This window comes from Paraburkholderia sp. EG286B (assembly GCF_040965655.1).
Lineage (GTDB): Bacteria > Pseudomonadota > Gammaproteobacteria > Burkholderiales > Burkholderiaceae > Paraburkholderia.
Genome location: NZ_JBFRCF010000005.1, coordinates 1 through 56,559, shown reverse-complemented (window position 1 = coordinate 56,559; position 56,559 = coordinate 1). Strand labels below are relative to the sequence as shown.

Here is a 56,559-nt window from a genome sequence, read left to right as displayed (position 1 = left end):
GGACCGCGAGTACAACGGGCTCGCGCTCGGCCCCGAGGAAGGCGAGCGCATCGCGCATGCGCTCGACGGCAGGGATATCGGCTTCCTCGGCAACCACGGCGTGGTGGTGTGCGGCGAGCGCATCGACTACGCGTTCGACGACCTCTATTACCTCGAACGCGCCTGCGCCGTGCAGGTGCTCGCGGGCTCCACCGGGCGCGGGTTGCGACCGGTGGCGGCCGATCTCGCACAACGCGTGGCCGACCAGATTCAGGGCGAGCGTTTGCAGTCGGAGCTGTTCTTCGCGGCACTGCGAAGAACGCTCACGCACGCTTGACGCAAGGGCCGCCCTACTTCCCCTGCCACACCGCCTTGCGCTTCTCCGCGAACGCCGCCGCGCCCTCTCGCGCGTCGGCGGAAGCGAACACCGGGTCCGTGATCTCGCGCTGACGCGCGAACATCTGGGCACTGGACCAGTCGCGCGACTCGCGCATCACGCGCTTGCTCGCCGCCACCGCGAGCGGCCCGTTCGCCACGATCTTCTGCGCGAGTTCGAGCGCGCCCGCCAGCGCTTCGCCCGGCGCGGTGAGACGGTTGACGAGACCGAATTCGAAGGCCCGTTGCGCGCCGAACATGTCGCCCGTGAGCACGAGTTCCATGGCGATGCGCTCGGGCAACTGCTGTTGCAGACGCAACAATCCGCCCGCTGCGGCGCATAGCCCGCGCTTCACTTCGGGCAGACCGAACTGCGCGTTGTTCGCGGCCACGACGAGATCGCTCGCGAGCACGACTTCGAAGCCGCCGGCGAGCGCGTAGCCTTCGACCGCCGCAATGAGCGGCTTGTGCGGCGGCGCTTCAGTGAGCCCGGCAAAGCCGCGGCCCGGCAGGCTCGGCCTTTCGCCTTTGAGAAAGCCCTTCAGGTCCATGCCCGCGCAAAACGTGCCGCCCGCGCCGGTGATGATGGCGAGCCGCAGGTCGTCGCGCTGCTCCAGTTCATCGAGTGCCGCGGCTAGCGCTTCGGCCACCGCCTTCGTGCAGGCGTTGCGCGCCTCGGGACGGTTGATCGTGAGGATCTGGATGCCGTCGCGGGACTCGATCAGCAGTTCGTCGCTCATGGTCGGCCTCGCTCAACGCGGCTGCATGCGAATCGCGCCGTCAAGGCGGATGGTCTCGCCGTTGAGCATCGGATTCTCGAGGATGTGCAGCGCGAGCGCGGCGAATTCGTCGGCTTCACCGAGGCGCGGCGGAAACGGCACCATGCGACCGAGCGATTCGCGAATCTCCTCGGGCAGGCGCGCGAGCAGCGGCGTGTCGAAGAGACCCGGCGCGATCGTGCACACGCGGATCCCCTTGCTCGCCAGGTCACGCGCGGCCACGAGCGTCATGCCCACCACGCCCGCCTTCGACGACGCATATGGCACCTGCCCGATCTGCCCTTCGTACGCCGCCACCGAAGCCGTGAGCACGCAAGCGCCGCGCTCGCCGCCCGCATCGGGCTCGTTGCGCGCCATCGCCGCCGCCGCGAGGCGCAGCGCGTTGAAGGTGCCGAAGAGATTCACGCGCACCACGTTCTCATAGGCTTCGAGCGAGCCCGGCGAGCCGTCCTTCTCGATCAGGCGCACCGCGCCGCCACGGCCCGCGCAATGCACGAGCGAGCGCAGCGTGCCGCGCTTCGTGGCCGCCTCGAATACGGCGTTCATGTCGTCGGCGCTCGTCACGTCGGCGGGCACGAAGCTCGCGTGCGCGCCGAGTTCATCGGCCACGGCCGCGCCGCGCGAGCCGGCGAGGTCGGCGATCACGACCTGTGCGCCTTTTGACAGCAGCCGCTTTGCGCTCGCGAGGCCCAGCCCCGAAGCGCCGCCCGTCACCACCGCCACCGTGCCGGCGAATTTGTTCTGTTCGTCCATGTGTCGTCTCTCCTTTGTTGTTCGTGGTCGCGCTTTAGAGGCGTTCGATGAGCGTCGCGTTGGCCATGCCGCCCGCCTCGCACATCGTCTGCAGGCCGTAGCGGCCGCCGCTCACTTCGAGAGAATTGAGCATCGTGGTCATGAGGCGCGCGCCCGAAGCGCCGAGCGGATGCCCAAGCGCGATCGCGCCACCCGCCGGGTTCAGCCGCGCCGCGTCCGCGCCCAGCGCCTTCTGCCAGGCGAGCGGCACGGCGGCAAACGCCTCGTTGACTTCGAAGTGCGCAATATCGTCGATGGCGAGGCCGCGCTTCTTCAGCAGACGTTGCGTGGCAGGAATGGGGGCGGTCAGCATCATCAGCGGATCGTCGCCGCAGACGTCGAACGCCACGATGCGCGCACGCGGTTTCAATCCCAGTTGCGCCGCCTTCTGCTCGCTCATGATGAGCAGCGCCGAGGCGCCATCCGAGATTTGCGAGGCGTTGCCCGCCGTCACGTTCCAGCGGATGCCCGGAAAGCGCGCCGCGAGTTCGGCGCTCTCGAACGAAGGCGCGAGGCCCGCGAGCCGCTCGACGGTCGTACCGGCGCGGATGGTCTCGTCGAGGTCCACGCGACGCACGCCTTCAGGACCCGCCACATCGATCGGCACGATCTCGCGCGCGAACTGGCCCGCGGCGCGCGCGGCGTCGGCGCGACGGTGCGACTCGGCCGAATAGGCGTCGAGCGCCTCGCGCGTGAGCGCCCACTTCTGCGCCACGAGATCGGCGCTCACGCCCTGCCCGACCATGCCTTCGGGGTAGCGCGCGTGGTACAGCGCGCCGTACGGATCGCGGCCGATGCGCGAAGAGCCCATGGGCACGCGGCTCATCGACTCGACGCCGCCGGCCACGACGATCTCGTTGACGCCCGCCATGATCGCCTGCGCCGCGAAATGGATGGCTTGCTGGCTCGACCCGCACTTGCGCTCGATGGTGGTGGACGGCACGTGCTGCGGAAAGCCCGCCGCGAGCCACGCGAGGCGGCCCGGCGTGGAGGCCTGCTCGCCCACCTGGCTCACGCAGCCGATCATCACGTCGTCCACGCTGCCGGGGTCGAGGTCGTTGCGCACGATCAGTTGCTGCAAGACCTGCGAGAGCAGATCCACGGGATGCAGGTCGACGAACGCGCCGCCCGCCTTGGTCCGGCCCATCGGGCTGCGCACTGCGTCGACGATTACCGCGCTGTTGGTCATGGTTCTCTCAACGGTTGGAAGTGTCAGGAAAAATGAATCTCCTGACTCAAAATACACCTCACCGGCTCACTATTTCAATAGTGGTAAACATATTTCGGTACTATAGGATCATTTTTATTGATTTCTGGATCACGATCCGCAACACTGCTCGGGCAACTTGATCCTCAGAGGTCGAAAAAGGAGACATCAACATGTGGCTGCGAGCCGCGCGGCATCACGAATGCGAAAAAATGAGCCAGGCGTCTTAAAAAATTGTTCCGGCGTGCGGCAGAAAGCTAGAATCCGGGGTTTGCCGCGCGCCGCACCGGCGCGGCGCGCCCTTACCCCGACGAAGGACCCGACATGAACGATCAGGCCAACTCCCGCACCGACGACGCCGCGGACTCGCAGCTCGTGAGCGCGCTTGCGCGCGGCATCCGGATCCTGCAGTGCTTTTCGATGGGAGACGCGGAGCTGTCGGCGCGCGATCTGGTCGAGCGCACGGGGCTGCCCAAGCCCACGGCGCTGCGGCTCATCAACACGCTCGCGGAGTTCGGCTTGCTGCGCTATTCGGAGCGCATTTCGAAGTATGTGCTCGGCACGGATATGCTGAGCCTCGCCGCCCCGGCGCTCGGCCGCATGACGATCCGGCAGATCGCGCGGCCGATGATGCAGGAGCTGGCCGACTACTGCCACGGCCAGGTGACGCTCGCGGTGGGCTACCGCCTGAACATGGCGTACGCCGAAGTGATTCAGGGCGAGGGCAGCGCGGTGTATCGCTCGGAAACGGGCACGCGGCTCTCGCTTTCGCGCACGGCGTCGGGCCGCGCGTATCTGTGGACCGTGCCGGGCGCCGAGCGCGAGCAGTACCTGCAGGACACGCTCGCGCGCGACCCCGCCAAAGGCGAGTTGCTCGCGCAGCGCCTCGCGCTTGCGCAGCAGGAGTTGCGCGCGCACGGCTGCACGCTCTCGCATGGCGACATGCAGCGCGAGATCCATTCGGTGGCGATTCCGTTGTCCGCCCCGATCGACGACGAGTATTGGGTTTTTAGCTGTTCGATTGCAGTTTTCAACATCAGCGGCAACCAGCTGACCGACGACATCGCCCCCCGGCTGATGTCGCTCGTCAGGCGCGTGGAGGCAGCGCTCGGCAGCATGACTGGGGCCGCGCATGACATGGAGACGAGACCGTGGAGCGTGTCCGCGAACTAGCTGTAGCAGCACCCACGCGGGAGGCCCTGTGCTTCCCCGCACTCAAGCAGATCATCACTTACAAAGAGCTGGACGAACGCGCGGAGCGCATCGCGCACTGGCTCCTCGGCCTCGGCCTGCAACCCGGCGACGGCATCGCGCTGCTGTTCGAGAATCACCCCGCGCTCGCCGTCATCGCCATAGGCGCCGAGCGCGCCGGCCTCTACTACACCCCCATCAGCATCCAGTTGAAAACACGCGAGGCCGCGCACGTCCTCGCGGACTGCGGCGCGCGCGTGCTGATCGTTTCGCGGGCCATGCACGAACTCGCCGCCTCGCTCGTGGCCGAAGGTGCCGCGCAGGACGTCGCTTGCTTCGTTGCGGGCGCGGGTGCGGGTGAAACCCTGCCCGGCTTCGCCTCGCTCGAAGCGGCGCTCGCCGGGATCGATGCGAGCGCGCCGTTGCCACCGTTGCCGCCGTTGCCGCGCGGACGCGACTTCCTCTATTCATCGGGCACGACCGGCCTGCCCAAAGGCATCCGCAAGCCGCTCGTGCCGTTCGAGCAGCGCGATGCCGACGACACCGAAACCGCGGCATGGCGCAAGACGTTCGGCTTCGACGCCGATTCGGTCTACCTGAGCACCGCGCCGCTCTACCACGCCGCGCCGCTGCGCTACCTCATGCGCGTGCTGCACACGGGCGGCCGCGCCATCGTGCTACAGAAGTTCGACGCCGAGGCCGCGCTCGACGCCATCGCGCGCTACCGCGTCACGCACAGCCAGTGGGTGCCGACGATGTTCATCCGCCTCCTGAATCTGCCCGGGACCACGCGCGCGCTGTACGACGTGAGCAGCCTGCGCGTGGCGATCCACGCAGCGGCGCCGTGCCCGCCGCACATCAAGGAGCAGATGATCGCGTGGTTCGGCCCGGTGATCTACGAGTACTACGCGGGCTCGGAAAGCGTGGGCCTCACGGCGATCGACTCCGGCGAATGGCTCGCGCATCGCGGCTCGGTCGGGCGTTCGATATACGGACAGATCCACATCGTCGACGATGAGGATCACGAACTGCCCGCGGGCGAGATTGGCCGCGTGTTTTTCGAAGGCGGTCCCGCTTTCGAGTACCACAACGATCCGGTGAAGACGCGCAGCGTCTACAACCGCCACGGCTGGGCGACCTACGGCGATATCGGCCACGTCGACGCGGAAGGCTATCTGTACCTGAGCGACCGGCGCGTGGACCTCATCATCAGCGGCGGCGTGAACGTGTATCCGCAGGAGATCGAGAACGTGCTCGCCGAGCATCCCGCCGTGGCCGATGCCGCCGTGATCGGCGTGCCGCACCCCGAGTTCGGCGAGGCCGTGAAAGCGGTCGTGCAGCCGCGCGAGCGCGACGCCGCGAGCCCGCTGCTCGCCGAGGAGCTGATCGCGTTCTGCCGCGAGCGCCTTTCGCATATCAAGGTGCCGCGCTCGGTCGAATTCGAGGAGGCGCTGCCGCGCCACGATAACGGCAAGCTGCTGCGGCGCCTTCTCAAGGAACGGTACCGCCAGCCCGCGGCTTGATACGGATAACGAAAGAGCACGAGACACTGGAGACATTCCCTATGCGCACTGTATTCCGTGACGATCACGAGATTTTCCGCGAGCAGGCCCGGCGCTTCATCGAACGCGAAATCGTGCCGTTCCATCATCAATGGGAACAAGAAGGCATCGTGCCGAAGTCGGTCTGGCGGCGAGCGGGCGAGGAAGGGCTGCTGTGCTGCACGATTCCCGAAGAGTACGGCGGTGGCGGCGGCGACTTCGGCCACGCGGCCATCATGATCGAGGAGCTGGCGCGCGTGAACGCGAGCGGCATCGGCTTTCCGCTGCATTCGGATATCGTCGCGCCTTATATCTTCGCGTATGGCACCGAGGCGCAAAAGCGCGAGTGGCTGCCGAAGCTCGCGCGCGGCGAGCATATCGGCGCGATCGCCATGACCGAGCCGGGCACCGGCAGCGATCTCAAGTCGGTGCGCACCACCGCGCGCAACGACGGAGATCACTACGTCATCAACGGCCAGAAGACCTTCATCACGAACGGACAGAATGCGAGCCTCGTCGTGGTGGTCTGCAAGACCGCGCCCGAACTGGGCGGCAAGGGCGTTTCGCTGATCGTGGTCGAAGACGGCACGTCTGGCTTCAGCAAGGGCCGCAAGCTCGACAAGATCGGCCTGCGCGCGCAGGACACGTCCGAGCTGTTCTTCGAGGACGTGCGCGTGCCCGTCGCGCAGCGGCTTGGCGAGGAGAACCAGGGCTTCTCGTACCTCATGCGCGAACTGGCGCAGGAGCGGCTCGTGATCGCGGTGCGCGCTGCCGCGTCGATCGAGGGCATGCTCGAGCGCACGATCCGCTATACGCGCGATCGCAAGGTGTTCGGCCAGGCCATCTTCGACTTCCAGAACGCGCGCTTCAAGCTCGCGCATGCGCGCGCGAAAGCGGAGATGGTGCGCACCTATGTCGATGACTGCATCGCGCGGCACCTGCGCCGCGAGCTTTCGCCCGTGGACGCCGCCATGGCGAAGCTCAACGCGACCGAACTGCAGAACCAGCTGCTCGACGAATTCCTGCAACTGCACGGCGGTTACGGCTACATGTCCGAGTACGTGGTGGGCACCGCGTGGGTCGATGCGCGCGTGATGCGCATCTACGGCGGCACCGACGAGATCATGAAGGAAATCATCGCGCGCACGCTGTGAAGGCGCGTGAATCGGCACACCAGCAAGCAGGCAGGAAGGCACACATGATCAAACCTCTGGAAGGCGTTACCGTCGTGGAATTCGCGGGGCTGGGCCCCGCACCGTTCTGCGGCATGCTGCTCGCACAAATGGGCGCACGCGTGATCTGCATCGGCCGCGAAGGCGCCCCCGCGCCATCCGGACCGCTTGCGCGCGGGCGCGAATACGTCGCGCTCGACCTCAAGAGCCGCGACGACATGGCACGCGCACTCGATCTGATCGCGAGCGCCGATGCGTTGATCGAAGGCTTTCGCCCCGGCGTGATGGAGCGGCTCGGGCTCGGCCCGCAAGTGTGCCGCGCGCGGCGCGCCTCGCTCGTCTATGGACGCATGACCGGCTGGGGGCAAACGGGCCCGCTCGCCCACACGGCGGGCCACGACATCAACTACATCGCGATTTCCGGGGCGCTGCATGCGGTGGGTCTCGCGGGCGGCGAGCCCGTGGTGCCGCTCAATCTGGTCGGCGACTTCGGCGGTGGCGGCATGCTGCTCGCGTTCGGCGTGGTGGCGACAATCCTGCGCGCGCGTTCGACGGGCGAAGGCTGCGTGGTCGACGCCGCCATGACCGACGGCGCGGCCATGCTCATGAGCATGATGTACGGCTTCTACGCGGCGGGGCACTGGCAGGACGCGCGCGGCACGAATCTGCTCGACGGCGGCGCGCCCTTCTATCGCACCTATCGTTGCGCGGATAACCGCTATATCGCCGTCGGCTGCATCGAGCCGCAGTTCTACGCGGCGTTCATGAAAGGGATCGGCGCCGAAGACCTGCTCGAACTGCCGCAGCGCGACCGGACGCACTGGCCGCGCGTACACGAACGCATCGCCCGGACGGTCGCCACGCGCACGCGCGACGAATGGACCGCCGTGTTCGAAGGCAGCGACGCATGCGTCACGCCGGTGCTGAGCCTTGCGGAAGCGCCGCTCGATGCGCACAACACGGCGCGCGGCGCGTTCGCCCAGAGCGGCGGCGCGTGGCAGCCGCAATGCGCGCCGCGCTTCGTGGACTACGGCAACGAGGGCGTTTAACCTCGCACCGCGCCCACGGCTGCTTCGTCGTCGGCGAGGAGCGACAGCTGCCCGCTCGCCACGATTTGGCTCAGCGGCGCCGGGCGGCCGAGCAGATAGCCCTGCACTTCGTCGCAGCCTTCGTCGGCGAGCAGCGTGAGCTGCGCCTCGGTTTCGATGCCTTCGGCCAGCACCGGAATGCCGAGGCTCTTGCCGAGCGCGAGCACCGCGCGAATGATCGCGGTGGCCTGGCGGCTCGACTCGGCCTCGCTGATGAAAGACTGGTCGAGCTTGATCTTGTCGAACGGGAACGAGCGCAGCGTGTCGAGCGACGAGTAGCCGGTGCCGAAATCGTCCAGCGCGATATTCACGCCGATGGCCTTGATTCGCTGCAACACGTCGAGCGAGCGCTCGCGATCCGCGAAAATGGTCGTCTCGGTGAGTTCCAGTTCGAGCCGCTCGGGCGCGAGGCCCGTCTCGACCAGCACGGTCTCGACGAGCTTCGGCAGGTCCGCGTGCGAGAACTGCACGGGCGAGAGATTCACGGCCACCTTGTAAGGCGGCACCCACGAAACGGCACGCGTGCACGCCTCGCGCAGCACCCAGGCGCCAATGCCGAGAATGAGGCCATTCTCTTCGGCAAGCGGGATGAATTCGGCGGGCGAGATGAAGCCGAGCCGCGGATGCTCCCAGCGCAGCAGCGCTTCATAGCCGCAAATTTCGCCGCTCGCGATCGAGGTCTGCACCTGGTAGTGCACGCTCAGCTGCCCGCGCGCGAGCGCCTCGCGCAGGTCGTGCGTGAGCGAGCGGCGCGCCCGCGCGATCTCGTCCATCGCCGGCTCGTAGAAGCACACCGACTGCGCCAGGTCCGCCTTCGCGCGATACATGGCGAGGTCGGCGTTGTTGATGAGCACGGTCTTGGTGGTGGCATCGTCGGGGTAGATGGCGACGCCAAGGCTCGCGCCCGAGAGCACTTCGGCGTCGTCGTAGCGCACCGGCCGGTACAGCGCGGTTTCGAGGCGCGAGAGCAGATCGCCGAGTTCCTCGCGCGAGGCGAAGCGCGTGAGCGCCACGAACTCGTCGCCGCCCACGCGCGCCACGAACTCGCCTTCGCGCATCAGGCTCGAAAGGCGCCGCGCGAGAATGCGCAGCACTTCGTCGCCGGCATGATGGCCGTGCAGGTCGTTGATTTCCTTGAAGCGGTTCAGGTCGATGCCGATGAGCGCGAGCTTGCGCGTGTCCTGCGTGCGCGCCAGTTCGGCGTCGATGCGTGCGTTGAAGCTCGCGCGATTGGGCAGGCCGGTGAGCATGTCGCTCATCGCCATCGTGCGCAGATGCTCGACCGATTCAGCGCGCACGCTGTCGTCGAGCAGGAAGCTCACGCAGCCCGCGCCCGCGATCACGAGCGCCATGCACGCCACGGCGAGCGCGAGCGCATGCAGCGCGGCGGGATTCGAAAAGTGTCCGTCGATCGGCATCGGCACGACCTGGAACGCGGACATGCCGGTGAAGTGCAGCGCGGCGATGGCGAGGGCGAGCACGCCCGCCACGAGGCGCGCGGACGCGGCGGCGCTAGCCTGCGCGCTGGCCGCGTCCTCCTGCTGGCGCTGCGTGGCCACGCCGGCGAGATGCAGTGCGAGCGCGCTGATCGCGACGGCAAACACGAACGACAAGGCGATCCCGATGCGATTCCAGATCACGATGCCTTCCACGCGATACGCGAGCATGCCCGCGTAATGCATGAGCGCGACCGCCAGCCCGACGATCGCGCCGCCCAGCGCGGGCGCCGCGCGCGTGAGACGGTTCGCGGCCTGGCTCGTGGCGAGCAGGAATCCAGCGAAACTGCCCACGAGCGCGATGAGCAGCGACGTGATGGTCAGCACGGGATCGAAGGCGATCGGTACGCCCGGCTCGAAGCCGAGCATGGCGACGAAGTGCGTGCACCAGATATCGGCGGCGGCCACGACGGCCGCGATGAACGACCAGCCCATGCGCTGCAGCGAACGCGCGGCGAACGCGCGCAGGACGAGCCGCGCGGTGACCCACGAGCCCGCGGCGCAGATCAGCAGCGCGACGAGGACGAGCCACAGGTTGTGCTTGTAGACGATGCAGCCCGCCACGCTCATCATGGGAAGATCTCCTTGTTCACCACTCGTTCACCCCGGACGTCGCACGACATTATCACGACAATGCGACGAGGCCGAGCACCTCTCGCAGCTTCGCGCTCGTCGCGTGCAGCGACGACGACGCGGCGGCCGCTTCGTTCACCAAAGCGGCGTTGCGGCGCGGGGTGTCGTCCATCTGCGCGACCATGGCGTTGACCTGCTCGATGCCCTGCGCCTGCTCGTGGCTCGACGCCGTGATCTCGCCCATGATGTCGGCCGCGCGCAGACGATGCGCGAGCACGATCTCGACGGCCGTTTGCGCGACCACGTAAGCGGCATGCAGCAGCACGCGCGGCAGGTTCGCCTCGCGCGTGCAGTACACGGCGAAGTTGAGCGCCTGCAGCCGGTCGAACGCGACGTGATGCAGCGCGAAGAATCCCGCGGCGAGCACGATCGGGCGCCAGTCGCGATAGACGAGCAACAGGCCCAGCAGCACGAACACGCCGAAATGGAATTCGGTGACGCCGTGCGCCGCCTGGATATGCAGCGCGACGAGCGCGGCATTGGCGAGCGTGAGCACGACGCGCGAAAGCGCGGTGCCGCGCGCGCAGAAAAACACGAAGCTGCCGGCGCCGAGGAACAGCGCGGCGCCTACGAGCGCGAGCTGCAGTTCGTAATAGACGAAGCCGATCAGTACTGCCGCGATGGCGGAGAGGACGAGCGTGGAATACATCACCGCGTCAGCGGCGCGCGCGACGTCGTCGAGCGCACGAATGGCCACACGCGGTTGCGAGCCGGACGGTCGAAACGACTGCGCGCGACCCGGCGAATCTGCCAGCATGAACGACACTTGGATCAGGAAAAAAAGTTGCAGGTAGGCGTTAATGCGGCGGCGGCTGGTGGACCTTGATGCGCCTGAAGGGTTTCGGCTGCAAAAAGAGCCGCCTAATGGCGTCGGCGCGACTCGTTGGCGGGCTCGACAGAAAAATCGGGACCCGCGCACGAGTTTACGGCAGCAAATCAATAAACTTCAGGAAACCCTTTACGGGACAAGTATTTGCAAACGTTTGCAGCGATTTACTCCTGTTTTCTTCCTGTTTTCAACTCGATCCCCATTTATTCGGACGCGTGATCGCGGAGATAAACCGTGATATCGGTGGCCGGCACATCGACCACCATTCGGCGCAACGTCTCGACGATAAAGCCGCGGTGAAACGTGTAGTGATTGACGACATGCAAAAAGATCTGAGCGCGCGACATGACGCCCTCTGGGCCGCCGATGTACTGAAAATGCACCACCTCGTCGGCTTGCGCTTCGCTCAAGCCGCCCATCCACGCCAGGTACCAGGCGTCCAGATCGCGCTGCATGGTTCGCAGCTCAGGGAGGGTCGTGGTATCCGGCAGGAGGCGCTCGGTGAAGCCGTGATCGCGCTGCTCGAGGTGCGCCCTGAAAATCGCGCCCACGGCATAGCCATGCCCCAACGCGCGCAGGTAACTTCCGAAGGTCATGGCGCGCGTGGCCACGACCTCTTCCTCCGGCAGGCGCGCAACGACGTCATAAATGACTTCGTTCGCCCATTGGGTATATCGGGCCAGCATGATTTGATTGGATAGCGGCATCCACGCCTCCTTGTCGATTGAACCGGATTGCTCTGCACTGGTCGGGACGCGCTCCGTAAGCCGGGGCGCATACGAGCACCTCCATGCTAAATTTTCGCTTTCCGTCCCGCACTCGCGATCAGGTCAATCGAGCAACATTTCGGGCCATGTCAGCAACCATTCCGGCAAGCTACGAGGAAGTCCCACGCGACGTCATCACGACTGCGCGCGTCTATCCCTCGGGTTTCGTGCACCCTCACCACACGCATGAACGCGGCCAGTTTGCCTATGCGGCGCAAGGTGCGATGTCGGTCTCGACGGCGGCCGGCAACTGGATCGTGCCTTCGCAATGCGCCATCTGGCTACCGGCCAATTTCCCGCACGAAATGCAGATGAACGGCGAGGTGCGCATGCTCAACGCGTTCGTGCACACCAGCCTGCGTGAAACACGCTCGCTGCCGCAGCGCTGCTGCGTGCTCGGCACGACGCAGTTGCTGAGAAACCTGATGTCGGAAGCCGTGCAGCAGCCCGCGCTGTACGCGCCCATGACGCGTGCCGAACGGATCATGGCGCTGCTAATCGACGAGATCGCCACCATGACGCCGCTTGCGCTCAATGCGCCGTTGCCGGACGCGCCGCGACTCGCCGCTCTGTGCCGCGGCGTGCTCGAAGCGCCGTCGATGACGCTCAGCCTCGACGAGGCCGCGAGCCGCGCGGGGCTGAGCCGCCGCAGCTTCACCCGACTCTTTCGCGAACAGTTGGGAACCAGCTTCGTTGCCTGGCGCGAGCAGGCGTGCCTGATCGAGGCCGTTGCCCGGCTGAACCGGGGCGAGTCGGTCACGCGCGTCGCGTATGAACTGGGCTACGGCAGCCCCACGGCGTTTTCGACGATGTTCAAGCGCGTCATGGGCGTGTCGCCGCAGCGCTACCTCGACGGCGAGCCGTAAGGCCGCGCGGGATCTCTGCGTCGCTGGCGAAACTACCAATAGCACGATCGTTCTATTTTAGGTACGCTAGGCGCCTTCTCCTCCCAAGATGCGAGACCGTTCCGCCATGTCGCTGATCCTTTCCCGCCGCGATCTGAACTTCCTGCTCTACGAATGGCTCGATGTCGAAAGCCTCACGCGCATTCCGCGCTACGCCGACCACACGCGCGAGACCTTCGACGCCGCGCTCGACACCTGCGAGAAAATCGCCACCGACCTCTTCGCGCCGCACAACAAGAAGAACGATCAGCACGAGCCGCACTTCGACGGCGAAACGGTCACGATCATCCCCGAGGTGAAGACGGCATTGCAGGCGTTCAGCGACGCAGGCCTGATGGCCGCGGGCCAGGACTACGAATACGGCGGCATGCAGTTGCCGCTCGTCGTCGAGAAGGCGGGCTTCGCGTGGTTCAAGGGGGCGAACGTCGGCACGAGCGCCTATCCGTTCCTCACCATCGGCAACGCGAACCTGCTGCTCGCGCATGGCAGCGCAAAGCAGATCGACACCTTCGTGCGCCCCGAACTGGAAGGCCGCTACTTCGGCACGATGTGCCTTTCCGAGCCCCAAGCGGGTTCGTCGCTTTCGGATGTCGCCACGCGCGCCGACTTCGAATGCGATTCCCCGCTCGGCGCGCAATATCGTCTGCGTGGCAACAAGATGTGGATCTCAGGCGGCGAGCACGAGCTGGCCGAGAACATCGTGCACCTCGTGCTCGCCAAGATCCCCGGTCCCGACGGCAAGCTCATTGCGGGGGTCAAAGGCATCTCGCTGTTCGTCGTGCCGAAGTACCTCGTGAACGAGGACGGCTCGCGCGACGAACGCAACGACGTCGTGCTCGCGGGCCTCAATCACAAGATGGGCTATCGCGGCACGACGAACTGCCTGCTGAATTTCGGCGAGGGCACGCGGCACACGCCGGGCGGCCGGGCGGGCGCGATCGGCTATCTCGTGGGCGAGCCGCATCAGGGGCTCGCATACATGTTCCACATGATGAACGAGGCGCGCATTGGCGTCGGGCTCGGCGCGACGATGCTCGGCTACACCGGCTATCTGCATGCGCTCGATTACGCGCGCAACCGTCCGCAAGGGCGTCCCGTGGGCGCGGCGGGCAAAGATCCGGCTTCGCCGCAGGTGAGGCTCGTGGAGCACGCCGACGTGCGCCGCATGCTGCTCGCGCAAAAGAGCTATGTCGAAGGCGCGCTCGCGCTCAACCTCTGGTGCGCCAAACTCGTGGACGAAGCGGGTGCCGCCAGCGGCGCGGAACGCGAGCCGCTCTCGCTGCTGCTGGACCTGCTCACGCCCATCGCGAAGAGCTGGCCTTCGCAATGGTGTCTCGCAGCCAACGATCTCGCCATCCAGGTGCACGGCGGCTATGGCTACACGCGCGAGTACAACGTCGAACAGTTCTATCGCGACAACCGTCTCAATCCGATCCACGAAGGCACGCACGGCATTCAGGGGCTCGACCTGCTCGGCCGCAAGGTCGTCATCAAGGATGGCGCGGCGCTCAAGATTTTCGTGGCGCGCGTGCAGGCCACGCTCGAACGCGCACACGCTTCGGGCGCGGCAGACGAGGCCACCCAAGCGAACGCGCTCGCAGCCGCACTCGAGCGGCTCACGCAAGTCACGGGGCAGTTGTGGGCAGCAGGCGACCCGGCGGTGACACTCGCCAATGCTTCGGTGTACCTGGAAGTGTTCGGCCACGTGGTGCTGGCCTGGGTGTGGCTCGAACAGGCGCTCGTGGCACGCGCGGCACTCGCAGCGCCCACTCAGGCAAGCGGCGAGGAGGCGGACTTCTATCGCGGCAAGCTCGCTGCGGCCGCCTACTTCTTCGCATGGGAGTTGCCGAAAACAGGCGCGCAGTTCGATTTGCTCGCCTCGCTCGACCGCACTACGCTCGACATGCAGGACGCGTGGTTCTAAAGCCGCGATCACGGAGCGAAAGTAAAACGCCCCAAAAGACCGGACTCGCGTCGTAATGCCGTTCAGTTAAGCAACTGAACGGCATTTTTGTTGGTGGAGCAAAGGGGTTGTAAACACGTCGCGGCGATGTTAACTTTCGTCGCCATGCTGGTTGACGCCCTTCCCCTGCTTGTCGAAGCGCACCCGCCATTCGAATGGGATAGGCTGGGACAGCATCTGCCATACGAATGGATTGAGCAGGCGGTCCAGGCTAGCGGCAGCGCCAGCATCCGGCGTCGCCGTCTGCCTGCGCAGCAGGTGGTGTGGCTGGTGATCGCCCTGGCGCTATACCGGCATCAGTCAGTCAGCGAGGTCGTTGACGCACTGGGGCTTGCGCTTCCCGCACCCGATGCGTCATTTGTCAGCAAGAGCGCCATCGCCCAGGCTCGACAGCGCACTGGCGCGGCGCCCCTGGCGTGGCTCTTTCACGAATGCGCCAGGAACTGGTCTGTGCAGGATCAGGCGCATTACCTCTTCAAGGGATTCTCGCTGTTCGCAATGGACGGCACCACGCTGCGCACGGCCGACAGTGCCGTCAACCGCGAGCATTTCGGGTCGTCCACAGCCGCGCATGACCGGGTCGGCAGCTACCCCCAGTTGCGCGCAGTCACGCTTACTGCCATTTCCACCCACCTGGTGCGCGACGTCGAATTCGGCCCTTACGACGTGAACGAGATGATCTCGGCGCGCCAGCTTGTTGCGCGGGTGCCGCAGAACTCCATTACGGTGTTCGACAAAGGGTTTCTGTCAGCCCAACTGCTGTGCAACCCGGTCTCGGGCGGCGCAAACCGGCATTTCATCATTCCAGCCAAGTCCAATACGCGCTGGGAGGTGCTCAGCGGCGAGCCCGGCGACCAGTTGGTGCGCATGCGCGTCTCGCCGCAGGCGCGAAAGGCCTGTCCGGAACTGCCTGAGTTCTGGCAAGCCCGCGCCGTGCTTGCCGTCGATGCGCGTGGCCGGCAACGGGTATTGCTCAGTTCCCTGTGTGATCGGGAGCAGTTCAAGGCAGCGGAGATCGTGTCCTGCTACGCGCGTCGCTGGCAGGTCGAGACCAGCTACCGGGAATTGAAGCAGTCGATGCTGGGGATGGCGCTGACCCTTCGCAGCCAGACCGTCGAGGGCGTCTACCAGGAGTTCTGGGGCGCGCTGATTGCCTACAACCTGATTCGCCTGGAGGTGGCGAGGGCCGCGCTTGAGGCCGGACGCACACCCGCAGACCTGAGCTTCATCCGCGCGTTTCATACGATTCAGTATGAGATGTCATGGGCAGCGGTGACACGCTCGTACGGCAAACTTCCTGCGCTGCTTGTACGCCTGCGCGAACGGCTCAAGCAGCTTGCCAACAAAAAACGGCCCGGGCGCTCTTGCGCCCGGGCCGTCAAGTCCAGACCTTTCCGCTACACCGTTCGGAACCTGAAACGGGACCTTAACTGAACGGCATTAGGACTCGCGTCGGCCTTTTGGGGCGCTGCCCGATACCTCGCCCGAGGCATCGGATCACATCACATGCGTTGGACCGTCAGTTCGCCGCCTGCTGCTCGAAGCGCCTGAGCAGATCGTTGCCGCGCGAGTTGGCCGAATCGAGCGCCTGCTGCGGCGTCTTCGCGCCCGTCCAGACCTGTTCGAGTTCCTCGTCCACGATCGTGCGGATCTGCGGCATGTTGCCAAGGCGCAGGCCCTTGGTCCACGGCAGCGGCGGCTTGTTGAGCATCTGTTTCGTGGCCGTGTCGGCGCCCGGATGCGACGCGTAGAAGCCCTGTTGCTGCGTGAGTTCGTACGCGGCCTTCGTCACCGGCAGATAGCCCGTGTCCTGATGCCACTTCGCGGCCACGGCCGGCGAGCTCAGGTACGCGAGGAACTTCGCCACGCCCTTGTAGACCTCGGGGTTCTTGCCGCCCAGCACCCACAGGCTCGCCCCGCCGATGATGGCGTTCTGCGGCGCGCCCTTCACGCTCGGGTCGTACGGCATCATGCCGGTGCCGAACTTGAACTTCGCATACTGCTGTACGTTCGCCAGCGCGCCCGACGAGCCCATCATGATGCCGCAGTCGCCGCTATAGAACTTCGCGGTGGCTTCATCCTTGCGGCCCACATAGGTGAAGGTGCCCTGCTTCGCCATGTTCTGCAGGAAGGCGATGTGCGCGACCTGCAGCGGCTTGTTGATTTCGAGTTGCGCATCGAGGCCGTCGAAGCCATTGTTGCGCGTCGCGATCGGTGCGCCTTGCCACGCGCTGTAGTTCTCGATCTGGATCCAGCCCTGCCAGCCGGTGGTGAAGCCGCAGCTCATGCCCGAGGCCTTGAGCTTCGCGGCCGCTTCGGCGACTTCGGGCCAGGTTTTCGGCGGCGCGTCGGGCAGGCCGGCCTTCTTGAAGGCGTCGCGATTGTAGTAAAGCACGGGGGTCGAGCTGTTGAACGGCATCGACACCAGATGGCCCGTCTTCGCGTCGCTGTAGTAGCTCGCGATGGTCGGCACGAAGGCCTTTTCGTCGAGCGGCACGCCGGCGGTCTTCATCACGTCGTACACGGGCAGCACGGCCTTCTTCGCGTTCATCATCGTGGCGGTGCCGACTTCGTACACCTGCAGGATGGCGGGCGCATCGCCGCTGCGATAGGCCGCGATGCCGGCGGCGAGCGTCTGGTCGTAGGTGCCCTTGAAGACGGGCACGATCTTGTATTCGCTCTGCGACGCGTTGAATTGCTCCGCGATCGCGTTCACGCGCTCGCCAAGCTGGGACTCCATGGCATGCCAGAACTGGATTTCCGTGGCAGCATGCGCGGCTTGCGCGCCGCCTGCCAGCACCACGGCGGCGATCAGCGCGCGCAAGCGGCCGCGCGAACCCGCGCGTTGTATCTCGTGCTTTTTCATCTGGGTCTTCTTCCTGTTATTGATCGTTGTCCCTGCACATGCGCGCGTTGAGGCGCGGCGCGGGACTTTGGTTCAGGACTTCGATTTTCGACTTCGATACATCGGGCCGTCCGCCGGCGGTCGCGCGCACGGCACCCTCGGCCCAAGGCAGCGCAAGGGTAGCACAGCGATTGGGACGCCCGTGTGATGGCTCGTGCCGCGGCGTATCAATGGTCCACGGCATCGTGGCAACAGACGCAGAGCTTGTTGCCTTCGGGGTCGCAAAAGTACGCGCCGTAGTAGTTCGGGTGATAGTGCGGGCGCAGGCCGTGCGCGCCTTCGTCGGTGCCGCCGTGCGCGAGCGCGGCGGCGTAGGCGGCGTCGACTGCCGCGCGCGAAGGCGCGAGCAGCGCGACCATCTGGCCGTTGCCGGGTTGCGAGGCGTTGCCGTCCCACGGCCGGCCGACGAGGAAGAGCGGCCGCGGCACGCCCGGCTCCATCCAGCCCGCCCAGGGGTAGTCGGGCTCGCGGAATTTCAGCACGAAACCCAGCGCCTGCATGAGCGGGGAATAGAACGTAAATGCCTGCTCGAAATCGTTCACGCCGATGTACACGTGAGAAATCATCGCCATCGTCTTTGCCTCCTCGTTTGCAGCGGCGCGCGGGTTGGTGTCAATCGCGCCGCTGCGCCATGAACAGGACAGAAGCCGGCTTGCCGCTGCGCGGGTCGAGCGGCTCGCGCATCGCACGCAAGTCGAAACCGCTCTCGTCGAGCAAGGCGATCCAGCTTTCGAGCGTGCGAAAGTACCACGGCGGCGCATCGCGAAACGCACTGCTGAATCCGGCCCACGATCCGGCGCGCCAGCCGTCGACATAGGGTTCGTCGCCGCATGCCACGAGTGGATGCAGCGTCTGCACGATGAGCGTGCCTTGCGGCGCCAGCAACGTGGGCGCCGCGCGCAGCAAAGCATCGACACTGGTCGAGCCGATGAGCGAGAAGTTGCACACCACCGCATCGGCGCGGCAGGGTAGTGCGCCCTGCGCGACCTGCTCGTAGGTTAGCAGGCGGCAGTCCGTGAGCCCCGCCGCGCGCGCAGACTCCACGAGTTCGGGCACCGCGTCGACGCCCGTGACGGTGACGCCGCGGCGCGCGAGCGCCAGCGCGAGCCAGCCTTCGCCGCAGCCGAGATCGATCACGCTGCGCGGCGCGCACGCGAGCACGGCGTCGAGCACCGCTGCGTCGGTCACGAGCCGGCGGCTCGCGATCTCGCCGCCGCGCACGGCCGCGATCCAGGGCGTCGCGTTGCGCTGCCATGATGCGAGGACTTCGGCGTCGGTGCGGATATCGCGACTCATGGGTCTCCTTGTCAACGCAGATCGTGGTTGTGCCACCGAAACGCGTATTATGCGCGCCGCCGGAGACCCGGAACGGCGCGCCAACTCGACGGCAGGAGGACCGGTGTCGCGAATTACGAACTGAAGAACGGCACGCAGAAGCCGGCCGGCCCGACGCAATCCCCGGGACCGTTGGGCTGCGGATGCAGGTTCGCGCATCCTGAGAAGGCAGCGGCGACCGTAGCGCACAGAGCAGCGCGCAACACATAAGAAAGCATGCGTGATTTCATGAATGAGATGGTGTGAGCCGACGTTGACTTGCCGCGATGCGCGGCTCGGGCGGGACGTTCCAGATGATGTCCGGCAACATGTCGCCGAACCTCTGGGGCCTGCGCGGCACCGAGGACCTCGGCAACGGCCTCTCGGCGATCTTCAAGCTCGAAAGCGGTTTCAACGTCGACAACGGCAAGCAGGGCCAGGGCGGCCGCCTGTTCGGCCGCACGGCCATGGTCGGCCTCAATTCGAGCACTGCGGGCAGCGTCACGCTCGGCCGCCAGTACGACCCGCTCATCGACCTGCTGCAGCCGCTCACCAACGACGGCGCATTCGGCTCCGCGTTCGCCACGCCCGGCGACATGGACAACTACGACAACAGCTACCGCACCAGCAACTCGATCAAGTATGCGAGCCCCAACTTCGGTGGCCTGCAGATGAGCGCGATGTACGCGTTCGGCGGCCAGCCGGGCAGCACCGGCGCGGGGCAGACGTGGGCCGTGGCGGCCGCATACAACCATGGTCCGTTCGGCTTCGGCGCGGGCTATTTCAAGGCCAACAGCAACGGCGGCACGGCCGCGACGTTCGACGGCCTGAATCCGAACAACGACGTCAACGTGGATTCCGCCGCCATTACGGGCGGCTTCGTCTCCGCGAATTCGCTGCAAATCATTCGCGCGGCCGGCGACTACACGTATGGGGCGGTGACGGCGGGCCTCGCGTACAGCAATGTCGAGTACGCGAACTACCAGAGCGCGTACGGCGCGAACAGCAACACGAAGTTCAACACGGGCCAAGCCTTCATCAACTATCAGGTCACGCCGGTCGCGCTCGTGGGCTTCGGCTACAACTACACCAAGGGGCACGGCAACAGCGTGGACGCGAGCTACAACCAGTTCAGCCTGGGCGGCGACTACTTCCTCTCGGAGCGCACCGATATCTACGCGCTCGCGGGCTACCAGAAGGCTTCGGGCAAGACGATCGACGCCGATACGGGCGAGTTCGTCAACGCGGTCGCCTCGTTCGGCGACTTCGGCAACGATGCAAGCAACGACGAGCAGGCGATGGTCATGGTCGGGCTGCGTCACAAGTTCTGATTCGCGTTGTGCGAGGCGCGCGCGGCGGGCACGCTGGAAATCGCTCGCCGCCATGAACTTCGGCTATAATCGCCCCCTGTCTTAGGGGAGTAGTCTGCAACGCCGGCTTTGGCGTTGCGCCGCCGTCAACATAATTGGTGCCCCTGCACCATGGCGCCGGCAGCCGTATTGCGGATCATTGCAGCGAATCGCTGCAATAGCGCGGCCTGACGAGACCTATGACGTTTTCCCTTTCACCCGGGCCGGGCGAAGGGATACGTCATGGTTTCGGTGCCCGGCTCGCACATCACGGCAATAACAATGACTCGTCTCGCCCCCCATCACCCCCTCATTTGCGCCACGGGGCGTTCGTCATGATCTTGACGTTCGCCTTGCTCGTTGCCGCGGCCGGCATCATCTACCTGTCCTGCGAGACCTTCGTCAATAGCGTCGAGTGGCTCGGCCACAAGCTCAAGGTCACGCAAACCGCCACCGGCACGATCCTCGCCGCATTCGGCACCGCGCTGCCCGAGAGCGTGGTCACGCTCGTTGCCGTCGCTTTCGGCGGCGATCCCGCGCACAAGGAAATTGGCGTAGGCGCCGCGATTGGCGGGCCGCTCGCGCTCAGCACGATCGCCTATGCCGTGGTGGGCTTCGCGTTGCTTGCGACGGCGAAGCGCGTGGGCCGCGAGCGCGCGGCTACCGTCGACGTCAATACGCGCCGTCTGCGCCGCGACCAGCTCTGGTTCCTCGCGATCTTCGTCGCGAAGATCGCGCTCGGGCTCGTGGTGTTCAGCTTCAAGCCGATACTGGGGATCGCGTTTCTCTCGGCCTACGCGTTCTACTGCTGGAAGGAGCTTTCCGCTGAAGATAGCGGCGAGGTGGAAGCCGATCTCGAGCCGCTGAAGCTGCGCCCGCACGACGACAATCCGGCCATGGTGTGGATTCTGCTGCAGACGCTGGGCGCGCTCGCGGTGATCTTCGCGGCCTCGCATCTGTTCGTGCAGCAGATCGGCGCCGTGGGACCGTGGCTTGGCCTGAGCCCGCAGTTGACCGCCGTGTTGTTCAGCCCGATCGCCACCGAGCTGCCCGAGATCATGAACGCGATCATCTGGGTGCGCCAGGGCAAGGAGCGGCTGGCACTGGCGAACATCAGCGGCGCGATGATGATTCAGGCCACTATTCCCACGGCGTTCGGCCTCTTCTTCACGCCATGGCATCTCGGCACGCCTTCGATTCTCGCGGCCGTGACGACGATGGTCGCCATCCTGTTCCTGCAGTGGGCGTTTCGTGCGCCGAAGGTACGCAGCCGTCAGCTCACGCATGTCGGCTGGCTCTATGCGGTGTTCGCGGCGTTGCTGTTCGTGGTGTGACGCGGCCGGGCGCCAGGCTCAGGCTGCCGCGGCGGCCTGGGCGGCGCCCGCGTGGTGATGGAGCCAGCGGATCATGTCCGAATGCCTGACCACGCCGACCAGCCGCCGCGCATCGTCCATCACCGGAATGTCGTGGTAGGCGTGCTCGATGAAGATCGGTACCAGATGCGCGAGCGGCGTGGCCCGATGGACCGCGTGCACGCCGGCCGCCATCACGGCTTCCACCGTTTCTTCCACGCGCGCCGACTCGCGCAGCACCGCGCGGCGCAGCGAGTTCCAGATACGCTTGAGGCCAGCCGCCGGTGCGAGGTCGCCGAGCGCGTGATGCGTGACGACGCCGACCACGCGATCCATCGCATCGACCACGGGCAGCGTCGAAGCACCGTGGCGGCGGAACATCTCGTGCGCCGCCCGCGCGCCCATGGTCGCTGGCACGGCGGGACAGCCAATCGACATGATTTCCTCGCAAGTTAGTTGTTCGAACGACTTTTGCGGAAAATCCAGCGGCTCGAGCAGATGTTGCGAGAGCGCGGCAAGCGGCGCGGCAGCGGCTTCCGGCGTGGGACGAAATGCGGCGCGCGGATAGCGGTGCCCGGTCAGCGCGTGGAAAGCGAGCGCCGCACTGAGCAACGCAAAGGACTGGAACACGATCGGCGCGAGCACGAAGTGAAAGCCGAGCGCATGAACAGCGGGGCCGCCGAGCACGGCGGTCAGCGCGACCGCGCCTGAAGGCGGATGCACGCAGCGGCACAGGAACATCGCGCAGATCGCGAGCGCCACCGCCACGGAAGCCGCCGCGACCGGCGACGCGATCCATTGCGCGCACGCCACGCCCACCAGCGCGGAGACGAAGTTGCCGCCGAGAATCGACCACGGTTGCGCAAGCGGGCTGTCCGACGCGCCGAACAGCAGCACCGCGGACGCGCCCATGGGCGCCACGAGCAGCGGGATGTCGCCCGCCGCGCCGAACATCACATGGGTTGCGAGTCCCGTGAACGCGATGCCGATCAACGCTCCGGCACAGCGCCGCCCCCGCTCGCGCCATTGCGGCGCGGCCGGGTTGGGCACGAAACTCGTCAACCATTCGATGAGCGCGATGCGGGACATAGCTGGGGCGGGCTGGTCGGTATGTCGGCCAGATTACCGACGCACGCCGAATATCAACAATTGATATTTCTGTGCGTACATATAATTCATCCTGTATGCATGTTTGGATTCGCCGCGCGTGTTTTTTCTCGGCAATTCGGAATCGTTTGGTCTACAATAACGACATGAAACCCGATACCCGTTCTGGCCCCGGCCGTCCACGCGAATTCGACGAGCAGGAAGCCGTGCAGAACGCGCTAGAGGTATTTCGCGCGCGCGGCTATGCGGCAACGTCGCTGCCCGACCTGATCGAAGGGACGCAACTCTCGCGCGGCAGCCTCTACAAGGCGTTCGGCGACAAGCACCAGCTCTTTCTCGCGGCGCTCGACTTCTACACCGAGCGCGGTATCGCTCGGCTCACGCGCAACCTGCGGCACGCCTCGGCGCGCACCGCGCTGCGCGAGGCGCTGCGTCATTACGTGCGCCTTTCCGCCGGCCTCGAAGGGCTTGCTGGCTGCCCGGTGACAGCCGCCGCCACCGAGTGTCTGCCCTTCGACGCCGAGGTGAAAGCCCGCGTCACGGACATGTTCACGCGCATGCAGGCGCTGCTCGCCGGCGCGATCCGGCGTGGCCAGGCCGCGGGCGAACTGGCCGCCGGCCAGAATGCCGACGATCTCGCGCGCTTCCTGCTCTGCACGATCGAAGGCATGCGCGTGCTGGGCAAGACCGACGCCGGCGAGAATGCGATGGATGCAATCGCTGAAATCGCGCTCGGCGCCATCCGCTAGTTTTTTTGCTTAATTGGGAACTGAATGGTTCCATATGGAGGCCGCATGACGAACCTTTCGACTGTGGAAATGCCGCCCACGCGAGCGGGCGCGCGCACCTGGTGGGCGTTGACGGTGCTGCTGATGGGCACGCTGTTGCCGCCGCTCGACTTCTTCATCGTCAACGTCGCGCTGCCGTCGATGCAGGCCGACCTGCATGCCAGCGCCGACATCGCGCAGCTGGTGATTTCGGCCTATGCGGCGACCTACGCAATCTTTCTCATTACGGGCGGCCGGCTCGGCGACCTGTACGGACGGCGACGCATCTTCCTCGTAGGGATCCTCGCGTTCGCAGCGGCTTCGGCCGTGTGCGGGTTCGCCAGCTCGCCCGCTGCGCTGGTGACGGGACGCATCCTTCAGGGCGCCGCCGCGGCCGTCATGGCGCCTCAGGCGCTGGCGTCGATCCATGCGCTCTTTCCGGCGCACCAGAAGGGGCTTGCGCTCAGTCTCTTTGGTGCCGCCTATGGGATCGCAGCGGTCGCCGGCCAGGCGCTCGGCGGCGTGCTCGTTTCGGCCAACGTGTTCGGGCTCGGCTGGCGCAGCATCTTTCTCATCAACCTGCCAGTCGTGATGGCGGCCGCGCCTGCGGCGTACTGGCTCGTGCGTGAAAGCCGCTCGAACCACCCCGCGAAGCTCGATCCCGGCGGCATGGTCCTGCTCGCCGTGGCGCTGGCTGCGCTCGTCGTGCCGCTGATCGAAGGCCGCGAGCGCGGCTGGCCGGTCTGGACGTGGGTGTCGCTCATTGCCGCCGCGCCCCTGTTCGCGATCTTCTGGCGCTACGAGGCGCGCGTCGCGTCCGCCGGGCGCGATGCGCTCGTGCCGCCCGTCATCTTCGCCGCGCCTGGTCTCGTGCGCGGGCTCGTTGCCACGCTCTTCTTCTATTCGCTCGCACCGTTCTTCATGATGTTCGCGATTTACGTACAGCGTGCGCTCGGGCTCGCACCGCTCGAAGTCGGCTTGCGTATTCTGCCACTGGGCGTCGGCTTTCTGGTCGGGCCGCTGCTCAATCCGCTGATCGCGCGACTTTTCGGGCATCGTTCGGCGGCTGCCGGCATGGCGATCGAGGGCTGCGGATTATTTTGGACTGCCATGCTTGTTCACGACGAACATCTGCACGCGCTGAGCGCGTCGCTCTTTCTGATCGGTTTCGGCCAGGGCGTGGCGCTGCCCGCGCTCGTCAGGCGCAATGTCGAATGTGTCGATCGACGCTGGTCCGGTCTTGCCGCCGGGCTCGTCAGCTCGTTCTTGCAGGTGAGTGCCGCGCTCGCAGTGGCGCTGCTCGGCGGCCTGTTTTTTGCGCTTGCCGGGCCGGATGCGAGCAGCGCGCAGGTGGCTCGCGCGTTCGCGACGACCGTTGCGATTATCGGCATGCTGCTTTTCGTTGCAGCGTTTCTCGCCGGCGGCCGCAATAATCCCGTGCCGCAATTGCGCAAACAACACGTGTGAAATACGTGCTTCGATTGCGCCTGCATGAAGCGATGGCCATGCATCGGGACGCGTGACTAACACGGCCTGTGCGCCATGCCGCTATGACGGGAAAGCGGATCGTCGCTTTCTAAATTAGTTTTCATCTGGAGTGCGCCGCAACTTAAAGCATGCGTTCCGATTGGGCACCGATAATGCCTTCCAGTTTCAGCACTGCGAGGAACGCAACATGCAAAAGCCGATGTCGATCGAACTCGTCAACGAATACGGCCAGCACGCGGTGTGCGTGAAGGTCGGCGGTCAAGCCGCCCTGCTCGACGCGCCCGATGTGGACGGTCTGATCGAGGAACTCAGCAAGCTGCGCGCGCTCATGCAGCCGGCGGTTCCCGAGCAACCTTTGCGCTCGCATCAGTATGTGCTCGAGATCGATCCGAGCTGGTACACGGAACGCAATCCTCTCTTCGACGGCACCGTGGTGTTTCTACGCCATACCGGCCTTGGCTGGGCGGGTTTCGCCATTCCCACCGAAAGCCTGCATCGGCTCAAGGCCGCACTCTCGGCCCACGAAGCCGCCGCGCAGCACGAAGCGCATGCCTATGCGCAAGCGCTGCCCAATTAGGCGCGCTGCCGGCCCACTCATTCTTCCCGTCTGACCACGCACGTAGCGTGGATGAAACGTCGCCGCCATGCGCGGCGTCGATGCCCGCGCTCGCCCTCGTGGCGGCGCGTCAGCGCAGGACTATCGCCCATGAACCAGCTCCAAGCCATGCGCGTCTTTACGCGCGTCGTCGCGATCTGAGCAGCTTCAACCTTGCCGGCAAGCAGCTCGGCATGTCGGCCGCGGCCGTCACGCGCAGCGTCTGCATGCTCGAAGCGCACCTGAACATGCGCCTCCTGAACCGCTCCACGCGCAGCCTTTCGCTCACCGAAGCCGGACGCCTCTATCTCGATGGCTGTCGCGCCGTGATCGAGAAGCTCGATGAAGTCGAATCGGAACTCGTGCGCGCCACGCGCGACCCTAGCGGCGTGCTGCGCATCGCCGCGCCCGCCGTGTTTGCAAGCTCGGGACTGCCCGCGGTGCTCGGTGCGTATCGCGCAGTCAACCCGCGCGTGGAATTCGACGTGACGGCGTACGACACGCACATCGACCTGATCGAAGGCGGCTTCGACGTCTGCTTCGCGACCGACCGCCAGAGCGTGAATGCCTCGCTCGTGAGCCGCAAGCTCACCTCGATCGAGGAGATGCTGGTGGCCACGCCCGCCTGGCTCGCGCGCCACGGCATGCCGCGCGATCCCGCCGACCTGGCCGACCACGGCCTGCTCGCGGTTTCCGATGCGCCGCGCCACTGGGAGTTCTCGAACGCCGAGGGCGTGCAGCGCATCAACGTGAACGGCCCGATGACCGCCAACGGCTACGCTACCGTGCGCGCCGCCGCGCTCGCCGACATGGGCATCGCGCTGCTGCCGCTGCCTCTCGTCGCCAACGACCTCGCGCGCGGTGCGCTCTTGCCCGTGCTCAACGCGTTCGACGTGAACGGCGGCGTGCAGCACATCTCGATCGTCTATTCCGGCCGCAATTACCTCACGATGAAGATCCGCAGTTTCATCGACTTCGCCGTGGAGCAGTTCCGCACGCACGTGGCGCAGACGCGGTCCGCGCCGGCGCCGCTGCGCGCGGTTGCCTGATGCGGCTTTCTGTTCTCTTCGTCACACGTGTAAAGCTATGCCCAGAATACTAACCATTGAAGACGACGCCGTTACCGAGCGAACCGTCGTGCCCACGCTCGCCTCGACCGGCTTTACCGTCGACGTTGCCCGCTCGGGCCGCGAGGGCATAGCGATGGTGATGGCGGGCGACTATGACGTCGTCGCGCTCGAGCGGCGCCTGCCCGATCTCGACGGTCTCACGATCGTCACCACCATGCGCGGCGTGGGGATCGAAACACCGGTGATCGTGATGAGTTCGACCACCGGTGTGGAGGAGCGCATCCAGGGCCTGCGGGCCGGCTGCGACGACTACCTCACACGGCCGTTTTCGATCGACGAGATGTCCGCCCGTGTCGAAGCGCTGGTGCGCCGGCGCACGCGCCCCACGACGACGGAAACCGTACTGCGTGTGGGCCCGCTCGAACTCGATCTCGTCAAGCGCCGGCTCAGTTGCCGCGACAAGGTGCTGCGCCTGCGCCCCACCGAGCTGCGCGTGCTCGAATTCATGATGCGCCATGCGGGCCAGGTGCTCACGCGCACCATGATCTTCGAAGGCGTGTGGGGCGGCCGCTTCGACCCGGGCACCAATCTCGTCGACGTGCACGTGGGACGCCTGCGCAACCGCGTGGATACACCGGGCCAACCCTCGCTGATCCGCACGATACGCGGCTCGGGTTATCTGCTCGGCTGACGCGATCTTCAACATTGCCGCCGTTCTTTCTGCTTCCATTGGACTAGTTACATGAAGGCTCTCATGATCATCGCTGCGCTCGCCGGTGTCGTCACCGCCACGTCCGCTTTTGCACAGACTTCGGCACCCGCAGCCGGCACACAGGCCAACCAGCCCGCGGCAGCCACCCAGGTCGCGGCGAACGACACGGCCCCCACCGTTGCGCCCGGCGGATGGGTACCCCCTTATGGGCAACCGGTCCATGAAAAGACGCGTGCCGAGGTGTACCACGAGCTCGTTCAGGCGGAGCAGGACGGTCAGCTTGCGTACCTGAACTCCACGCTCTACGCGCATTGAGCACGACAGGCGGGGTTTTTCAGGCACAGGTGAACGGCACGCGCTCAGCGTGCCGTTTGCTTTTCGATGTTAACAAACTCACGCGTCCGGGCGCGGATAGGTAACCGGTTCCCACAAACGGTTACCTCAACGCGCGCATCAGTCGAACGTCGGCAAGGTCAGTTGATAGCCGTAGCGGCTGATGGTGTGGATGCGCATTTCGATGCCCTCGCGCGCGAGCTTGCGCCGCAGCCGCGAAACGACGAGGTTGACGGTCGAAGCGTCGATGTCGTCCTTCTCGGGCCACGCGTAGCGGATCATCTGGTCGCGCGGCACGGGCACGTTGGTTTGACGCAGCAGGCATTCGACGAGCAGGTACTCGCGGCGCGTGAGCTCCGCGCGGCGCGCACCCTCCACGATCTCGCGCGTACCGGCATCGAACTGCGGCGCGTTCTGGACGGGCTGTGCGCCGCTTGCGGTCGGCGCGGACTGTACGCCCTGCACGACGACGCCGCACGCCGCCGTGGTGCGCAATAGCGCGTGCATGCGCTCGTGCATTTCGATGAACGAGAACGGGTGGTGAAAGCACGCGTCGGCGCCCGCGCGCAGCACCTTCGAGCGCTCGCTCGCGTTCGCTTCGATGCCGAGCACGGCGATGATCGTCGCGCCAGCCGCGACCCTGGCGAGCCAGGGCAGGATGCCGTGCAGCGCAGGCAGCAGCGCGCTGTCGAGCGCCACGACGATCACCGCATCGAATGGCTCCTCTCCGGCGACGAAAAGCCCGTCGCGCAGGTCTTCCGCACGCTGCAAGCTGTGCGCGCTTTCGTGCAGGGCCTTCTGGAGCCAGGCGCCTTCAGCGTGATTCGGGGAGATAAGGAGGATGCGCATGACGGCGAGAGTCCGACGGCCGGACGGGAGGTGTCAGGCGAGCGAGCGCGGCCAGCATTCCACGCTCATGCGCGTACCCGGGCCGCCAGGCTTTTCGCCCGCCAGTTCGCGCGCGTCGTCGATACGCAGCGTGAAGTCATGGACGCGCATCACCGCGGCCACGACGCAAAGCCCCAGGCCCGAGCCGGCGATATGACGCACCGCCTCGCCGCGATAGAAGCGCTGCAGGACCGCCGCGCGCTCGCCAGGCGCAATGCCGGGACCGTTGTCGGCCACTTCGAGCAAGGGGCCGAGCGGCGTCGAGCGCAGCGTCACGCTCACCACGCCGCCTTGCGGCGCGAACTTGATGGCGTTGTCGATGAGATTGTTGAACGCCTCGAACAGCAGCGCGCGGTCGCCGTGAATCTCGGCGACGGGCTCGGCCGCGATGCGCCATTCGAGTTCGCGGCTCTCGGCGAGCGGCTCGTAGAGGTCGGCGAGTTCCTGCACCAGTTCGTGCAGGTCGACGGTCGCGAAGCCGCCGCGTCGTTGCAGCGTGCCGATCTCGGAGATGCGCAGCATCGCGCGAAAGCGTTCGAGCAGCTGGCCGGTTTCGGTGCGTGCCTGATCGAGCAGCACCGCACCGGCGGCGTCGCCGCGCACGCTGTCGCGCTCGGCCACGCGCGCGAGCAGTGTGTGCAAATGCACGAGCGGCGTACGCAGGTCGTGCGCGATGCCATCGCAAGCGCCCTTCACTTCGCCCATCAGCCGCTCCACTTCGTCGAGCATGTGGTTCACGAGATGGGCAAGCATGTCGAGTTCGTCGTCGCCGCCCACGGGCAGGCGCCGATCGAGGTCGCCGCGCGCGATGCATTCGGTCACCCGGCGGATTTCGCGCACGCGCCGGATCTGGCGCATGCCGAGCACGAGGCCGCCCGCCGCGGCCGCAAGCAGCGCGAGCACGGCACCTGCCGCGAGCGTGCGCACCATGATCTTGCGAATGCGCAGCACGCTCGTCATGTCGCGCGCGACGACGAGGCGCAAGCCGCTCGGCCGCACCTCGCCCATGGCGCGGACCACAGGCGATACGTCGCGATCGAGCAGCTTCACCGTATGGGCGTGCGTGCTGCCTTCGCGCGTGTAGGTCAGGTGCGGCGGCGGTGCGAGCAGGTCGCCCGCGACATAGCGGCCGTCACTCGTAAAGAGTCCACAATAATTGACGTGCATGCGCTCGTGTTCGAGCCGCTGATGAATCGCCTCGGGCAACTGCGCATCGGGAATCGAATCGAAATAGATGAGTTGCCAGCCCATGATCGAATCGGCATCGCGCTCGATCGTCGTACTCGCGGTCCACGCAATGAAGCCGACCAGCAGCGTGAGAAAGACGCCGAACAGCGCGGTGTAGGCGCACAGCCAGCGGAACGTCGTGGTGGGCCAGCGCCGGCGCAACGGCGCGGACGCGGCGGAAGAAGAACGACTCGACAAAGCGGTTTATCCGAGAATGTAGCCGGAGCCGCGCACGGTCTGAATGAGCGGCGGCACGCCCGGCGGATCGATTTTCTTGCGCAGACGGCCCATGTGCACGTCGATCAGGTTGGTGCCCGGATCGAAGTGGTAGCCCCATACGGCTTCGAACAGCATGGTGCGGGTGATGGTCTTGCCTGCATGGCGCATCATGAATTCGAGCACGCGATACTCGGTCGGCAGCAGCACGACTTCTTCGCCGTCGCGGCGCACCTTGCGCGAAATCAGGTCGAGTTCGAGCGGCCCTACGCGCAGCGCGGCCTCGCGAGCGACGCTTGCGGCCTGGCGGCGGCGCAGCAGCACCTCGAGGCGCGCGGTGAGTTCCTCGGGGTCGAAAGGCTTGGTGAGATAGTCGTCGCCGCCCGCGCGTAGGCCGCGCACGCGTTCGTCTACATCGCCGAGCGCGCTCAGCATCAGCACCGGCGTCTGAATGCCGACCGTGCGCATGGCCGTGAGGATCGACAGGCCGTCCACGCCCGGCAGCATACGGTCGAGCGTAATGGCGTCGTATTCGTCGCTCATCGCGCGCGCCATGCCGTCGCGGCCGTTATCGACCCTCGCGCGTGGTGAGCGGCACGCGCAAGATGCCCTCCACGAGGTCGCGCGTGGACGGGTCGAGGCGCACGAGCGGCGCGCTCGCGTGAACGAGCGCGCCGCGGCGTAGCGCGAGCATGCGCTCCTGAATTTCGATAATGGACCAGGGCTGCACAAAGCACGCATCGGCGCCCGCGTGCAGCAGGCGCGCGCAGTCCGCGGGCGTCGCGCGCGTGAGCGCAACGACGATCGCCGGCGCGTCGGGCAAACGCGTGAAGGCCTCAAGCGCGCTGGCGATGCCATCGTGCGCCTCGGACGCGGCAGCGCAGAGGAACGCCGTATCGAACGGCTCCTGCGACGCGAGATAGACGGCGTACTCGACGTTATCGGCAACCTCGACGCTGTTCAGGCTCTCGCTCAACGCCTTGTACAGGTAGCTTCGCTCGGTACTCGAGGACGAGCACAGCAGGAGTCTCATCGTTTACGGGCCCGCGTGGCCGTGGCGCGCTTGATGCGTCCAGCAGTCGAGCGTGACGATCGTCCCCGGATTCGCCGCGCCGATGGCAAGGCGAAAGTCGTGCAGCCGCACAATCGCCGAGACGATGCCGAGCCCGAGGCCGGTGCCCGGAAGGTGGCGGGTGCGCTCGCTGCGATAGAAGCGCCCCAGCACCGCGGCGCGTTCGCCGGGCGCGATGCCGGGTCCGTTGTCGGCGATGGCGAGCTGCGGTCCGCGCGAGCCCGCGCGCAACTCGACCTGCATCGCGCCGCCGCGCGGCGCGAACTTGATGGCGTTGTCGAGCAGATTGCTCAGCCCTTCGAAGAGCAGCGCGCGGTCGGCGTGAATGGGTTCGAGCGGCGCGCTGGCGGCGTGCATGTCGATGCCTATTTACTCGGCAAGCGGGGCATAGAGTTCGCATAGCTCGCGCACGAGATCGGCCAGGGCCACGCTCGCAAAACCGCGGCGGCGATCGATCGCGCCGATCTCCAAAATGCGCAGGAGTGCAGAGAAACGACCGAGCACGGCATCGGCCTCCCCTCGCACACCAACCAGCACGCCAGCGAGCACCGCCTCGCCGCGCTGCTCCATCGCTTCGGCGCCGTGTGAGAGGCGCAGGCGCAAGCGCGTGAGCGGTGTGCGCAGATCGTGGGCAATGCCGTCGCAGGCGCTCTTCACCTCGCCCATCAGGCGCTCGACTTCGTCGAGCATGCGGTTCACGAGATGCGCGAGCATGTCGAGTTCGTCGCGCCCGACGACCGGCAGCCGCATCGCGAGGTCGCCGTTCGCGATGCGTCTCGTGGCGCGCTTGATCTGGGCGACGCGCCGGATCTGCCGCATGCTCAGCACGAGTCCGGCGCACAGGCTGCCGGTGAGACACAGGAGACCGCCGCCGATCGACGCCTTCATCAGTTCGTCATGAACGTGGCGCACGTCGGAGAGCGTGCGCGCGACGACGAGGCGCGCGCCATCGGGTCGAATCTCGCCCATGACGCGCAGGGACGATCGCGCGGAGCCGGGATCGAGCGCGAAGGTCTGGCCGCGCGTGTGCTCGTGCGACTGGCCGTAGTGTCCGAGCGCAAGACCCGTGGGTATCGTGCGGATATCGCCGGCGAGCCAGCGCCCGTCCGGCGCGAACAGGCCGTAGAAGTTGTCGCGCCGGTCGGGGCGTGCGAGGCGCGCGTCGATGGCGTCGGCGAGGCTCGCGTCGCTGCGCGAATCGAAGTAGCGCAGTTGCCAGCGCAGGCCGCTGTCGGTCTCGCGCATCATCGCGCGCGTCACCGAGTATTCGATCACGCCGAGCAGCGCCATGAATGCGAGCGAGAAGATCGCTGCGTAAGCGGTGAACCAGCGGAACGTGGTCGTCTGCCAGTGGTCGCTGCCCATGTCCCGCACGTCCGGCGCCGCCCGCGACGACGCCGGAAGGAACAGGCCACGCCCGAGCGCCACCCAGGCGGGCAGGTTCATCGCGCGCCTCGCATGCGGAGCCCCGAGTCGGGCAAGGCCGGCACGCGTGCGCGCGGTGCTTTCTCGCAGACTGACATGGCTACCCCCGATGGCAATGAATGGCCGGCTCGACGACTCACTGGCGAACCCACGAACGCGGATGCGCTCGTGCCTGGCCATCATAGAGGCGGGCCCCCGACACAACGGCATCACGGCAATGAAGAGCGCGTCATCTTCTTACTGGCATGTGACGCGGACCTGTCAATTTGTCAATTCGTGCGTACGCGAGTTCTCGCGTCACGCGCGCGTGGGGCAGATGAACCTTCTGTCATCCTGCTGAGCCGGATCCAGCGTCGGCACCTCCTTATCCTCGAATCCGCTTTTTCGCGCGTTCGCGCTTTGTCATTTCGTTGCGGGTTCATCAAAAGGAGGATGCATCATGAAGTCATGGCTGAAGTTCGTATGGGTGCCGTTTGTGGGAGCGTTGAGCGTGAGCGCGGTCGCCGCGCCGCATCTCACGCAACAGGAATGCCACAGCTACCCGTTCGTCAAACCGGCCCATGAGGTCACGCATGCGGATCTGATACGGGAACTCGGTGAACTCGAGGCGGTAGGTTACGAACCGAACTCGGACGACAACACCTATCCCGCCGATATCGAAGCCGCCCAGCAGCGTCTCGCCGATCTGTACCGCAGCGATTGCCTGCCGCAGCACACCGCGGCCGCGGTGACCTTTCCCGCGAATTCGGACTGGGATCAGGAAGCGCTCGGCGGGCCGTAGGTCACCGATGGATTTTGTGCAGTGCACCTTGTCCGGCTGGCGCGTGGCTTTTCGTGCCCGCGGCGGGTCGCGCCCAGGTGGACCTTCGCCGGCTCCCATATCTGGTGACCTGAGTTGGGTAACCGGAAATGGGAGGATCGGTTCGTCCAAATTGGTCAACGAGTGCCCTTCTCCAGGTCGCTCGCCCCCCGTGGCCTGGATCGAGCGGGTGTCCGGGGCCGGCAAAGCGCTTTATGGTGGAGATCCACTGGCTTTGTAGTCATTCAGCTGCTCCCATAGGCAGTTACCTTTGATCCAGGAACGGCACCATAGGCGGAGACCATTCAGGGATTTTTCTCGATGATTCAATGGCTTGATCCAATATCTAAAAGTCGATTCTCAAGAAGAGGGGGCTTAGGTAGTGGTCTATGGTGCCCGCAAAGCGTTGGTAGACGGGCTAGGTAACCAGGAATGGGGTTACGGAGGTTGGTGACCACTCACATGCGTTAAGGTCCCCGGTTTTGGGAGACGTCTTTCTCATCGAACGCGTGTTTCAGTGTTTACCTTTTACGCTTTAACAACTTTAGTAAACCTTTAGGCGCCGCAAACCGTTACCAGGCAAGGCTCTGCGGCCGATTTGGTGGCGCGTTATGGGATTTGCGGTCCCGGGTATGGGAGTTCCGGGTTGTGGATATGGGACTTCGGTAGCCGGGCATGGGGTTTACGGGTTGTGGATATGGGGGGAAGGTCGCCCGCTATGGGAAAAGGAGCGGTTTTGCCTTCAGGTCACGGTTTATGGGAGTCGGTGAAGGTCGCCGCTTATGGGATGAGGTGCCCTTCCCGACTGCGTTCAAGAGGTCTCCTTGCCTCAGCTCAGGTAACCGTTTTTGGGAATTCCCTTGGGTAACCGGATATGGTGGCCTGTCGGGAGAGGAATCCCGGTGCAATCGAGCGCCGAATTGGCTCCCCCGCATGAATCCTTGCACGCGGAGAAGCTCGCTGGAGCCAGGTAACAGCCTATGGGATGCGGTATAGGTCACCTGGTATGGGAGCAAGCGCTGATTCCCAGACCTCCGGCGCCGACTTTTGCCTCCGTATGGGTAGCCGTTTGTGGGAGCCGGTTCAGGTCGCCATTTATGGGCGTCATGAGCGTGTTGAGGCTTGGCTGACCCGCTTCGGGCGACAACCTGGATAGCAACGCGAAAATCCCATGGACGGCTACCTGTGGAGCCGACATTCACAGAGTGAGTACTCACATTTGACCTAAAGGTCACTGCCTATGGGATGGTTTTCAGGGCGCGGCGATGCAAAGGTCACCAGTTATGGGTTCATGTGCGGGGGTCTGTTCTGGGTGCCCAGGACGGGTTCCCGGTAGCTATCGAGGCACAGAATCGCCGCCTGTCAATGCTCTTCGCCCGTGGGTGTCGTGCCGCGTCACGATTGCGTTTGCGGCCTTGAGTCACCTGGTCGCTTGGTATACAGTTACCAACCGACCAGGTTCCCTTTTATCGTGGTTCATATGGCAAGAAAAAAGGCCGAAGCCGGCGACGCCGACAAACAAGGTGCACTCGTATTCCAGCAAGGCCAGCCGCCTGATCTGTTCCGCAAGGCCGTTCCGGCGATTCATATCGCACCGAAGTCCGGATCGATCAGCCTGCAGCAGCGCAAGATGTTCAGCTCGCTGATCAAGAACGCCATTCGCCAGGATTCCCTCGACCGCGGCCGCTCGTCGTTCGAGATCACGATCTCCGCCCTCTCCCAGGACGTCGATCTGAACAGTAACAACACCGAGTACGTCAAGGAAACGATCAACTCGCTCATCAGCACGGTCGTCAACTGGGACTACCTCACACAGGACAAACGCAGCATCTGGAAGGCCTCCGGTTTGCTCGCCGGCGCCGAACTCGAGCGATCGGTATTGCGCTACACCTTCTCCGAGCAGATTCGCGGCGAACTGCTCAATCCTGAAATCTACGCGATGATCGATATGCGCATCACGCGTCAGTTCAGGAAGGCGCATTCGCTCGCGCTGTGGGAGAACGTCGTTCGCTACGAGGCCGTGGGTGTGACGGCGCGCTTTCCGCTCGCGACGCTGCGCGACCTGATCCTTGGGCAGGATACTTCGGCGCAATCGTACAAGCTCTACAAGCAGTTCAAGAGCCGTGTACTGGTGCCCTGCATCAAGGAAGTCAACGAGATATCGGATCACAATTTCGAGCTCATCGAGCACAAGGTGGGACGCTCGGTCGTCGCCCTGCAGTTCCGCGTGACCCGCAAGCCGGAGACCGATCCGTCCCAGGAACTGCGGGCAAACGAAACGCTGCTGATCGGCGAGATGTCGAAGTTCAGCATCCCGGTTTCCGAGGCGCGGCGCCTGCTCAAGCAATACGGCGAGGACAAGATTCGCACAGCGGTGGCTTATACCGCGGCGCGGGTGGCGCAGAAAAACGCGGCGCCGCTCGCCAACGTGGCGGCGTATTTCCGCAAGGCGCTGACCGAGGGCTACGAGTTGCCCGGTGCGAATGCCGCCTCGCCCGCCGCCGACGCTGGCCGCGCGAGAGAAAGTCAGGATCAGGTGAAGGACCGCTATATCGCCGCGAAGATCAATGAGGCGCGCGCCTACTTCAACGAACTCGAGTACGACGATCAGACTGCGCTGATCAAGCGCTACAACGAGACGGTCGGCATGGACAAGCTCAAGGTGTCGACGGCGAAGGTGCCGAGCAAGATGGCGTCGACGAACTTCTTCCGTTGGGTGGTGCTGGACACCTGGGGCCAACCGACTGCTGCCGATCTGCTCGAATTCCTGTTGAGCGGACAACAGGCGCCCGCTGGGGGCGAAGGCCTGCAGGCTGCGGAAATCGATCTGGCGTTGAAAGCCCGGGACGAGTGAAAGCGATCGAAGAAACGGGACGGCGGCTTCGGCCGCCGTTTTTTTTTGTGCGATTCGCTGTGAGGACACACGGGCCGCGGGCAAGGAAATTTGGCTAAATATAACGACGTAGAAATCGTAGCTAAATATATATTCCGATTTTTCTGCTTGTTAGACAGGCTGGATTTCTTCGTGGTGGGCCCGGCTTCGACTGCTTGAGTGCTGCGGAGTGATATTCGTGATTCGTCTCGGCTCGCAGAGGCTGCTGATGCCGCTTGGTTACTTGGTGCTGTTCGCGTTGATCTCCACGTGGAGAGTCGCTGCTTTAAACAATCCAGAATGTACAGGTTCGCAGACGCATTCGTAGTGGACAGTATTCGCTTGCTGTCACAACCCAGCCGGCCATCCTTGATACAAGTTACTCACGCGCTAGTATTTTTCTCGAATGGCGATTGATGAATCTCCACGTGGAGATTCGCTGGATATCCGTACAGGCTGGATCGTTTCTGGCTCATCCACAGCGCACTCACAGCGAGGGGCAAATCGAGGTCAAGCCGATGACTCTCCACGTGGAGATTTGCTCAATGCCCCTCCGCCGGGAAATGCCGCTCCAGTGCTTCGTTCCAACTCAAACTTTTCCACTCCCCCCACCGTCACAAGCGCATTACACGGCTATGCAAAGATGCCGTGTCTAATTGATCTAATTGATCTACGAGCACGCGAGTTCCGTATGCTGCGATGGCAGCAGTCTGCGATCTCCACGTGGAGATCAGCTTCCACCATCGTTGAAATATCGCAATCCAGTCAATCCGCCCGCTCGCCAACCTTCTCCGGTGCGTCCAAACCTTATCCGTTCGGCCAATTGGTTGTGAACTGACAACGTCTGAGGCGGAAATCCTAGAATTTACTTTAAGTTGCCATTAGACTCTCGAATGACTTGCTGGAGTCTCCACGTGGAGAGTGCGCCTCGGAGGCTCGTCCGCTGTTGAACAATTGCATGGAGAAACGAATGGGTCTCGTGATAGCCGTAGCGAACCAAAAAGGTGGGGTTGGCAAAACCACCACCAGCATGAATCTGGCTGGGGCATTTCAGGCTGAAGGCTATAAGGTCTATGTCGCCGATGCCGATGGTCAGCAATCTTGCATGAGTTGGTGTGCGGCGGCAGGTCCCGAAACGCCTCTGCCGTTCCGCGTCGGCAGCATTCACAAGCTGGAGAAGATGATTGGGCCGGAGATCGCCGCGTTGGCGAACGACTACGACGTCGTCATCGTCGACTGCCCGCCCAATATCAACGATCTGACTACCGCGCGCGTTCTTGCCGTCGCCGACGCCACTGTCATTCCGACGGATGCATCGCCGATCGACATCTGGAGTAGCGAAGGGATGATGGAGTTGGTCGAGCGAACCCGCGTGGCCAACCCGGCCGGAAAATTCGCAATTTTGCTGAATAAATCTAATTCGAAGACGCTCCTGCACACGCAGATGAGCGCCATCCTTGCCGAGAGCAACGTCCGCGTATTTTCGGCAACCATCAAACAGCGAGAGCTCTATCGCCAGACGGCAGCGCTCGGCCGCACCGTCTTCGATGTGCGCGGCGTGCGCGGGACGAAAGTCGCGAAGGACGAGATCAGCGCCGTCTACAACGAGATCATCGCGCTGGTTCAGGATGAAGAAGAGGAGATGGTCGATGGCCGCTAAGCTGAATTTCACCAGCAAGGTCCGCGCAGGCATGGCTGCCGAGCGCGTTTCGGCTGGCGAGCGTCTCGCCGAAGCCGATGTCGTCAATATCGCGCAGCGCGACGCGGGCGCGTCCAACGTCGCGGACACCCCGGCCGACCAGCCTGCCGAAGTCATCGAGGCACCGCTTTCGCTGCATGCGGTCCGGAAGATTTCGGTCGAAGATGTCGTCTCCAATCCCTACAATCCGCGCGCGTTCTATAGCGCGGAGACGATCGACGAGCTGGCCGAAAGCTTTGCCACGCAAGGGCAGATCACGCCGATCCTGGTCACGAGACTCGCAGCGTTTCCCGGCCAATATGTGATCGTCGACGGCGAGCGGCGTATTCGCGCTGCGCGTTCGCGCGGCGACAAGTTCATCGACGCCGATGTCCGCGAGGGTCTCGACAACCAGAACCTGTACCTGCGCGCCTATCACGCCAACAAGGAGCGCGAGGAGCAGACGGTATTCGACGATGCGCTCGCGTGGAAGAAACTGCTCGACGATCGTGTCTACGTCGACCAGATCGAGTTGGGAGTGGCCGTAGGCGAAGATCCGAAGCACATCAGCAAGGTGATTGCGCTCACGTCGCTGCCGCCTTATCTGCTGCAGAGAATGGCGCAGAATCGCAAGGACGTCGGACTCGGACACGCCTACAACATCAAGCTGATCTTCGACCGTGCGGGCGCAACGGTCGCCGAGCATTGGCTTCAGCAGGTGGTCGAAGGGAAGGCGAGCGTGCGCAAGCTCGAGGCGGCGGCCTCGGCGGAAGCGGGGGCGCGCAGCGTCGGGCCGCGCCGTACGCACTACCAGTCCCGTGTCCAGTTCAACCGACCGGATGGCGTCGCGCTAGGCGAACTGAAGCTGTTCGGCGACGGGCGCGCGGAGTTGAGCCTGAAGGGCATCGCGCCTTCCGATCAGCAACGTCTGGCCGAGCGCGTCAAAGCGGTCATCGAGCAATGGGCTTCGGAAATGGATACAACCGGGACGACGACCTGAGCATCGCGACCATCGGCTAACGGCAGCAGGGGAGGGCATCGTCAGACGCCCTTTTTCGTTGTAGCGGTGAGGTGAGCCGTACGCGAGCCACCACCGGGGTCGAATCCGTGAAACAGAAGAGAAAAAATGCGGAATCAGGCATACTGATTTAAAATCAAAGGGTTAGACAGAGTTTTCTAGAATGTTTCACGAAACATGTTAGCTGAGACAGGCTTAAATTGCGCTTTTTGGATTTTCCGTCGTGGCGATATCCGCGCCAGGCGAAAAACGTAGCAAACAAGACGTAATTTGTAGTGCATTACAATCCACAAGATTGTGAGCGATTGACAACGCCCGCCCCCCAGGTCATGCTTGGTGAGATGAACTGCCGCCTTTTCACGATTGCGCTGATTATTAGCACCATTCAACGAATGGTGGGTTAGCGTACGTCTGGCAGCAGTGACAACAACCCGCCCCACGAGGCGGGGTTTTTTGTTTCCGCCTCCTGGCCAAAACGAAAGTGAGTACAGGAGCCGTCATGCAGGTGCATCAAATCCGCCCCACCGCCGAAGCAAACGAAGCCACCGAAGTCGCCGAAGCCACTGATTCCGCTCAGCCTCGTCGCGACGAAAACGACTATCTCCGCAAGATTCTCACGGCGCGTGTCTACGACGCCGCCCGCGAGACCGAACTCGAGCGCGCCCCGAACCTCTCGGCGCGTCTGCGCAACGCCGTGTTCCTCAAGCGCGAGGACAACCAGCCGGTGTTCTCCTTCAAGCTGCGCGGCGCCTACAACAAGATGGCGCATCTCTCGCCCGCGCAGCTCGAGCGCGGCGTGATCACCGCCTCCGCGGGCAATCACGCGCAGGGCGTGGCGCTGTCGGCGGCGAAGCTCGGCGTGAAGGCCGTGATCTGCGTGCCGGTGACCACGCCGCAGGTGAAGGTCGATGCCGTGCGCGCCCACGGCGGCGCGACCGTCGAGGTCGTGCAGGCCGGCGAGTCGTACAGCGACGCCTACGCCCATGCCGTGCGCCTGCAGGAAGAACGCGGCCTGACCTTCGTGCATCCGTTCGACGATCCCCACGTGATCGCCGGCCAGGGCACCGTGGCGATGGAAGTGCTGAGCCAGCATCAGGCCCCGATTCATGCGATCTTCGTGCCGATCGGCGGCGGCGGGCTGGCTGCGGGTGTGGCGGCCTACGTGAAGGCCGTGCGTCCGGAGATCAAGGTGATCGGCGTGCAGACCGACGATTCCTGCGCAATGGCGCAGTCGATCCAGGCCGGCAGGCGCGTGGAGCTCACCGAAGTCGGCCTGTTCTCGGACGGCACGGCCGTCAAACTGGTGGGCGAGGAAACCTTCCGCCTTTGCCAGCAGTATCTCGACGAAGTGCTCACGGTCGATACGGACGCGCTTTGCGCCGCGATCAAGGACGTCTTCCAGGACACGCGCAGCGTGCTCGAACCCGCAGGCGCACTGGCCGTGGCGGGCGCGAAGCAGTATGCGGAGCGCGAGGGCATTGAAGGCCAGACGCTGGTGGCGATCACCTCGGGCGCGAACATGAACTTCGACCGCATGCGCTTCGTGGCCGAACGTGCCGAGGTGGGCGAGGCGCGCGAAGCGGTGTTCGCCGTGACGATCCCCGAGGAACGCGGCAGCTTCAAGCGCTTCTGCGAACTGGTCGGCACGCGCAGCGTGACCGAGTTCAACTACCGCATCGACGACGCCGAGCGCGCGCACATCTTCGTGGGCGTGCAGATCCGCAACCGCGGCGAGTCGCAGCAGATCGCGAAGACCTTCGTCGATCACGGCTTTCCGAGCGTCGATCTCACGGGCGACGAGCTGTCGAAGCAGCACATCCGCTACATGGTGGGCGGTCGCTCGCCGCTCGCGCACGACGAACGTCTGTTCCGCTTCGAGTTTCCGGAACGGCCGGGCGCGCTCATGCGCTTTCTCTCGTCGATGGCGCCGAACTGGAACATCAGCCTGTTCCACTACCGCAACCAGGGCGCCGACTACAGCTCGATTCTGGTGGGCATCCAGGTGCCCGCCGCCGAAGATGCCGAGTTCCGCCGCTTTCTCGCCACGCTCGGCTATCCGCACTGGGAAGAGACGAGCAATCCGGCGTACCGGTTGTTCCTGCAATGAAAATAGTCAGTCGTCCCACCAATCGGGACGCCTGCATCTGAAGCGCATAAAGCGCAGTAAGAGTGCAGGAAAACACCAGGCCCCGCAGCAGTGCGCGTCAGTATACTGAGCCACTGCTGCCGGGCGTGGTCGCCTCGGGAAGAATGGGCGCCGTGCGTCGGATTCACCTGGAGGAAGACAAACATGTTGCGCATCGCTCTTGGCTGTCTGATGGCTCTTTCCACGATCGTCGCCGGCGCGCTGCCCGGCGTGGCGCACGCGGACGCGGCGCATCCCGTCGTCGCGCTGCTGCCCGGCGTCACCGATCCCTTCTACTTCACGATGCATCGCGGCGCCGAGCGCGCGGCGAAGGAAGAAAACATCCAGTTGCTGTTCCAGGTTCCGAAGGCCTGGAACACCACGGAACAGGTGCCGATCCTCAAGGCGTTCATCGCCAAGCATCCCGACGTGCTGCTCGTTTCGCCCGTCGACAAGCAGCAGCTCATCGGCCCGCTCAAGGAAGCCGCCGACGCCGGCATCAAGGTCATCACCGTCGACACCTATATCGGCGACGGCCATTATCAAACCGGCAAGGGCGACGCCGACTTCCCGCTCTCCTATGTCGCTTCGGACAACCTGGAAGGCGGCCACGTGGCGGCGCGCGCGCTCGCGAAGGCGATCGGCGACAAGGGCACTGTCTATTGCGAGAACAACAAGCCGGGCATTTCCAGCACCGACGCACGCGCGCAAGGTTTCATGGAAGAGATGAAGAAGCACCCCAACATCAAGGTGCTGGAGACCCAGTACAACGAGGACGACGCCAATCGCGCCGCCTCGCACGTGGCGGCGGTGCTTGCGCGCAATCCCGACCTCGCGGGCGTCTTCGGCGCCAACACGTTTTCGGGCGCAGGCGCGGCGCAAGGCGTGAAGAACGCGGGCAAGCAGGGCGTGGTGAAGGTCGTCGTGTTCGACGCCGTGCCGGGCATCGACGAGCAGATCAGAAGCGGTCTCGTCGATATCGCCATTGCGCAGCTTCCCGACGAGATGGGCTATGACGCCGTGAAGTTCGCCGCCGACGCCATCCACGGCAAGAAGATTCCCACCTACAAGGGCACGGGCTTCGTGGTGCTGGACAAGTCGAACATCGACAAGCCGGAGATGAAGCAGTACATCTATTCGAACTAAGCCACGCGCACAGAGCCACATGAACGACAAACGACTCGACAGGCTCGCGCTCGTCAGCAAGGTCTGGCCGTGGCTCTTTCTCGGCACGCTGCTCGTTTTCTTCGAGGCGTGGGCGCGCATCTCGGCGCATCGGTCATTCGTGTTCAACGCGTACAACCTGCAGTCGATCGGGCTTGCGGCGAGCGCGCCGCTGTTGCTGGCCATCGGTCAGACCTTCGTGATCATCACCGCAGGCATCGATCTTTCGGTGGGTTTCGTGATGGGGCTCGCGGCGGTGTGCGTCGCGCAGTTCACGATTCCCGGCGGCGCATCGCCGTGGATCCTGCTGCTGTCGATTCCGCTCACGGTGCTCGTATGCCTGATTCCAGGCTTCGTGAACGGCGTGTTGATCGCGCGCCTCGGTGTGCCCGCTTTCATCGGTACGCTCGGCATGTACGGCGTCGCGCGCGGCGTGGGCTTTCTCGCTGCAGGCAGCGGCATGACCGTCTCCGTCAACAATCCCGGGCTCGCATGGCTCGGTGGCGGCTGGACGCCCGTGATCCTCACGGCGGTGCTGCTCGTCGTCATGCACTTCGTGCTCTCGCAAACACGCTTCGGCCAGTACACCTATGCGATAGGCGGCAATCCGCAGTCGGCGGTGCGCGCGGGCATCAACGTGCGCCGTCATCTGTTCGCGATCTATCTGATTGCGGCGGCGTTCGCGGCCGTGGGCGGCATCGTTTACACGGCGCGCTTCGCCGCGGGCGCGGCCAACGCGGGCGAACCCATGCTGCTCGATTCGATCGCGGCGGTCGTGATCGGCGGCGCGAGTCTCTTTGGCGGCACCGGCAATGTCATCGGCACGCTGATCGGCGCGCTCATCATCGCCGTGATCGAATTCGGGCTCGTGTTCATCGACGTCAACGCGTTCTGGCAATTCATCGTGGTCGGCATCGTCATCATTCTTTCGGTGCTGATCGACGAGTACAAGGATCGGCTCGGAGGCGCGCAATGAGCGGCGCGAGCGGCACGCCGATTCTGGAGGCGCGCGACGTCTCGATCCGCTTTGGCGGCGTGGAGGCGCTCAAGCGCGTGTCGTTGCGGCTGATGCCTGGCGAAGTGCTGGCGCTCGCGGGCGACAACGGCGCGGGCAAGTCCACGCTCATCAAGATCCTCTCGGGCGTGTATCGCGCCGATGCGGGCGATCTGCATTTCGAAGGCCGTCCGCTCCAGCTGCGCGATCCGCAGGATGCGCGCTCGCAGGGCATCGAAACGATCTATCAGGATCTCGCCCTCGCCGACAATCTCGACGTGGGCAGCAACATCTTCCTCGGCCGCGAGCCCGTGCGACGGCTGTTAGGCTTCCAGGTGATCGACCGGCCGCAGATGGCGCGGGTGGCGCGCGAAGTGCTCGAGCGGCTCGATATCGTGATTCCACCGCGAAAACTCACGGGCCCCGTGAAAATGCTCTCGGGCGGCCAGCGCCAGGCCATTGCGATAGGCCGCGCGATTTACTGGAACGCGCGCGTGCTCATCATGGACGAGCCCACCGCGGCGCTCGGTGTGCCCGAGCAACGCAAGGTGATGGAGTTGATCCGCGGGCTCAAGGCGCAGGGCGTGGCCGTGATTCTCATCTCGCACAACCTGCACGATATTTTCGCCGTGGCGGAGCGCATCGTCGTGCTGCGGCGCGGCGAAGTGGCGGGCGAGCGGCGCGTGGTCGACACCGACGGCGACGAAATCGTGCGGCTGATGGTAGGCGACACGTATTCGAACGGCGCGCACTGAAACCTGGCGTGGTGCATTCGCCTGCGCGGTGCGGGCATTCGATGGACAATGTCGGCTCGAACCCTCACCGCATGCCTGCTTCCACCATGAACTACCTCGATCCCGCCGATATCACGAGCTGGCACGCCCACGTCTATTTCGACGCGGCGACGCGCGACGCCGCATGGACCTTGCGCGAGGCGATCGATGCCCGCTTCGGCGAGATCGTGCAGATCGGGCGCTTTCACGAGCGCCCGGTCGGGCCGCATCCGATGTGGTCGTATCAGCTCGCCATTGCGCGCGAGCATTTCACGACGGTCGTCGAATGGCTCACGCTCAATCACGGCGCACTCGACGTGTTCGTGCATCCGAACACCACCGATGCCCTGCGCGATCATCGCGACGCCGCCGTGTGGATCGGCCATTCGCACACGCTCAATCTCGGCGCGCTCGGCGGCTGATCGCTCCGTGGATTGCGTCGGCCCGTAGCCTGCGGCACGGCGCAATCCTCGACATGCCCGCGGGCCTCAGTGCCCGAACGACTCCGTCTTTGCCGCCGACGATCCGCTCGCCTGCGGCCGCGCGGCCTGCTTGATGAGCAGTGCCGCGCCGGCAATCAGACCGGCGACGGCGACCGTCGCGAAGATGCCTGCAAACGTGAAGTGCCGGCGCGCGAGTTCGGCGACGAGGAACGAACCCGCAATGCCGCCGAAGCGCCCGATGCCGAGCATCCAGGCCACGCCGGTGCCGCGCCCCTGGGTAGGATAGAACGCGGCGGCGAGCGCGGGCATCGACGATTGCGCTGTGTTCATCAGCACGCCGGCCACGAACACCACGAGCACGAGCAGGGCCACGTTGCCCGCCGCCTGGCCGATGAGCCACACCGAAAGCGCGGTGAGCACGTAGCACGCGGCGATGATGCGGTTCGCGTTGAAGCGGTCCATGAGCATGCCGCTCAGTACCGCGCCCACGCCGCCGAGCGGGAAGAGCGCCGAAATCAGCGTGGCGCTCGAAGCCGTGAGGCCGGAGTCCTTGAGCAGGAGCGGCATCCAGTTGATCGACGCGTAGAAAATCACGAGCCCCATGAAATACGCGACCCACAGCATCACCGAGCCGACGAGGTATATCGGCGAAAGCACGACGCCGAGACCCTTGCCTTGCGTCTGCGGGGCGTGCTCCGTCATCGTGAACGCCTGCGCCTTGGCGGCGTCGGGCGAGATGCGGGCAAGCGCGGCGCGAATCCGCTCGACGGGCCGCTGGTTCGCCACCATGTAGCGCACCGATTCCGGCATGCGCAGGAAGAGCGGCACGGCGAGCACGAGCGGCGTCACCCCGCCGAGCATGAGCACGCTGCGCCAGCCGAAGTGCGGAATCATCCACGCCGCGAGAAAGCCGCCGCAGGCCGCGCCGAGCGGAAAGCCGCAGAACATCAGATTGATCACGGTGGCGCGGTTCCGGTCGGGGCAGAACTCGCCCATCATCGTGACCGCGTTCGGCATGGCGGCGCCGAGACCCACGCCCGTAATGAAGCGCAGCCACGTGAGCTCGCCGATGCTGGTGGAGAACGCCGAAACGAGGCAGGTCACGCCGAACAGCAGCACCGAGCCGACCAGCAGGGAGCGGCGCCCGAGGCGGTCGGAGAGCGGTCCGGACGCGAGTGCGCCGCAAGCGAGGCCGAAGAGCGCCGCACTCAGCACGGGCGCGAGCGCGGGCTTGGGGATGCCCCATTCGCCGAGCAGCGAAGGCGCGATGAAGCCGATCGCGGCGGTGTCGAAACCGTCGAGCAGGACGATCACGAAGCACATCGCGAAAATGAACCACTGGAACGGCGAAAACGGATGTTCGTTGATGAAGCTCTGGACGTCGACGGCACGCGGCTGGTCCATGGTTTTGTCTCCTGTCGACTGAGGTTGTCGTTGTGTCGGCCCGCCGTGGCGAGCTGCTTTTTCTGGTTTGCCTTACAACCCGGAATAGTAACCGCAGCGCGGCGTTTGCTGGAGATCATCATCGGGCGTGGCAGGCGGCCGTCTGCTAGCCTGAATGCAGCACGGCGAGCACGCGCGTGCTGCAGCGTGTCGCGTTGCGCGACAAGGAGTGCCAGATGAAGCCTTTCTTCGCCCACGCGGCCATGCCGTGCCTCATGGCAAGCGCGATGCTGGCAGGTGCGCCCAGCCAGGTTTTTGCCCAGCTCGCGCCGAATGACGACCTGCGTACGCCGCAAAATAGCCTCGCGCTCATGCCGGGCGCCCAGCCCGGCAGCGAATACCCGACCCATGGCAATCGCCAGGCCGGCGAGATGCCGGTCGGTCCCACCGATCCGCGCGGGCAACTCGCGAACGGCCACCCGAACAACGCCGAGGCGGGTGGCTACGGCGCGCCGTTGGCGGGCGTGCGCTCAGGCGGGCAAAGCGGCACGGGCATGTAAGCGACGGGCCGCTTCAGGTCCGCTCGGGTTGCCAGGCAAGCTGGGCTTCGAGCGTTTCGCCGGGCGCGAGCACGGTGCCGCCCACGTCGATGCGCTGCACGGTGCCTTCGTGACGCAGATTGAGCCAGTCCGTCGTGTTGCTGACGGGTTCCGCGCAGAAGTAGGGCAGGCCCGGCGGGCAGAAGACCACGAAGAAGTCGAGTGGCGTGCTCGCGCGCAGCGCGAGGCGACGGCCTTCGTGCGGCCACTCGATGACCGCTTCGCGGCGCCAGCCGGAGAAGTTGTTGTCGAGATCGAAGTCGTCGACGATCAGGCCGGCCTGCAGGGCGTCGACGGCCGGGTGGGCGCTGAGCGAGACGGGCAGGACTTCCGTGTCGATCTCCCACATGGCGCGCACGCGTGCGGCGATGCGAGTGCCGGGCGGGCGCGGATAGTACGGGTGATGGCCCAGGCCGAACGGCATGGGTCGCGCGGCGAGGTTGCGCGCCCACAGGCGCACCGTGAGGCCGCTGGCGTCGAGCGTGAGGTGCTGGCGCGCCTCGTAGCGAAACGGCCAGCCTGTGCCGGTGTGTGAATCGGCCTTGCGCGATCCGTGGGATCCGTGCGCCTGATGTGGCTCGTTCGGCTCGTGCAGGAAGTGCAGCGTGAGCGCGTCGGCCGTTTGCGCCTCGACCGTCCAGGGGCGCCGCCATGCGTGGCCATGCAGCGCGTGGCGCAGCGCGCCGGTGCCGCTCGGCAAGTCGATCATTTCGCCTTCGAAGCGGAATCGCCCGTCGCGGATGCGGTTGCAGTACGGCATCAGCGGAAAGCTCGCCATGCCGAGCGGATCGCGCGCGTCGATGGCGGCGCGCGTGGCGGGGCGCAGCCAGTGTGACGCCGGGGCCATCCCGGCTGCGTCGTAGAACGCGGCGATCGAGCCGCCGACGTGCGGCGCGACGAGCGCGCGCGCATCGCCGTGGGCGAGCGTGACGAGCTGGCCGTCGTCGAGCGCGGCGGCGTCGAAGGCGATCTCCGGGGGCGGCGAGGGTGTCGGTCGGGCAGTCAAATGAGCGTTCTCCAATGCATCGCTTTATTACTAATAAAAGATAATATAGGTGCTGAAATCGCTGATGATGACGCCAAAAAATGGTGACATACGCCAATTGATGGCCCAAATTATTAGTGCTACGCTTCGGGCCAACAGCGCGGCCCCGAGCGCGCGCCGCCGCGCCGCGCAGCCCTCCCGCAGTCCCCTCAAATCCGATGAAAAAATCGACGCAACGCCGCCCGACCATGACCGACATCGCGAAGGCCGCAGGCGTGTCGCAATCGACGGTTTCTCTCGTGCTCAACGGCGCGGTCGGCGCCAAGCTTTCCGAAGCGACGCGCCTGAAGGTGCACGAAGTCGCGCAGTCGCTTGGCTACCAGTTGCCGATCCGCGCGGTGCAGACGCCCGCCCCCGCAGGCGAGCGCAATCTCATCGTCTATCTCGCCGACGAAGTCTCGACGAGTCCGCACCCGGTCGTGAGCATCGACGGCGCGCGCGACGCCGCCTGGAACAACGGCTGTCTGCTCGCGGTGTTCTCGACACACGGCAACGCGCAGATGGAGCAGCAGGTGCTGCAGACGCTCGCCATGCCGAACGTGCTCGGCGTGATCTACGCGACCGTGTATACGCGCAAGGTCACGGTGCCGCCCGCGCTGCTGAAGGTGCCGGCTGTGCTGCTCAACTGCTACGCGTCCGATCACGCGCTCTCTTCGGTCGTGCCGGCCGAAGTGGCGGGCGGCCATACGGCCACCGAATATCTGATCGAAGCGGGGCACCGGCGCATCGGGTTCATCAACGGCGAAACGTGGCAGGACGCCGCGAAAGACCGCCTGAAGGGCTATCGCCAGGCACTCGCGACCGCGGACCTGCTGTTCGACGAGCGCCTCGTGCGTGACGGCGACTGGAGTTCGGGCAAGGGTTTCGAACTCACGCTCTCGCTCATGCGCGAGCCGAATCCGCCCACCGCGATCTTCTGCGCCAACGATCTGACGGCGATCGGCGCGATCGAAGCGCTCAAACAACTCGGGCTGCGCGTGCCCGAAGACGTTTCGGTGATGGGCTACGACGACCAGGAAATCGCGCGCCACACCCATCCGCCGCTCACCACCGTCGTGCTGCCCAACTACGAGCTTGGGCGCTGGGCCGTCGAGACGCTGCTGCAGGAAGAGCAGAACCGCAGCGCCGGCGCGCCGGTGCGCCACCGCACCGTCAAGCTCGACGGACCGCTCATCGAGCGGACCTCGGTGTGCGCGCCAGACCCCGCCTCCCCCGTGAATACCCTCATTAATATCTCCGAAAATTGACTGGTAATATTAGCTGAAGCAGTGACCGTAATAATTCGGCGTCGAGCGTCGTGCGCGGTGCCGATGAAACAAGAAAGACAAATAAAAGCCGCGGTGGGGCCGCAGGCCTGCGCCGTTCGTGTCATCACAGCTTTGCATGGGACCGCACCCGGCGCTCAAGCGCAACGAGCGGTCGACAGGAGACAGCCATGCGTCATCAACGAATCCAGTCCGCCCTCATCGCCGCCGGTTTTTGCTTCGCGAGCGCGTTCGCCGTGAGCGCTCACGCGCAGTCCAATGCCGGCGCGCAGAAAGTCCAGTCGAATTCCAGCGAGAGCTGCACGAATGCCAAGCCGGGCGGCAAGAAGCTGAGCGACATGGTGGTGGGCTTCTCGCAGTCGGAGAATGAACAGAACCCGTTCCGGGCGACCGAAACCGCCCCCGTTCGCGCAGCGGCGAAGGAAGCGGGCGTGAAGCGCCTGCTCTACACGAACGCGAACGCCAACCAGGCCAAGCAGGTCGCCGACATCGAAAGCATGATCAACCAGGGCGCCGAGGCGCTCATCATTGCGCCCAACGACTCCACGGGCCTGCAGCCCGCGCTCGCCCAGGCCCGCGCGAAGGGCATTCCCGTCGTGACGATCGACCGGCAGACGGCGGGTACGGTGTGCGACGACTTCATCACGTTCCTCGGCTCCGACTTCTACCAGCAGGGCGAGCGCGCGGCGAAGGCGCTGGCCGACGCCACGGGCGGCCACGCGATCATCGCCGAGATCCAGGGCGGCTACGGCAACACGGTGGAAAGCCAGCGCACGGACGGCTTTGCGAACGGCCTCAAGCCCTATCCCGGCATGAAGATCATCGCGGCGCAAACCGCGAACTGGTCGACGACCGAAGCGCAGAAGGTGATGGAGCAGATCCTGCTCGCGCACCCGGACGTCAACGCCGTCTACACCCACGCCGACACGATGACGGTCGGCGCGATCAAGGCGCTGCGCCAGGCCGGCAAGCTCAACGGCGTGAAGATCGTTTCGATCGACGGCACGAAGGAGATCGTCACGGATATCTCGAACGGCATCGTCGCCGCCGACGTCGAAACCAACCCGCGCTTCGGTCCGCTCGCCTTCAAGTCGCTGGAAGACTATCTCGCGGGCAAGCCGGTGCCGCAAAAGCAGATCATGGACGACGCGCTGTTCGACCGGAACAACGCGCAGCCGTCGCTCGCGCAGGGCAAGGTCTACTGAGCCGCGTCCGCACGATGACGACGAGCGCTCCCGCCGATCGCACCGGTCGCCCCGGTTCCGCCACGGCCGCGCCGCGCGCCGTGCTCGAAACGCACGGCGTGTCGAAGACCTTCGGCGTGGTGCGCGCGCTGCGCGACGTCTCGCTCACGCTGCGCGCGGGCGAGGTGCACGGCCTCGTGGGCGAGAACGGCGCGGGCAAGTCCACGCTGATCAAGGTCCTCACCGGTTTTCATCAGCCCGACTCGGGCGCGCTCACGCTCGACGGCGCGGACGTCGCGTTCGACAGTCCGCGCGCGGCGCAGGGCGCGGGCGTGTGCGCCGTGTATCAGGAGATCAACCTGATCCCGGAGCGCAGCGTCGCCGACAACATCTTTCTGTGCCATGAGCCGAAACGCTTCGGCATCCTGATCGACCGGAAGCGCATGCTCGAGCGCGCCGCCGACATCGTGCAGCGCTACCGGCTCGCGGTCGATCCGGCCGCGCGTCTGGGTTCGCTCGGGCTCGGTGCGCAGCAGATGGTGGCGATCGCGCGCGGCGTTTCGCTGGGCGCGCGCGTGCTGATCCTCGACGAGCCGACTTCGGCCCTGAGCGGCGCGGAAGTGGACGTGCTATTCGAAGTCGTCGATCGCCTGCGTGCCGAGGGCATCGCGCTGCTGTTCGTGAGCCACCGGCTTTCCGAATGCTACCGGCTGTGCGATCGCTTCACGGTGATGCGCGACGGCGCAGTGGTCCGCACGGGTACGCCCGCAGAACTGCCGCGCGCGGCATTGATCGCGGCCATGCTGGGCCGCGAGAGCGCGGGCGAGCACGCGTGGGCCGAACGCTCGGGCAGCGCCGATGCGGACGCCGACGGCACGCCTGCGCTCGCCGTCGACCATTTGCAGTGGGGCAACCGCGTGCGCGACGTGTCGCTGCGCGTGGCCCGCAAGGAGATCGTCGGCCTGGCTGGCCTGCTCGGTTCCGGCCGCACGGAAACATTCAAGACGATCTTCGGCGCGCAGAAGGCCGATGGCGGCGCGGTCGATATCGCGGGCCGCGCGCTCGTGCATGCAAACCCGGCGCGCTCGATCGGACGCGGCCTCGCCTTCCTGTCCGAAGACCGCCGAGCGGAAGGCATCTTTCCGCGTCTCTCGGTGCGCGAGAACATCGTCGCGAGCCTGCTGCCGCGCATTTCGCGCTTCGGCTTAATCTCGCGTGCGAAGGAAGCGCAAGTGGTGCGGGAGTCGATCGAGCGGCTTGGCATCAAGACGGCGGGCCCCGGCGCACTCATCACGACGCTTTCGGGCGGCAATCAGCAAAAGGCGCTGATCGCGCGCTGCCTTTCGACACGCCCGACGGTGCTGCTGCTCGACGATCCCACGCGCGGCATCGACGTCGGCGCGAAGGAGGAGGTGCATCGCGTCGTGCAGGAGCTTGCGCAGGAAGGGCTCGCGGTGGTGGTCACATCCTCGGAGATGGAAGAGCTGCTTGCACTGACCGACCGCCTCGTCGTGCTCAACGAAGGCGCGACCGAGGGTGGCATCCCGACCGCCGGCGCGCATCCCGACGACGTGCTCGCCGTGCTGGCCGGTGCCGGATCCGGCGACAGCGCCGACCACGGCGGCGGCACCGCGTGAGCACCCCCGCGCCAAACCCGCCACAATCCACGACAACCGTTCCGATGGCGACCAACCTTGAATCGAACGAGGCAAGCTTGAGCCCCTCGAATCCTTCGAATTCCTCGAACCGTTCCGTCTCGCCCGCGTCCGGCGCGGCGGCGCGTGCGCAGACCTGGCGTACCGTGCTGCGCGAGCACAGCGTGTACTTCGCGCTCGCCGCGCTCGTAGCGTTCAACCTCGCCGTCACGCCCGGCTTCTCGAATCCCTTCGCGGCGCGCAGCCTGCTGTTCGAGGCGGCGCCGATCGTGTTGATCGCGCTGGGCCAGAATCTCGCGATCGCGACGCGCGGCATCGATCTCTCCGTAGGATCGGTGATGGCGCTCGCCAGCGCGTCGATTGCCGTGCTCCTGCCGTATGGCGTGGGCCCGGCGCTCGTGGGCGCAGTCGCGGTGGGCGCCGTCGCCGGCTTGTGCAACGGGTTCCTCGTGGCGCTGCTCGCCGTCGATCCGCTGATCTCGAGCCTCGCCTTGCTGGTCGCCGCGCGCGGGCTCGCGCAGGCGCTACTGGGCGGCTCGCGCGTGAATCTTCCCGACACGCCCGCGTTCGATCTGCTCGGCGCCGGCGCGCTCGGCCCGCTGCCCATCGTCATGCTGATCGCGCTCGGGCTCGCGGTGCTGGTGGCGTTCGTGGTGCGGCGCACGACCTTCGGGCGCTATGCGATTCTCGTGGGCGCGAGCCGCGGCGCCGCGTTTCTCGCGGGCATTCCGGTGCGGCGCACGCTCTTTCTGGTCTATGCAGTGAGCGGCACGCTTGCCGGACTCGCCGGCGTGTTCGCGTCGTCGCGGCTTGGCGCGGCGGATCCCAACTATGTCGGTGTGAACTTCGAACTCGATGCGATTGCCGCCTCGGTCATCGGGGGCACGCCGCTTTCGGGCGGGCGCATCTCGATTGTCGGTGCGGTGTTCGGCGTGCTGCTGCTACAGGTGCTCGACGCGAGCTTCATCATGAACAACATCAGCTTTACCTACGCGCAGATTCTCAAGGCGGTGTTCATCGTCGTCGCGCTGTATCTGCAACGCTCGGGGGGCTGACGCGATGCAAAAGGCCCAACCAGTGGACGCTCAAACCGCCGCCGCGCCCGGTGCCAGTCGGCGCGCGCAGGTGATCGCACTCGTGCAGTCGCGCGGGGCGATCGCGATGCTCGTGGTCGTCGCGCTCGTGGCCGGGATGGTGTTTCCCGACTTCCTGCGCCCCGCGAACCTCGCGGACATCGCCTCGAACGGCGCGTTTCTCGGGCTCGTCGCCGTGGGGCAGAGCATCGTCATCATCCTGGGCGGCTTCGATCTCTCGGTCGGGTCGATGGTCGGACTCGGCACCGTGCTGGCCGCCTATGCCGCGCCCTACGGATGGGGCGCCGCGATGCTCGCGCCCGTGGCGGCGGGTTTCGTCGTCGGTCTGGTGAACGGCGTGCTGATCGCCCGTGCGCGCATGGCGCCGTTCATCGTCACGCTCGCGGCGCTGCTCGGGCTCAAGGGGCTCGCGCTCGTGCTCGCGAGCCAGGATCTGCTGATCGCCAATCCAGGGTTCTTCGCGCGTATCGCCAATGGCTCGGTGTTTGGCGTCAACAATCTCATCTGGGTGCTGGTGGTCGTCTATGCGCTCGGCGGCGCGCTGCTCAATCACACGCGCTTTGGCGCGGCGATCTTCGCGATCGGCGGCAACGAAGAGGCGGCGCGCATGCTGGGCGTGCGCGTGGAGCGCGTGAAGATACTCGCCTATGGATTGTCGGGTGCCCTCGCCGGGCTCTCGGGGGCGCTGCTGGCGTCGCACCTGGACTCGGGGTTGTCGGGGGCGGGGACCGGCTACGAACTGCAGTCGATTGCCGCGGCCGTGATCGGCGGCGTGCTGCTCACGGGCGGCGTGGGAACGATGGCCGGACCGTTGGCCGGCGTGCTGCTGCTCGGTGTCATCGACAATGTGATCAATCAGGTCGGCACGCTGAGCCCGTACTATCAGAACCTGGCGAGCGGCGCATTCCTGCTCGCTGCGGTAATCGTGCAGACTGTCCTCACCGGCCGCCGGCATGGCGCCACGCGGGCTTCGGCGGGCGCGACGCGGCGGCGTGCGGCCGCGGGCTCTTAGCGGTCTCGAGCTGCGCGGTTGCGAACGCGCTTGGCTGATGGCGTGCCTATTGACGCGAAACGATCAGCTTCACGCGCGTCGAGCCATCGGTCTGCGCGGTGATCTCGGTGCGGCTGCCGCGCTGCCCCAGATAGAAGTGCTGGCGGCCGGGCGAGTTCACGTCGTGCGTTGCGTCGGGCAGGCACGAGGCAATGTCGGCGCCTACCCCTTCGAGCGCGTTCGTCCCCGATCCTGCGTCGCGCGCGCTCCAGACGCACTGAAAACTCCCGCCGCTCGTTTCGCACTGCGCGTCATCGCCATAGGGTTGCGCGACGGCGCGTCCGTCGTCAGGACTCAATGACGCGAAACCCTGCGGCGGCGCCGCGACGATGCGCTTCAACGCTGCGCAGGGGCTTGCGCTGTCGTCCGCATGCGCGGCCAGGGGGATGCCTGGTATGACAATCGCCGAGCAAAGCGCGAGGATCCGGGTGATCGGTGGGTTCATGGCGTTCCGCTGCGTGAGAGCAGCGCCTCATCGTGGCAGGTGAGGGCAGCGCTGCAAGCGGCGTGCCGGGAATAGCCCTTGCAGGGTCGCGTCGGACTACGCATCACGAGGAGAACGCCATGAGGGAGCCGTTCGATCGCATGATGAAAGCGGGCGCATTGCTGGCTGGTCTGAGCTTCGCGATGGCGAGCAGCGGCGAATCGCGCAACGAGCAGGAACATGCCTGCCGCGGCGATGCGTTCCGCTTCTGCGCGAGAGCGATTCCGAACAAGAAAAAGATCGAGGCGTGCATGAAGCAGCACTACGATGAGCTATCGCCGCCGTGCAAGGCGCTGTTCGACCCGCCGACGACGGACGATCCGAAGTCATGAGCGCGAATGCCGCTCAGTGAAAAGAGGCGCGTTGCGCCTCTTTTCAATTGAGACGATGGAAAAGGGCTTGCGGACTCGCGATCGGGGCGCTAAGATTCGCCCCCTTCGCAGTTCGATGTCTCAGACGTCAGGGCAGCGAGGGCCGCCGCGGAAACCGGCGGACGCGGGAGTCGGCAGCTTTTTCAAGCGGTGAGCGAAAAAAAAGGGGTTGACGAAGCGAAAAGGATTCTTCATAATTTCGTTTCTCTGCTGCTGACGCAGCAACGCAGAAAGAAGCCGGTAGTTGAGCAGTTTTAACGGCGCTTTCGCGATCGATCTTTAAAAATTTACAGCCGATAAGTGTGGGCGCTTGATGCGGTGGCGACCTGATGCCGTTCTTCGGAGCGGAATCAGGAGCAGCAAAAGTATCAAGAGTCTCACACTAAAGTAAGTCAGGTTTTTGAAGCAATTCAAATTCCTGTCAGCTTTGAGTGAGCGACCGGTCTCGAGAGAGACCGAAAACAGTAACAGGTATTGAACTGAAGAGTTTGATCCTGGCTCAGATTGAACGCTGGCGGCATGCCTTACACATGCAAGTCGAACGGCAGCGCGGGAGCAATCCTGGCGGCGAGTGGCGAACGGGTGAGTAATACATCGGAACATGTCCAGTAGTGGGGGATAGCCCGGCGAAAGCCGGATTAATACCGCATACGATCTTTGGATGAAAGCGGGGGATCGCAAGACCTCGCGCTATTGGGGTGGCCGATGGCGGATTAGCTGGTTGGTGGGGTAAAGGCCTACCAAGGCGACGATCCGTAGCTGGTCTGAGAGGACGACCAGCCACACTGGGACTGAGACACGGCCCAGACTCCTACGGGAGGCAGCAGTGGGGAATTTTGGACAATGGGCGAAAGCCTGATCCAGCAATGCCGCGTGTGTGAAGAAGGCCTTCGGGTTGTAAAGCACTTTTGTCCGGAAAGAAATCCTGGTGGCTAATATCCGCCGGGGATGACGGTACCGGAAGAATAAGCACCGGCTAACTACGTGCCAGCAGCCGCGGTAATACGTAGGGTGCGAGCGTTAATCGGAATTACTGGGCGTAAAGCGTGCGCAGGCGGTGATGTAAGACCGATGTGAAATCCCCGGGCTTAACCTGGGAACTGCATTGGTGACTGCATCGCTGGAGTATGGCAGAGGGGGGTAGAATTCCACGTGTAGCAGTGAAATGCGTAGAGATGTGGAGGAATACCGATGGCGAAGGCAGCCCCCTGGGCCAATACTGACGCTCATGCACGAAAGCGTGGGGAGCAAACAGGATTAGATACCCTGGTAGTCCACGCCCTAAACGATGTCAACTGGTTGTCGGGCCTTCATTGGCTTGGTAACGTAGCTAACGCGTGAAGTTGACCGCCTGGGGAGTACGGTCGCAAGATTAAAACTCAAAGGAATTGACGGGGACCCGCACAAGCGGTGGATGATGTGGATTAATTCGATGCAACGCGAAAAACCTTACCTACCCTTGACATGTACGGAACCCTGCCGAGAGGCGGGGGTGCCCGAAAGGGAGCCGTAACACAGGTGCTGCATGGCTGTCGTCAGCTCGTGTCGTGAGATGTTGGGTTAAGTCCCGCAACGAGCGCAACCCTTGTCCCTAGTTGCTACGCAAGAGCACTCCAGGGAGACTGCCGGTGACAAACCGGAGGAAGGTGGGGATGACGTCAAGTCCTCATGGCCCTTATGGGTAGGGCTTCACACGTCATACAATGGTCGGAACAGAGGGTTGCCAAGCCGCGAGGTGGAGCCAATCCCAGAAAACCGATCGTAGTCCGGATCGCAGTCTGCAACTCGACTGCGTGAAGCTGGAATCGCTAGTAATCGCGGATCAGCATGCCGCGGTGAATACGTTCCCGGGTCTTGTACACACCGCCCGTCACACCATGGGAGTGGGTTTTGCCAGAAGTGGCTAGTCTAACCGCAAGGAGGACGGTCACCACGGCAGGATTCATGACTGGGGTGAAGTCGTAACAAGGTAGCCGTATCGGAAGGTGCGGCTGGATCACCTCCTTTCCAGAGCTCATCGCTCAC

The 56,559-nt window shown here is 65.1% G+C and carries 50 protein-coding genes, 1 rRNA gene, 1 pseudogene and 1 riboswitch (1 of these 53 only partly in view); of the genes and pseudogenes, 33 read left to right on the top strand and 19 right to left on the bottom strand.

What is annotated here, in order from left to right; translation table 11 throughout:
* Positions 1-316, top strand: the 3' portion of a protein-coding gene (locus AB4Y42_RS11790) for an aldolase (protein WP_368694254.1). Its footprint begins 446 nt before the window's first position; the window shows 316 of its 762 coding nt (coding positions 447-762); its start codon lies off the left edge, out of view; its stop codon occupies positions 314-316.
* Between the two features lie 13 nt (positions 317-329).
* Here the strand turns inward: AB4Y42_RS11790 and AB4Y42_RS11785 are convergent, their stop codons facing one another.
* Genes AB4Y42_RS11785 through AB4Y42_RS11775 form a run of 3 tightly spaced genes read right to left on the bottom strand, consistent with a single transcriptional unit; the run spans position 330 to position 3,114 of the window.
* Entirely contained in the window at positions 330-1,094 is a 765-nt protein-coding gene (locus tag AB4Y42_RS11785) for a crotonase/enoyl-CoA hydratase family protein (protein WP_368694253.1), read from the bottom strand.
* 12 nt (positions 1,095-1,106) lie between these two features.
* Entirely contained in the window at positions 1,107-1,886 is a 780-nt protein-coding gene (locus AB4Y42_RS11780) for an SDR family NAD(P)-dependent oxidoreductase (RefSeq protein ID WP_368688777.1), read from the bottom strand.
* Between the two features lie 34 nt (positions 1,887-1,920).
* A complete protein-coding gene (locus AB4Y42_RS11775) occupies positions 1,921-3,114 on the bottom strand; it encodes an acetyl-CoA C-acyltransferase (RefSeq protein ID WP_368694252.1) in 1,194 nt (397 codons plus the stop codon).
* A gap of 342 nt (positions 3,115-3,456) precedes the next feature.
* On the opposite strand from AB4Y42_RS11775, the gene AB4Y42_RS11770 reads away from it, so the two are divergent.
* From AB4Y42_RS11770 to AB4Y42_RS11755, 4 genes are read left to right on the top strand one after another with little or no spacing between them, the layout of a single operon-like run.
* The gene (locus AB4Y42_RS11770) at positions 3,457-4,305 is read left to right on the top strand and encodes an IclR family transcriptional regulator (protein ID WP_368694251.1); all 849 of its coding nucleotides are present in this window, start codon (positions 3,457-3,459) and stop codon (positions 4,303-4,305) included.
* Positions 4,284-5,846 (top strand): AMP-binding protein, encoded by a 1,563-nt coding sequence (locus tag AB4Y42_RS11765; RefSeq protein WP_368694250.1) that lies wholly within the window; start codon positions 4,284-4,286, stop codon positions 5,844-5,846. The genes AB4Y42_RS11770 and AB4Y42_RS11765 overlap by 22 nt, the downstream gene beginning before the upstream one ends.
* A gap of 41 nt (positions 5,847-5,887) precedes the next feature.
* On the top strand, positions 5,888-7,018 hold the full coding sequence (locus tag AB4Y42_RS11760) for an acyl-CoA dehydrogenase family protein (protein ID WP_368694249.1): 1,131 nt from the start codon (positions 5,888-5,890) through the stop codon (positions 7,016-7,018).
* A gap of 44 nt (positions 7,019-7,062) precedes the next feature.
* Positions 7,063-8,085 carry a CaiB/BaiF CoA transferase family protein gene (locus tag AB4Y42_RS11755; protein ID WP_368694248.1) on the top strand — a complete coding sequence of 341 codons (1,023 nt, stop codon included), beginning with the start codon at positions 7,063-7,065 and terminating at the stop codon, positions 8,083-8,085.
* On the opposite strand, the gene AB4Y42_RS11750 is transcribed toward AB4Y42_RS11755, so the two are convergent.
* The 3 genes from AB4Y42_RS11750 to AB4Y42_RS11740 form a co-directional block, all read right to left on the bottom strand.
* Positions 8,082-10,193, bottom strand: a complete 2,112-nt coding sequence (locus tag AB4Y42_RS11750) for a putative bifunctional diguanylate cyclase/phosphodiesterase (RefSeq protein WP_368694247.1) — start codon at positions 10,191-10,193, stop codon at positions 8,082-8,084. The genes AB4Y42_RS11755 and AB4Y42_RS11750 overlap by 4 nt on opposite strands.
* Positions 10,194-10,245: 52 nt before the next feature.
* Positions 10,246-11,010, bottom strand: coding sequence for a hypothetical protein (locus AB4Y42_RS11745; RefSeq protein ID WP_368694246.1), 765 nt, complete (start codon positions 11,008-11,010; stop codon positions 10,246-10,248).
* 275 nt (positions 11,011-11,285) lie between these two features.
* Positions 11,286-11,768 (bottom strand): DinB family protein, encoded by a 483-nt coding sequence (locus AB4Y42_RS11740; RefSeq protein ID WP_368694525.1) that lies wholly within the window; start codon positions 11,766-11,768, stop codon positions 11,286-11,288.
* Positions 11,769-11,935: 167 nt separating this feature from the next.
* Here AB4Y42_RS11740 and AB4Y42_RS11735 point away from each other — a divergent pair, with 167 nt between their 5' ends.
* The 3 genes from AB4Y42_RS11735 (at position 11,936) to AB4Y42_RS11725 (ending at position 16,151) form a co-directional block, all read left to right on the top strand.
* A complete protein-coding gene (locus AB4Y42_RS11735) occupies positions 11,936-12,715 on the top strand; it encodes a helix-turn-helix domain-containing protein (protein ID WP_368694245.1) in 780 nt (259 codons plus the stop codon).
* A gap of 106 nt (positions 12,716-12,821) precedes the next feature.
* Positions 12,822-14,678 (top strand): acyl-CoA dehydrogenase, encoded by a 1,857-nt coding sequence (locus AB4Y42_RS11730; RefSeq protein WP_368694244.1) that lies wholly within the window; start codon positions 12,822-12,824, stop codon positions 14,676-14,678.
* A 126-nt stretch (positions 14,679-14,804) separates the two neighbouring features.
* Complete coding sequence (locus AB4Y42_RS11725) at positions 14,805-16,151, top strand: IS4 family transposase (RefSeq protein WP_368694243.1); 1,347 nt, start codon at positions 14,805-14,807, stop codon at positions 16,149-16,151.
* An 85-nt stretch (positions 16,152-16,236) separates the two neighbouring features.
* Here AB4Y42_RS11725 and ugpB read toward each other — a convergent pair whose 3' ends face one another.
* The 3 genes from ugpB to AB4Y42_RS11710 form a co-directional block, all read right to left on the bottom strand.
* Positions 16,237-17,583, bottom strand: a complete 1,347-nt coding sequence (gene ugpB / locus AB4Y42_RS11720) for a sn-glycerol-3-phosphate ABC transporter substrate-binding protein UgpB (protein ID WP_321926677.1) — start codon at positions 17,581-17,583, stop codon at positions 16,237-16,239.
* A 206-nt stretch (positions 17,584-17,789) separates the two neighbouring features.
* Complete coding sequence (locus tag AB4Y42_RS11715; RefSeq protein WP_368694524.1) at positions 17,790-18,188, bottom strand: VOC family protein; 399 nt, start codon at positions 18,186-18,188, stop codon at positions 17,790-17,792.
* Positions 18,189-18,234: 46 nt separating this feature from the next.
* Positions 18,235-18,918 carry a class I SAM-dependent methyltransferase gene (locus AB4Y42_RS11710; protein WP_368694242.1) on the bottom strand — a complete coding sequence of 228 codons (684 nt, stop codon included), beginning with the start codon at positions 18,916-18,918 and terminating at the stop codon, positions 18,235-18,237.
* A 305-nt stretch (positions 18,919-19,223) separates the two neighbouring features.
* On the opposite strand from AB4Y42_RS11710, the gene AB4Y42_RS11705 reads away from it, so the two are divergent.
* Together AB4Y42_RS11705 and AB4Y42_RS11700 are read left to right on the top strand one after the other, a co-directional pair.
* On the top strand, positions 19,224-20,267 hold the full coding sequence (locus tag AB4Y42_RS11705; protein WP_368694241.1) for a porin: 1,044 nt from the start codon (positions 19,224-19,226) through the stop codon (positions 20,265-20,267).
* A 72-nt stretch (positions 20,268-20,339) separates the two neighbouring features.
* Positions 20,340-20,443, top strand: a riboswitch (yybP-ykoY riboswitch).
* A gap of 177 nt (positions 20,444-20,620) precedes the next feature.
* Positions 20,621-21,619 (top strand): sodium:calcium antiporter, encoded by a 999-nt coding sequence (locus AB4Y42_RS11700; RefSeq protein ID WP_368688761.1) that lies wholly within the window; start codon positions 20,621-20,623, stop codon positions 21,617-21,619.
* Positions 21,620-21,637: 18 nt separating this feature from the next.
* Here the strand turns inward: AB4Y42_RS11700 and AB4Y42_RS11695 are convergent, their stop codons facing one another.
* Positions 21,638-22,726 carry an HPP family protein gene (locus AB4Y42_RS11695; protein WP_368694240.1) on the bottom strand — a complete coding sequence of 363 codons (1,089 nt, stop codon included), beginning with the start codon at positions 22,724-22,726 and terminating at the stop codon, positions 21,638-21,640.
* Positions 22,727-22,890: 164 nt separating this feature from the next.
* Between AB4Y42_RS11695 and AB4Y42_RS11690 the strand changes: the two genes are divergently transcribed.
* The 6 genes from AB4Y42_RS11690 (at position 22,891) to AB4Y42_RS11665 (ending at position 27,691) form a co-directional block, all read left to right on the top strand.
* On the top strand, positions 22,891-23,493 hold the full coding sequence (locus AB4Y42_RS11690) for a TetR/AcrR family transcriptional regulator (protein ID WP_368694239.1): 603 nt from the start codon (positions 22,891-22,893) through the stop codon (positions 23,491-23,493).
* A 45-nt stretch (positions 23,494-23,538) separates the two neighbouring features.
* Positions 23,539-24,978 carry an MFS transporter gene (locus AB4Y42_RS11685; protein ID WP_368694238.1) on the top strand — a complete coding sequence of 480 codons (1,440 nt, stop codon included), beginning with the start codon at positions 23,539-23,541 and terminating at the stop codon, positions 24,976-24,978.
* Between the two features lie 208 nt (positions 24,979-25,186).
* Positions 25,187-25,576: a hypothetical protein gene (locus tag AB4Y42_RS11680; RefSeq protein WP_368694237.1), complete on the top strand. Its 390-nt coding sequence runs from the start codon at positions 25,187-25,189 to the stop codon at positions 25,574-25,576.
* Between the two features lie 47 nt (positions 25,577-25,623).
* On the top strand, positions 25,624-26,643 hold the full coding sequence (locus tag AB4Y42_RS11675; protein ID WP_368694236.1) for a LysR family transcriptional regulator: 1,020 nt from the start codon (positions 25,624-25,626) through the stop codon (positions 26,641-26,643).
* Between the two features lie 37 nt (positions 26,644-26,680).
* Complete coding sequence (locus AB4Y42_RS11670; protein WP_324155931.1) at positions 26,681-27,355, top strand: response regulator transcription factor; 675 nt, start codon at positions 26,681-26,683, stop codon at positions 27,353-27,355.
* A 51-nt stretch (positions 27,356-27,406) separates the two neighbouring features.
* A complete protein-coding gene (locus AB4Y42_RS11665; RefSeq protein WP_368694235.1) occupies positions 27,407-27,691 on the top strand; it encodes a DUF4148 domain-containing protein in 285 nt (94 codons plus the stop codon).
* A gap of 138 nt (positions 27,692-27,829) precedes the next feature.
* Here the strand turns inward: AB4Y42_RS11665 and AB4Y42_RS11660 are convergent, their stop codons facing one another.
* From AB4Y42_RS11660 to AB4Y42_RS11635, 6 genes and pseudogenes are all read right to left on the bottom strand, one after another.
* The gene (locus tag AB4Y42_RS11660; protein WP_368688754.1) at positions 27,830-28,558 is read right to left on the bottom strand and encodes a response regulator transcription factor; all 729 of its coding nucleotides are present in this window, start codon (positions 28,556-28,558) and stop codon (positions 27,830-27,832) included.
* A 33-nt stretch (positions 28,559-28,591) separates the two neighbouring features.
* The gene (locus AB4Y42_RS11655) at positions 28,592-30,022 is read right to left on the bottom strand and encodes a sensor histidine kinase (protein ID WP_368688753.1); all 1,431 of its coding nucleotides are present in this window, start codon (positions 30,020-30,022) and stop codon (positions 28,592-28,594) included.
* Positions 30,023-30,028: 6 nt separating this feature from the next.
* Positions 30,029-30,613, bottom strand: a pseudogene (locus tag AB4Y42_RS11650) (response regulator transcription factor); the annotation flags it as partial.
* Complete coding sequence (locus AB4Y42_RS11645; RefSeq protein WP_368694234.1) at positions 30,609-31,073, bottom strand: hypothetical protein; 465 nt, start codon at positions 31,071-31,073, stop codon at positions 30,609-30,611. The pseudogene AB4Y42_RS11650 and the gene AB4Y42_RS11645, both read right to left, overlap by 5 nt.
* A gap of 3 nt (positions 31,074-31,076) precedes the next feature.
* Positions 31,077-31,469 carry an ATP-binding protein gene (locus AB4Y42_RS11640; RefSeq protein WP_368694233.1) on the bottom strand — a complete coding sequence of 131 codons (393 nt, stop codon included), beginning with the start codon at positions 31,467-31,469 and terminating at the stop codon, positions 31,077-31,079.
* Between the two features lie 12 nt (positions 31,470-31,481).
* Positions 31,482-32,558 (bottom strand): HAMP domain-containing protein, encoded by a 1,077-nt coding sequence (locus AB4Y42_RS11635; RefSeq protein ID WP_368694232.1) that lies wholly within the window; start codon positions 32,556-32,558, stop codon positions 31,482-31,484.
* Between the two features lie 418 nt (positions 32,559-32,976).
* On the opposite strand from AB4Y42_RS11635, the gene AB4Y42_RS11630 reads away from it, so the two are divergent.
* The 9 genes from AB4Y42_RS11630 (at position 32,977) to AB4Y42_RS11590 (ending at position 44,382) form a co-directional block, all read left to right on the top strand.
* Complete coding sequence (locus AB4Y42_RS11630) at positions 32,977-33,318, top strand: DUF4148 domain-containing protein (RefSeq protein WP_368694231.1); 342 nt, start codon at positions 32,977-32,979, stop codon at positions 33,316-33,318.
* Between the two features lie 1,498 nt (positions 33,319-34,816).
* Positions 34,817-36,190 carry a replication initiation protein gene (locus AB4Y42_RS11625; RefSeq protein WP_368688749.1) on the top strand — a complete coding sequence of 458 codons (1,374 nt, stop codon included), beginning with the start codon at positions 34,817-34,819 and terminating at the stop codon, positions 36,188-36,190.
* A gap of 988 nt (positions 36,191-37,178) precedes the next feature.
* The gene (gene parA, locus AB4Y42_RS11620) at positions 37,179-37,868 is read left to right on the top strand and encodes a ParA family partition ATPase (protein WP_342924965.1); all 690 of its coding nucleotides are present in this window, start codon (positions 37,179-37,181) and stop codon (positions 37,866-37,868) included.
* Complete coding sequence (locus tag AB4Y42_RS11615) at positions 37,858-38,886, top strand: ParB/RepB/Spo0J family partition protein (protein ID WP_368694230.1); 1,029 nt, start codon at positions 37,858-37,860, stop codon at positions 38,884-38,886. Before parA ends, AB4Y42_RS11615 begins: the two co-directional genes overlap by 11 nt.
* Before the next feature lie 517 nt (positions 38,887-39,403).
* On the top strand, positions 39,404-41,011 hold the full coding sequence (gene ilvA, locus AB4Y42_RS11610; RefSeq protein ID WP_368694229.1) for a threonine ammonia-lyase, biosynthetic: 1,608 nt from the start codon (positions 39,404-39,406) through the stop codon (positions 41,009-41,011).
* 183 nt (positions 41,012-41,194) lie between these two features.
* Positions 41,195-42,175, top strand: a complete 981-nt coding sequence (locus tag AB4Y42_RS11605) for an ABC transporter substrate-binding protein (protein ID WP_205965728.1) — start codon at positions 41,195-41,197, stop codon at positions 42,173-42,175.
* A gap of 19 nt (positions 42,176-42,194) precedes the next feature.
* Positions 42,195-43,169, top strand: a complete 975-nt coding sequence (locus AB4Y42_RS11600; protein ID WP_368694228.1) for a ribose ABC transporter — start codon at positions 42,195-42,197, stop codon at positions 43,167-43,169.
* The gene (locus AB4Y42_RS11595; protein WP_368688745.1) at positions 43,166-43,942 is read left to right on the top strand and encodes an ATP-binding cassette domain-containing protein; all 777 of its coding nucleotides are present in this window, start codon (positions 43,166-43,168) and stop codon (positions 43,940-43,942) included. Before AB4Y42_RS11600 ends, AB4Y42_RS11595 begins: the two co-directional genes overlap by 4 nt.
* An 86-nt stretch (positions 43,943-44,028) precedes the next feature.
* The gene (locus AB4Y42_RS11590; RefSeq protein ID WP_368689069.1) at positions 44,029-44,382 is read left to right on the top strand and encodes a DOPA 4,5-dioxygenase family protein; all 354 of its coding nucleotides are present in this window, start codon (positions 44,029-44,031) and stop codon (positions 44,380-44,382) included.
* Between the two features lie 66 nt (positions 44,383-44,448).
* On the opposite strand, the gene AB4Y42_RS11585 is transcribed toward AB4Y42_RS11590, so the two are convergent.
* The gene (locus AB4Y42_RS11585; protein ID WP_368694227.1) at positions 44,449-45,807 is read right to left on the bottom strand and encodes an MFS transporter; all 1,359 of its coding nucleotides are present in this window, start codon (positions 45,805-45,807) and stop codon (positions 44,449-44,451) included.
* A 254-nt stretch (positions 45,808-46,061) separates the two neighbouring features.
* Here AB4Y42_RS11585 and AB4Y42_RS11580 point away from each other — a divergent pair, with 254 nt between their 5' ends.
* Positions 46,062-46,346, top strand: a complete 285-nt coding sequence (locus AB4Y42_RS11580) for a hypothetical protein (RefSeq protein WP_368689068.1) — start codon at positions 46,062-46,064, stop codon at positions 46,344-46,346.
* A gap of 13 nt (positions 46,347-46,359) precedes the next feature.
* On the opposite strand, the gene AB4Y42_RS11575 is transcribed toward AB4Y42_RS11580, so the two are convergent.
* Entirely contained in the window at positions 46,360-47,391 is a 1,032-nt protein-coding gene (locus AB4Y42_RS11575; protein WP_368694226.1) for an aldose 1-epimerase, read from the bottom strand.
* A 197-nt stretch (positions 47,392-47,588) separates the two neighbouring features.
* Between AB4Y42_RS11575 and AB4Y42_RS11570 the strand changes: the two genes are divergently transcribed.
* The 5 genes from AB4Y42_RS11570 (at position 47,589) to AB4Y42_RS11550 (ending at position 53,640) form a co-directional block, all read left to right on the top strand.
* Positions 47,589-48,677 (top strand): LacI family DNA-binding transcriptional regulator, encoded by a 1,089-nt coding sequence (locus AB4Y42_RS11570; RefSeq protein WP_266233769.1) that lies wholly within the window; start codon positions 47,589-47,591, stop codon positions 48,675-48,677.
* Positions 48,678-48,865: 188 nt separating this feature from the next.
* Positions 48,866-49,900, top strand: coding sequence for an ABC transporter substrate-binding protein (locus tag AB4Y42_RS11565; protein WP_368694225.1), 1,035 nt, complete (start codon positions 48,866-48,868; stop codon positions 49,898-49,900).
* A 14-nt stretch (positions 49,901-49,914) separates the two neighbouring features.
* Positions 49,915-51,516: a sugar ABC transporter ATP-binding protein gene (locus AB4Y42_RS11560; RefSeq protein WP_368694224.1), complete on the top strand. Its 1,602-nt coding sequence runs from the start codon at positions 49,915-49,917 to the stop codon at positions 51,514-51,516.
* A 77-nt stretch (positions 51,517-51,593) separates the two neighbouring features.
* A complete protein-coding gene (locus AB4Y42_RS11555) occupies positions 51,594-52,589 on the top strand; it encodes an ABC transporter permease (RefSeq protein ID WP_368694223.1) in 996 nt (331 codons plus the stop codon).
* 22 nt (positions 52,590-52,611) lie between these two features.
* Positions 52,612-53,640, top strand: coding sequence for an ABC transporter permease (locus tag AB4Y42_RS11550; RefSeq protein ID WP_368688739.1), 1,029 nt, complete (start codon positions 52,612-52,614; stop codon positions 53,638-53,640).
* A gap of 46 nt (positions 53,641-53,686) precedes the next feature.
* Here the strand turns inward: AB4Y42_RS11550 and AB4Y42_RS11545 are convergent, their stop codons facing one another.
* Positions 53,687-54,124 (bottom strand): hypothetical protein, encoded by a 438-nt coding sequence (locus AB4Y42_RS11545; protein ID WP_368694222.1) that lies wholly within the window; start codon positions 54,122-54,124, stop codon positions 53,687-53,689.
* 140 nt (positions 54,125-54,264) lie between these two features.
* Between AB4Y42_RS11545 and AB4Y42_RS11540 the strand changes: the two genes are divergently transcribed.
* Positions 54,265-54,495, top strand: coding sequence for a hypothetical protein (locus AB4Y42_RS11540; RefSeq protein WP_368694523.1), 231 nt, complete (start codon positions 54,265-54,267; stop codon positions 54,493-54,495).
* A gap of 515 nt (positions 54,496-55,010) precedes the next feature.
* Positions 55,011-56,541: ribosomal RNA gene (locus AB4Y42_RS11535) — 16S ribosomal RNA — on the top strand.
* The last annotated feature ends 18 nt before the right edge of the window (positions 56,542-56,559 follow it).

Excerpts from the sequence above, each read along its gene's own strand:
- AB4Y42_RS11665 (WP_368694235.1), top strand. The coding sequence starts at position 27,407 with ATGAAGGCTCTCATGATCATCGCTGCGCTCGCCGGTGTCGTCACCGCC.
- AB4Y42_RS11755 (WP_368694248.1), top strand. The coding sequence starts at position 7,063 with ATGATCAAACCTCTGGAAGGCGTTACCGTCGTGGAATTCGCGGGGCTG.
- ugpB (WP_321926677.1), bottom strand. The coding sequence starts at position 17,583 with ATGAAAAAGCACGAGATACAACGCGCGGGTTCGCGCGGCCGCTTGCGC.
- AB4Y42_RS11770 (WP_368694251.1), top strand. The coding sequence starts at position 3,457 with ATGAACGATCAGGCCAACTCCCGCACCGACGACGCCGCGGACTCGCAG.
- AB4Y42_RS11780 (WP_368688777.1), bottom strand. The coding sequence starts at position 1,886 with ATGGACGAACAGAACAAATTCGCCGGCACGGTGGCGGTGGTGACGGGC.
- AB4Y42_RS11670 (WP_324155931.1), top strand. The coding sequence starts at position 26,681 with ATGCCCAGAATACTAACCATTGAAGACGACGCCGTTACCGAGCGAACC.
- AB4Y42_RS11645 (WP_368694234.1), bottom strand. The coding sequence starts at position 31,073 with ATGAGACTCCTGCTGTGCTCGTCCTCGAGTACCGAGCGAAGCTACCTG.
- AB4Y42_RS11705 (WP_368694241.1), top strand. The coding sequence starts at position 19,224 with ATGCGCGGCTCGGGCGGGACGTTCCAGATGATGTCCGGCAACATGTCG.
- AB4Y42_RS11605 (WP_205965728.1), top strand. The coding sequence starts at position 41,195 with ATGTTGCGCATCGCTCTTGGCTGTCTGATGGCTCTTTCCACGATCGTC.
- AB4Y42_RS11685 (WP_368694238.1), top strand. The coding sequence starts at position 23,539 with ATGACGAACCTTTCGACTGTGGAAATGCCGCCCACGCGAGCGGGCGCG.
- AB4Y42_RS11580 (WP_368689068.1), top strand. The coding sequence starts at position 46,062 with ATGGCAAGCGCGATGCTGGCAGGTGCGCCCAGCCAGGTTTTTGCCCAG.
- AB4Y42_RS11735 (WP_368694245.1), top strand. The coding sequence starts at position 11,936 with ATGTCAGCAACCATTCCGGCAAGCTACGAGGAAGTCCCACGCGACGTC.
- AB4Y42_RS11700 (WP_368688761.1), top strand. The coding sequence starts at position 20,621 with ATGATCTTGACGTTCGCCTTGCTCGTTGCCGCGGCCGGCATCATCTAC.
- AB4Y42_RS11570 (WP_266233769.1), top strand. The coding sequence starts at position 47,589 with ATGAAAAAATCGACGCAACGCCGCCCGACCATGACCGACATCGCGAAG.
- AB4Y42_RS11590 (WP_368689069.1), top strand. The coding sequence starts at position 44,029 with ATGAACTACCTCGATCCCGCCGATATCACGAGCTGGCACGCCCACGTC.
- AB4Y42_RS11760 (WP_368694249.1), top strand. The coding sequence starts at position 5,888 with ATGCGCACTGTATTCCGTGACGATCACGAGATTTTCCGCGAGCAGGCC.
- AB4Y42_RS11630 (WP_368694231.1), top strand. The coding sequence starts at position 32,977 with ATGAAGTCATGGCTGAAGTTCGTATGGGTGCCGTTTGTGGGAGCGTTG.
- AB4Y42_RS11740 (WP_368694525.1), bottom strand. The coding sequence starts at position 11,768 with ATGCTGGCCCGATATACCCAATGGGCGAACGAAGTCATTTATGACGTC.
- AB4Y42_RS11615 (WP_368694230.1), top strand. The coding sequence starts at position 37,858 with ATGGCCGCTAAGCTGAATTTCACCAGCAAGGTCCGCGCAGGCATGGCT.
- parA (WP_342924965.1), top strand. The coding sequence starts at position 37,179 with ATGGGTCTCGTGATAGCCGTAGCGAACCAAAAAGGTGGGGTTGGCAAA.
- AB4Y42_RS11600 (WP_368694228.1), top strand. The coding sequence starts at position 42,195 with ATGAACGACAAACGACTCGACAGGCTCGCGCTCGTCAGCAAGGTCTGG.
- AB4Y42_RS11710 (WP_368694242.1), bottom strand. The coding sequence starts at position 18,918 with ATGAGTCGCGATATCCGCACCGACGCCGAAGTCCTCGCATCATGGCAG.
- AB4Y42_RS11690 (WP_368694239.1), top strand. The coding sequence starts at position 22,891 with ATGAAACCCGATACCCGTTCTGGCCCCGGCCGTCCACGCGAATTCGAC.
- AB4Y42_RS11775 (WP_368694252.1), bottom strand. The coding sequence starts at position 3,114 with ATGACCAACAGCGCGGTAATCGTCGACGCAGTGCGCAGCCCGATGGGC.
- AB4Y42_RS11730 (WP_368694244.1), top strand. The coding sequence starts at position 12,822 with ATGTCGCTGATCCTTTCCCGCCGCGATCTGAACTTCCTGCTCTACGAA.
- AB4Y42_RS11715 (WP_368694524.1), bottom strand. The coding sequence starts at position 18,188 with ATGATTTCTCACGTGTACATCGGCGTGAACGATTTCGAGCAGGCATTT.
- AB4Y42_RS11545 (WP_368694222.1), bottom strand. The coding sequence starts at position 54,124 with ATGAACCCACCGATCACCCGGATCCTCGCGCTTTGCTCGGCGATTGTC.
- AB4Y42_RS11635 (WP_368694232.1), bottom strand. The coding sequence starts at position 32,558 with ATGAACCTGCCCGCCTGGGTGGCGCTCGGGCGTGGCCTGTTCCTTCCG.
- AB4Y42_RS11625 (WP_368688749.1), top strand. The coding sequence starts at position 34,817 with ATGGCAAGAAAAAAGGCCGAAGCCGGCGACGCCGACAAACAAGGTGCA.
- AB4Y42_RS11745 (WP_368694246.1), bottom strand. The coding sequence starts at position 11,010 with ATGCTGGCAGATTCGCCGGGTCGCGCGCAGTCGTTTCGACCGTCCGGC.
- AB4Y42_RS11540 (WP_368694523.1), top strand. The coding sequence starts at position 54,265 with ATGATGAAAGCGGGCGCATTGCTGGCTGGTCTGAGCTTCGCGATGGCG.
- AB4Y42_RS11660 (WP_368688754.1), bottom strand. The coding sequence starts at position 28,558 with ATGCGCATCCTCCTTATCTCCCCGAATCACGCTGAAGGCGCCTGGCTC.
- AB4Y42_RS11785 (WP_368694253.1), bottom strand. The coding sequence starts at position 1,094 with ATGAGCGACGAACTGCTGATCGAGTCCCGCGACGGCATCCAGATCCTC.
- AB4Y42_RS11640 (WP_368694233.1), bottom strand. The coding sequence starts at position 31,469 with ATGCACGCCGCCAGCGCGCCGCTCGAACCCATTCACGCCGACCGCGCG.
- AB4Y42_RS11695 (WP_368694240.1), bottom strand. The coding sequence starts at position 22,726 with ATGTCCCGCATCGCGCTCATCGAATGGTTGACGAGTTTCGTGCCCAAC.
- ilvA (WP_368694229.1), top strand. The coding sequence starts at position 39,404 with ATGCAGGTGCATCAAATCCGCCCCACCGCCGAAGCAAACGAAGCCACC.
- AB4Y42_RS11560 (WP_368694224.1), top strand. The coding sequence starts at position 49,915 with ATGACGACGAGCGCTCCCGCCGATCGCACCGGTCGCCCCGGTTCCGCC.
- AB4Y42_RS11565 (WP_368694225.1), top strand. The coding sequence starts at position 48,866 with ATGCGTCATCAACGAATCCAGTCCGCCCTCATCGCCGCCGGTTTTTGC.
- AB4Y42_RS11585 (WP_368694227.1), bottom strand. The coding sequence starts at position 45,807 with ATGGACCAGCCGCGTGCCGTCGACGTCCAGAGCTTCATCAACGAACAT.
- AB4Y42_RS11750 (WP_368694247.1), bottom strand. The coding sequence starts at position 10,193 with ATGATGAGCGTGGCGGGCTGCATCGTCTACAAGCACAACCTGTGGCTC.
- AB4Y42_RS11725 (WP_368694243.1), top strand. The coding sequence starts at position 14,805 with ATGTTAACTTTCGTCGCCATGCTGGTTGACGCCCTTCCCCTGCTTGTC.
- AB4Y42_RS11680 (WP_368694237.1), top strand. The coding sequence starts at position 25,187 with ATGCAAAAGCCGATGTCGATCGAACTCGTCAACGAATACGGCCAGCAC.
- AB4Y42_RS11595 (WP_368688745.1), top strand. The coding sequence starts at position 43,166 with ATGAGCGGCGCGAGCGGCACGCCGATTCTGGAGGCGCGCGACGTCTCG.